General features: G+C 49.9%; 46 protein-coding genes and 1 pseudogene (1 of these 47 running past the window's edge). 29 read left to right on the top strand and 18 right to left on the bottom strand.

The window, feature by feature from the left end:
* The 3 genes in view from ACCI49_RS13125 to ACCI49_RS13115 are tightly spaced (each overlapping or abutting the next) and all read left to right on the top strand, a layout consistent with a single transcriptional unit that may run on beyond the window.
* Window positions 1-1,008 carry the 3' portion of a glycosyltransferase gene (locus ACCI49_RS13125; RefSeq protein WP_371839467.1) on the top strand. The gene continues 255 nt to the left of window position 1, outside the view, so only the last 1,008 of its 1,263 coding nucleotides appear in the window; the start codon falls outside the window, past its left edge; its stop codon occupies window positions 1,006-1,008.
* Window positions 1,005-2,528 carry an FAD-binding oxidoreductase gene (locus ACCI49_RS13120; protein ID WP_371839466.1) on the top strand — a complete coding sequence of 508 codons (1,524 nt, stop codon included), beginning with the start codon at window positions 1,005-1,007 and terminating at the stop codon, window positions 2,526-2,528. The genes ACCI49_RS13125 and ACCI49_RS13120 overlap by 4 nt, the downstream gene beginning before the upstream one ends.
* On the top strand, window positions 2,518-3,279 hold the full coding sequence (locus tag ACCI49_RS13115; protein WP_371839465.1) for a ChbG/HpnK family deacetylase: 762 nt from the start codon (window positions 2,518-2,520) through the stop codon (window positions 3,277-3,279). The genes ACCI49_RS13120 and ACCI49_RS13115 overlap by 11 nt, the downstream gene beginning before the upstream one ends.
* A 203-nt stretch (window positions 3,280-3,482) precedes the next feature.
* Here the strand turns inward: ACCI49_RS13115 and ACCI49_RS13110 are convergent, their stop codons facing one another.
* Entirely contained in the window at window positions 3,483-3,812 is a 330-nt protein-coding gene (locus tag ACCI49_RS13110; RefSeq protein ID WP_371839464.1) for a YceK/YidQ family lipoprotein, read from the bottom strand.
* Between the two features lie 567 nt (window positions 3,813-4,379).
* Between ACCI49_RS13110 and ACCI49_RS13105 the strand changes: the two genes are divergently transcribed.
* Entirely contained in the window at window positions 4,380-4,565 is a 186-nt protein-coding gene (locus ACCI49_RS13105; RefSeq protein WP_371839473.1) for a hypothetical protein, read from the top strand.
* A gap of 157 nt (window positions 4,566-4,722) precedes the next feature.
* Here ACCI49_RS13105 and ACCI49_RS13100 read toward each other — a convergent pair whose 3' ends face one another.
* Window positions 4,723-4,992 (bottom strand): YMGG-like glycine zipper-containing protein, encoded by a 270-nt coding sequence (locus ACCI49_RS13100; protein WP_371839463.1) that lies wholly within the window; start codon window positions 4,990-4,992, stop codon window positions 4,723-4,725.
* Between the two features lie 139 nt (window positions 4,993-5,131).
* Between ACCI49_RS13100 and ACCI49_RS13095 the strand changes: the two genes are divergently transcribed.
* A complete protein-coding gene (locus tag ACCI49_RS13095) occupies window positions 5,132-5,353 on the top strand; it encodes a DUF3820 family protein (RefSeq protein WP_371839462.1) in 222 nt (73 codons plus the stop codon).
* Window positions 5,354-5,907: 554 nt separating this feature from the next.
* Here ACCI49_RS13095 and ACCI49_RS13090 read toward each other — a convergent pair.
* The 5 genes from ACCI49_RS13090 to gltA form a co-directional block, all read right to left on the bottom strand.
* A complete protein-coding gene (locus ACCI49_RS13090) occupies window positions 5,908-6,456 on the bottom strand; it encodes a Tll0287-like domain-containing protein (protein WP_371839461.1) in 549 nt (182 codons plus the stop codon).
* Window positions 6,457-6,468: 12 nt separating this feature from the next.
* A complete protein-coding gene (locus ACCI49_RS13085; protein ID WP_371839460.1) occupies window positions 6,469-7,821 on the bottom strand; it encodes an ammonia-forming cytochrome c nitrite reductase subunit c552 in 1,353 nt (450 codons plus the stop codon).
* The gene (locus ACCI49_RS13080; protein ID WP_371839459.1) at window positions 7,822-9,849 is read right to left on the bottom strand and encodes an FAD-dependent oxidoreductase; all 2,028 of its coding nucleotides are present in this window, start codon (window positions 9,847-9,849) and stop codon (window positions 7,822-7,824) included.
* Between the two features lie 516 nt (window positions 9,850-10,365).
* Window positions 10,366-10,902, bottom strand: coding sequence for a hemerythrin domain-containing protein (locus ACCI49_RS13075; protein ID WP_371839458.1), 537 nt, complete (start codon window positions 10,900-10,902; stop codon window positions 10,366-10,368).
* Window positions 10,903-11,200: 298 nt separating this feature from the next.
* Window positions 11,201-12,490 carry a citrate synthase gene (gene gltA, locus ACCI49_RS13070; protein WP_371839457.1) on the bottom strand — a complete coding sequence of 430 codons (1,290 nt, stop codon included), beginning with the start codon at window positions 12,488-12,490 and terminating at the stop codon, window positions 11,201-11,203.
* A gap of 437 nt (window positions 12,491-12,927) precedes the next feature.
* Here gltA and sdhC point away from each other — a divergent pair, with 437 nt between their 5' ends.
* The 9 genes from sdhC to sucD all read left to right on the top strand — a co-directional run bounded on the left by sdhC (window position 12,928) and on the right by sucD (window position 24,159).
* Window positions 12,928-13,302, top strand: coding sequence for a succinate dehydrogenase, cytochrome b556 subunit (sdhC, locus tag ACCI49_RS13065; RefSeq protein ID WP_371839456.1), 375 nt, complete (start codon window positions 12,928-12,930; stop codon window positions 13,300-13,302).
* Complete coding sequence (gene sdhD / locus ACCI49_RS13060; RefSeq protein WP_371839455.1) at window positions 13,296-13,664, top strand: succinate dehydrogenase, hydrophobic membrane anchor protein; 369 nt, start codon at window positions 13,296-13,298, stop codon at window positions 13,662-13,664. Before sdhC ends, sdhD begins: the two co-directional genes overlap by 7 nt.
* A gap of 3 nt (window positions 13,665-13,667) precedes the next feature.
* Window positions 13,668-15,440, top strand: coding sequence for a succinate dehydrogenase flavoprotein subunit (gene sdhA / locus ACCI49_RS13055; protein WP_371839454.1), 1,773 nt, complete (start codon window positions 13,668-13,670; stop codon window positions 15,438-15,440).
* A 19-nt stretch (window positions 15,441-15,459) separates the two neighbouring features.
* Entirely contained in the window at window positions 15,460-16,164 is a 705-nt protein-coding gene (locus ACCI49_RS13050) for a succinate dehydrogenase iron-sulfur subunit (protein ID WP_371839453.1), read from the top strand.
* A gap of 209 nt (window positions 16,165-16,373) precedes the next feature.
* Window positions 16,374-19,202: a 2-oxoglutarate dehydrogenase E1 component gene (locus ACCI49_RS13045; protein WP_371839452.1), complete on the top strand. Its 2,829-nt coding sequence runs from the start codon at window positions 16,374-16,376 to the stop codon at window positions 19,200-19,202.
* Window positions 19,203-19,248: 46 nt separating this feature from the next.
* Complete coding sequence (gene odhB / locus ACCI49_RS13040; RefSeq protein WP_371839451.1) at window positions 19,249-20,445, top strand: 2-oxoglutarate dehydrogenase complex dihydrolipoyllysine-residue succinyltransferase; 1,197 nt, start codon at window positions 19,249-19,251, stop codon at window positions 20,443-20,445.
* 66 nt (window positions 20,446-20,511) lie between these two features.
* Window positions 20,512-21,954 carry a dihydrolipoyl dehydrogenase gene (gene lpdA, locus ACCI49_RS13035; RefSeq protein ID WP_371839450.1) on the top strand — a complete coding sequence of 481 codons (1,443 nt, stop codon included), beginning with the start codon at window positions 20,512-20,514 and terminating at the stop codon, window positions 21,952-21,954.
* 163 nt (window positions 21,955-22,117) lie between these two features.
* Window positions 22,118-23,284: an ADP-forming succinate--CoA ligase subunit beta gene (gene sucC, locus ACCI49_RS13030; protein WP_371839449.1), complete on the top strand. Its 1,167-nt coding sequence runs from the start codon at window positions 22,118-22,120 to the stop codon at window positions 23,282-23,284.
* A 2-nt stretch (window positions 23,285-23,286) separates the two neighbouring features.
* Complete coding sequence (gene sucD / locus ACCI49_RS13025; RefSeq protein WP_371839448.1) at window positions 23,287-24,159, top strand: succinate--CoA ligase subunit alpha; 873 nt, start codon at window positions 23,287-23,289, stop codon at window positions 24,157-24,159.
* Between the two features lie 171 nt (window positions 24,160-24,330).
* Here sucD and ACCI49_RS13020 read toward each other — a convergent pair whose 3' ends face one another.
* Window positions 24,331-24,654, bottom strand: coding sequence for a transposase (locus ACCI49_RS13020; RefSeq protein ID WP_371839447.1), 324 nt, complete (start codon window positions 24,652-24,654; stop codon window positions 24,331-24,333).
* A 636-nt stretch (window positions 24,655-25,290) separates the two neighbouring features.
* Here ACCI49_RS13020 and ACCI49_RS13015 point away from each other — a divergent pair.
* Window positions 25,291-26,209, top strand: a pseudogene (locus ACCI49_RS13015) (IS1595 family transposase).
* 29 nt (window positions 26,210-26,238) lie between these two features.
* Here the strand turns inward: ACCI49_RS13015 and ACCI49_RS13010 are convergent.
* The 4 genes from ACCI49_RS13010 to ACCI49_RS12995 form a co-directional block, all read right to left on the bottom strand.
* Window positions 26,239-26,709 carry a hypothetical protein gene (locus ACCI49_RS13010; protein WP_371839446.1) on the bottom strand — a complete coding sequence of 157 codons (471 nt, stop codon included), beginning with the start codon at window positions 26,707-26,709 and terminating at the stop codon, window positions 26,239-26,241.
* A gap of 107 nt (window positions 26,710-26,816) precedes the next feature.
* The gene (locus ACCI49_RS13005) at window positions 26,817-27,230 is read right to left on the bottom strand and encodes a hypothetical protein (protein WP_371839445.1); all 414 of its coding nucleotides are present in this window, start codon (window positions 27,228-27,230) and stop codon (window positions 26,817-26,819) included.
* Window positions 27,231-27,703: 473 nt separating this feature from the next.
* Entirely contained in the window at window positions 27,704-29,095 is a 1,392-nt protein-coding gene (locus ACCI49_RS13000) for an MATE family efflux transporter (RefSeq protein ID WP_371839444.1), read from the bottom strand.
* Window positions 29,096-29,107: 12 nt separating this feature from the next.
* The gene (locus ACCI49_RS12995) at window positions 29,108-29,674 is read right to left on the bottom strand and encodes a DUF2239 family protein (protein ID WP_371839443.1); all 567 of its coding nucleotides are present in this window, start codon (window positions 29,672-29,674) and stop codon (window positions 29,108-29,110) included.
* A gap of 255 nt (window positions 29,675-29,929) precedes the next feature.
* On the opposite strand from ACCI49_RS12995, the gene mtnP reads away from it, so the two are divergent.
* From mtnP to ACCI49_RS12965, 6 genes are read left to right on the top strand one after another with little or no spacing between them, the layout of a single operon-like run.
* Window positions 29,930-30,829, top strand: coding sequence for an S-methyl-5'-thioadenosine phosphorylase (gene mtnP, locus ACCI49_RS12990; RefSeq protein ID WP_371839442.1), 900 nt, complete (start codon window positions 29,930-29,932; stop codon window positions 30,827-30,829).
* Between the two features lie 5 nt (window positions 30,830-30,834).
* A complete protein-coding gene (arsS, locus tag ACCI49_RS12985; protein ID WP_371839441.1) occupies window positions 30,835-31,782 on the top strand; it encodes an arsenosugar biosynthesis radical SAM (seleno)protein ArsS in 948 nt (315 codons plus the stop codon).
* Window positions 31,783-31,817: 35 nt separating this feature from the next.
* The gene (locus ACCI49_RS12980; protein ID WP_371839440.1) at window positions 31,818-32,501 is read left to right on the top strand and encodes a TVP38/TMEM64 family protein; all 684 of its coding nucleotides are present in this window, start codon (window positions 31,818-31,820) and stop codon (window positions 32,499-32,501) included.
* Between the two features lie 9 nt (window positions 32,502-32,510).
* Window positions 32,511-33,986: a dihydrolipoyl dehydrogenase family protein gene (locus ACCI49_RS12975; protein WP_371839439.1), complete on the top strand. Its 1,476-nt coding sequence runs from the start codon at window positions 32,511-32,513 to the stop codon at window positions 33,984-33,986.
* Complete coding sequence (locus ACCI49_RS12970) at window positions 33,986-34,660, top strand: TIGR04283 family arsenosugar biosynthesis glycosyltransferase (RefSeq protein WP_371839438.1); 675 nt, start codon at window positions 33,986-33,988, stop codon at window positions 34,658-34,660. Before ACCI49_RS12975 ends, ACCI49_RS12970 begins: the two co-directional genes overlap by 1 nt.
* Entirely contained in the window at window positions 34,653-35,294 is a 642-nt protein-coding gene (locus ACCI49_RS12965; RefSeq protein WP_371839437.1) for a TIGR04282 family arsenosugar biosynthesis glycosyltransferase, read from the top strand. The genes ACCI49_RS12970 and ACCI49_RS12965 overlap by 8 nt, the downstream gene beginning before the upstream one ends.
* Here the strand turns inward: ACCI49_RS12965 and mltF are convergent.
* On the bottom strand, window positions 35,291-36,769 hold the full coding sequence (gene mltF, locus ACCI49_RS12960; RefSeq protein WP_371839436.1) for a membrane-bound lytic murein transglycosylase MltF: 1,479 nt from the start codon (window positions 36,767-36,769) through the stop codon (window positions 35,291-35,293). The genes ACCI49_RS12965 and mltF overlap by 4 nt on opposite strands.
* Before the next feature lie 413 nt (window positions 36,770-37,182).
* Between mltF and purL the strand changes: the two genes are divergently transcribed.
* The 3 genes from purL (at window position 37,183) to ACCI49_RS12945 (ending at window position 42,856) form a co-directional block, all read left to right on the top strand.
* Window positions 37,183-41,049 (top strand): phosphoribosylformylglycinamidine synthase, encoded by a 3,867-nt coding sequence (purL, locus tag ACCI49_RS12955; protein WP_371839435.1) that lies wholly within the window; start codon window positions 37,183-37,185, stop codon window positions 41,047-41,049.
* 393 nt (window positions 41,050-41,442) lie between these two features.
* Complete coding sequence (locus ACCI49_RS12950) at window positions 41,443-41,766, top strand: TfoX/Sxy family protein (protein ID WP_371839434.1); 324 nt, start codon at window positions 41,443-41,445, stop codon at window positions 41,764-41,766.
* A gap of 208 nt (window positions 41,767-41,974) precedes the next feature.
* The gene (locus ACCI49_RS12945) at window positions 41,975-42,856 is read left to right on the top strand and encodes an aldo/keto reductase (protein ID WP_371839433.1); all 882 of its coding nucleotides are present in this window, start codon (window positions 41,975-41,977) and stop codon (window positions 42,854-42,856) included.
* Between the two features lie 130 nt (window positions 42,857-42,986).
* Here ACCI49_RS12945 and ACCI49_RS12940 read toward each other — a convergent pair whose 3' ends face one another.
* The 3 genes from ACCI49_RS12940 to ACCI49_RS12930 form a co-directional block, all read right to left on the bottom strand.
* The gene (locus ACCI49_RS12940) at window positions 42,987-43,523 is read right to left on the bottom strand and encodes a TrmH family RNA methyltransferase (RefSeq protein ID WP_371839432.1); all 537 of its coding nucleotides are present in this window, start codon (window positions 43,521-43,523) and stop codon (window positions 42,987-42,989) included.
* 42 nt (window positions 43,524-43,565) lie between these two features.
* The gene (locus tag ACCI49_RS12935) at window positions 43,566-44,165 is read right to left on the bottom strand and encodes an SLATT domain-containing protein (protein ID WP_371839431.1); all 600 of its coding nucleotides are present in this window, start codon (window positions 44,163-44,165) and stop codon (window positions 43,566-43,568) included.
* A gap of 183 nt (window positions 44,166-44,348) precedes the next feature.
* Window positions 44,349-45,023 carry an outer membrane beta-barrel protein gene (locus tag ACCI49_RS12930; protein ID WP_371839430.1) on the bottom strand — a complete coding sequence of 225 codons (675 nt, stop codon included), beginning with the start codon at window positions 45,021-45,023 and terminating at the stop codon, window positions 44,349-44,351.
* A 455-nt stretch (window positions 45,024-45,478) separates the two neighbouring features.
* Between ACCI49_RS12930 and ACCI49_RS12925 the strand changes: the two genes are divergently transcribed.
* Window positions 45,479-46,855 carry an SLC13 family permease gene (locus ACCI49_RS12925; RefSeq protein ID WP_371839429.1) on the top strand — a complete coding sequence of 459 codons (1,377 nt, stop codon included), beginning with the start codon at window positions 45,479-45,481 and terminating at the stop codon, window positions 46,853-46,855.
* Window positions 46,856-46,933: 78 nt separating this feature from the next.
* On the top strand, window positions 46,934-49,117 hold the full coding sequence (locus ACCI49_RS12920; protein ID WP_371839428.1) for a S9 family peptidase: 2,184 nt from the start codon (window positions 46,934-46,936) through the stop codon (window positions 49,115-49,117).
* Window positions 49,118-49,381: 264 nt separating this feature from the next.
* Here the strand turns inward: ACCI49_RS12920 and ACCI49_RS12915 are convergent, their stop codons facing one another.
* Entirely contained in the window at window positions 49,382-50,839 is a 1,458-nt protein-coding gene (locus ACCI49_RS12915) for an amidohydrolase (protein WP_371839427.1), read from the bottom strand.
* Between the two features lie 226 nt (window positions 50,840-51,065).
* On the opposite strand from ACCI49_RS12915, the gene ACCI49_RS12910 reads away from it, so the two are divergent.
* The 3 genes from ACCI49_RS12910 to ACCI49_RS12900 all read left to right on the top strand — a co-directional run bounded on the left by ACCI49_RS12910 (window position 51,066) and on the right by ACCI49_RS12900 (window position 56,251).
* Complete coding sequence (locus ACCI49_RS12910) at window positions 51,066-51,734, top strand: DNA-3-methyladenine glycosylase I (protein ID WP_371839426.1); 669 nt, start codon at window positions 51,066-51,068, stop codon at window positions 51,732-51,734.
* Between the two features lie 686 nt (window positions 51,735-52,420).
* Window positions 52,421-54,622, top strand: coding sequence for a hypothetical protein (locus ACCI49_RS12905; RefSeq protein ID WP_371839425.1), 2,202 nt, complete (start codon window positions 52,421-52,423; stop codon window positions 54,620-54,622).
* 411 nt (window positions 54,623-55,033) lie between these two features.
* Window positions 55,034-56,251, top strand: coding sequence for a hypothetical protein (locus tag ACCI49_RS12900; RefSeq protein ID WP_371839424.1), 1,218 nt, complete (start codon window positions 55,034-55,036; stop codon window positions 56,249-56,251).
* A gap of 144 nt (window positions 56,252-56,395) precedes the next feature.
* Here the strand turns inward: ACCI49_RS12900 and ACCI49_RS12895 are convergent, their stop codons facing one another.
* Window positions 56,396-57,310: an alpha/beta hydrolase gene (locus tag ACCI49_RS12895; protein ID WP_371839422.1), complete on the bottom strand. Its 915-nt coding sequence runs from the start codon at window positions 57,308-57,310 to the stop codon at window positions 56,396-56,398.
* Window positions 57,311-57,671 lie beyond the last annotated feature (361 nt).

Genomic DNA, 57,671 nt, shown 5'->3' with positions numbered 1-57,671 from the left:
ACCAATCATCTGGCTTATCAATCGTTTCTGATTGATCCATTAAAGTACCAGTTTAATGGCCTGATAGAGCTGTTGACACAATTTAACCCAGATGCCGTACTCTACGATCTGCTGGTCTACGGTGTGCCGTTGGCGGCGCAGGTAGCGGGTATCCCAGCATTTGGCTATTGTGCCGGGCTGAAACTGCTGGCGCAGGATCGTCTGCTACAGTCTTATCGACAGGTGCAAAACAGAATTACTAATTCGATGCAGCAGTTTTTAACGCTCAATGGCCTGACGGCGAATTTCCACTATCTCGAAATGTTATCGGCCTCTGGGAATTATGTTTTTGCTCCTGAAGCTCTGTCATCGCACCCAACCGCTAATTTTCCTTTGACACTAGCGGGGCCCTTGCCTGTGTCGGACAACCGGGGGGATTGTCATACTGATCTGTGTGAGTTGAATAATCAGTTTGAAATAAAGGGGCACCCAGTGGTAGTAAGCTTCGGCAGCGTATTGGACCCCTATGACTATCCGGATATCTGTGAAATTATCTTCACCGTTGCGCAGCGCTACCAACGTCAGATTTTAATCAGCTCCCCGCAATTTGCTCACAATAAAAAACTGTTGCCGAACCATGTTGTGGCGATGGAATATCTTCCTCTGCCGGCATTGTTGCCGCAGACCTCGGTGTTTATTCACCATGGCGGTGCCAACTCTTTTTCTGAGGCGCTTTATTTTGGCGTGCCACAGATTCTAATTCCGTTGACAAATGATCAGCCTATTCAGGGCGAATTACTCAATAATAGTAAGGCTGGATTTTCCATCGCGCCGGCTGATTTCTCCCGGCAATGGTTGGAGCATTGTCTGGCCTGCATTTTTGATCCGACCGATCCGGTTCACAATAATATCGATCGGCTAAAATGGCTTTATCAGCAAGGGGATGGCCCAGCCACGGTACTCAATGATATTACGCTGTGTTTACAGAATGCAGATTCTAAATCCTGTAGTGAGGAGCGCGGAGCATGATAGTGGAGCAAGTGGACCTTATTCATCAGCTTGGCCTCATTGTAGGCACCTCTCGCTGTATAGATTATCGCGAGCAGGGGGCACCGGCAAATATCTACCGGGATGCCCGGGCTATCACCGGTTGTGTAATGCCCGCGGATATTGCGTCTGTTCAGAAGATTATTGAATTTGCCAATCACTATAGTATGCCATTGTACCCGCTATCGCGCGGAAAGAATTATGGGCTGGGTTGTCGCTTGCCAGTTGAGCAGAATAATCTAATTGTGGACTTGAAAGATATCGACCATATCCGTGATTATAACGACGAGGCTGGTACAGTAACGATTGGCGCCGGTGTATCACAAAAGCAGCTTGCCGATTATCTGGTGCATCAAGGTGCCCGTTATAGGCTTAATGTGACCGGCTCCAGTGAAGACTCCTCGGTAGTGGGCAATGCGTTAGAGCGAGGTGTAGCCCACTATGGTTGTCGGGTAAACGAAGTGATAGCTATGCAAGTGATACTGGGCAACGGCGATACGTTGCAGTGTGGTGGACCTGGAGGGCTGGGGGAACCGTCTTGGAACAGTTATGCCTATGCCCTTGGTCCAGATCTGAAAGGTCTGTTTTTCCAATCGGCATTTGGTATTGTCGTGGAAATAACACTGAAACTCACGCCGATTGCCGGGCCCGTTCAGGTGGCCAGTATTGAAAAAAAAACGACAGTACCGCTGGCACAATGGGTCGATACTCTTGCAGATCTTCGTTATCGAAATCTTCTTCCGGATAATCTGCATATTGCCAACCCGGCGAGAAGAATGTCGGTGGTTGCCCCACTGATTGCCCGTTATGAACAAAAAGGGATTCAGGATATCAGTCAGTCCGATCTGGACAGGTTTTGTCAATTTAGCGCGACCAGTTCACTGAACCTAGATGCACGTTTGGTTGATAGCTACAAAACTGTTATTACTGAGACCCTAGCCCCAGTGGCCAATGTACATTTTGCTGATGCCGAGTCGATCCGGGCTTCGCGAGATGTGATCACCTGTGCTACCCGGGGGGTATTTGAGCATGCCCAGGGAATACCCAGTGATGATGCGCTATACAGTCTTGGTTATGAGCAGCAACAATTGCTGGATCCAAAAGATCTGTCTGCCTCGAATGTAGGTACGTTTTTTCTTGTGCCGGTAATCCCCTTTACCGGTGCGGATGTCGATACACTGATTACTATTGTCAATCAGCGATTTGAGCCTCAGGGGTTTACACCCTTTATCACCTTTAATTTTATTGAGCATTTTAATCTGGAGGTGGTTATTAACCTTACCTACTCAACTGATGACATGGGGAGGGTAGAACAGGCAAAGTCTGTGATGCTCGATACCTTTGAAGCCTTAAACAGACAGGGTTACCTGCCACAACGCTTAAGTGTGTTTCAATCGCCAGTATTCGGCGGTTATCATCCGCAGTATTTGTCAGCAGTCACAGCGATCAAGCGCCAGTTTGATCCCAATGGAATTATTGCGCCGGGCAAGTATGGACTATAAAAGTGTGATAACTGCCGATGATTTTGCGTTGGATGAAGGTGCGACGGATGGCATCCTTTACTGCCTTGATAAACAACTGATCGATTCAGTTAGTGTTTGTGTCAATGCGTCGCCACGGAAGCAGGAACTGGAAAGTTATATCGCTAAGCTGATTGTTTACCCGGTATCCGTTGGACTGCATATCAACTTGACTGAGGGGGTGGCTCTGAACGCAACAACCCCCCAGACTTCCGACATGAAGCTCTTCGATGCCAGTAGGATCTTCACAATGGGGGAGTCTGTAAGTTATGGTATCTGGAGGCTGGAAATTCTTGCGCAGTTAGAAAAATTCATGCGGCTGTTTCGCAGGCCGCCAGCACATATTGATTGTCATCAACATATTGCTTATTTGATACCTGAAGCATTTTCCGCAATGCTAAGCGTTGCCGTTGAAAAAAACATTGACATTCGCAGTCCACAGCCTTTTATCACTGGGTTAAGGATGGTCGGTTTTAAGCAGAAAGTGCACTGTAGATATCAGGTCAACCTGGGTTTTTGTCCATGGCAGAGATCACGACAGCTGGCCGCTGTCTACAAACGATATGTGGTAAGCCTTAAAACGGCAGACGTGGATATTAATTTTGGCGATTGCGAACATCGCTATGTCAGTTCAAATATACAGTCTTTGGAGTTGGTTTCTCATCCTAGAATTGAGAATAATACTGTTAATCGAGATATACGTTTTCTCGAAAAATTACATACTATGCAGTAGTTTAGGCTTGATCTGACAGTTACCGGTTTTCGAGGCTGCTTTGTCAGATCATATTCAGTTTACGAGTTTTTTCTTTCTGAACCTCTTCCCAGTTTCAACTATTACTATCGAAGTATAGTCGCAACAATGCTTTGATCTATTGGGTGCGATCATTAATAGTGCATAGATTTACATGTTGTGTTGTGGCGCTTCGTTATATCTGCTCAGTTCACTTCAATATTACCTTTATTTGCTTGTGTAAATATTGTATATGGTAAGACAACTGTATCCGCCGCTACTGAGAATACGGCATCGACTGCCACTAGAGGAATATTATTTATCGTTGAACCCCTATTTACTCTTTCACTCGGCTCACTATTTAGTAAGCAGAAACAGTAAGAAGTGCCACTATAAATTCTTGGGATGCTTTCACAATAACTCTTATGTCCTTCATGGCTAATATCTATTTGATTGTTATTAGGGTTCACAGTCTTTACTGTGGCACACGAGACACAAAGGATAGAGGTAGTTGCTAAATAAAGTAGTTTTTTCAAAAATTAGTCCTCAAGTTATTTGATATATAACTTTTATAAAGTGATCATTATTTCGTATGCAAATTTACACCAATAATCCACCTTCTTCCACTAAATGAATTGATTGCGGTTATTTGGTACGGTAGATCATCCGGCAAATAGATCATCATGACTACTACCCCATCCCAACCATACAACTGGCTGCTTGTAATGAGGTTATTTATTATTTTGAGCGATTCACGAAAATAATATTCACTGTGATCGAAAACCCCTAGTGACCCGGTCATAAATAGACCTGTATCTCCCCATAATGTCAAAAATAAATCGAAACCTTTTTATCTATGGAAGGTGGGCAAGATCAGTAGCCTTCATCATGATCAGTTTCATTGTCATGATATAGGAGTAACGCTCGAAGCTTGACTGTTTGGTCGCATTGGCTTCTGATTAATTTTGTTGATATGGGGCAAGATTTGGTGCTGTTAGCAGTTGGTGTATGATTTTTAGTCAGATAGTTACTATTTGTAGCTTTTAAAGTATGATTCGGTTTTAATGCGCTATTAGTGCACAAACTTTATGATGCGAGTACAGATGGGCGATGTGATTCCTTTTAAAAAGAAGACTGCTTGGCAGAAGCACAAGGGCAAAACCTTGTGTCGCGAGGGATTTCACAAATGGAAAGTGGTCACTGAGCGTAAGTTTGATGTAAAGAAGGGGAAATTGGTTACAGAGTACCAATGCGAGCGCTGCGGCAAAACCAAAACTGAATTACATTAATGTAAGCTATTTTTCACTGCTTCTTTAGTGAAAATATCCTGTGACGAGTTACTAAGTGATATTTTGTGAGCGAGCTCTTTTAAAGAATTCAGGTGCAGTTTCGGACTGCACCTGCTTATAGAACAATCTTTAAAGACTGTCTATTTTCTTCCCGGAATTAACGGCGATAATAGCGACCGCGATAGCGATAATAATCCCTACGTTTCCGTTCCCTGTCGTAAAGATATCCGGCTCCAGCACCGATTACGGCACCGGCTGCGGTACCTCCAGGGCGCCCGCCACTGATCAGGGCACCGGTAACGGCCCCGACACCAACCCCAGTGCCTATTCGGCGGTCGGTATCACTCATATTGGCACAGCCTTGGCCACCAAGGCCCATAGCCAATACTGCGGCCAGGCTGAGGTATTTGATCGCTTTGATACGCATAGGTACCCCTGTTACTGATTGCTTGAGGTATAAGGGAACGGCGAATCGCCGAACAATTTCGAGGCCAGTGTAGGGTGCGCTGAAAGCAGCAACAAATATCTAGGCTGGGAGCCCGGTATAGCACAAAATTAGAGTTTCGATGGATTTCACGATGTTTGAAAAGCAACACTTACTGGAGATAGCACAAACCCCCATGCCGTTTGGCAAGTACGCCGGACGAACGCTGATCGACCTTCCCGAGGAGTACTTACTGTGGTTTTCCAAGAAGGGGTTTCCTGAGGGAAAACTTGGGCTATTGATGGCTCTGACTTTGGAAGTCAAAATAGAAGGTTTGCAGGAGCTTATCACGCCCTTGAAGTAAGAGCAGGGGTAGTGCCTCCGGCTTATCGCGGGTACCAGAGGCTCCCCCGGGGTGATAGTCTTGCCTTTGATCACTCCCATGGTAAGACTATTATAGTAATGCCTAGGTGCGCTTCGCGGAGCGAAGCTTAACAACAAGCGGTCCGTAACGGAGGCTGGACTTACCCGGAAATAGGCCCACAGCGGGTGACCACTGGTCTGATTGATTTCAGCGAGGTTACAGCGGGAGTAGAGCCAGTCAACTGAAAGAGGGAGCGGTCGAAATGATTTCGGCCGCTAATTAATTTACGGTACTGAATTAATTTTTTACATTTTATTCAATGCTGTTTCAAAAATCTTAATGGGTGATCACCGCTAGTTTCTCTTTGGGAAATTGATAACTTCACTATTTATGTTATGTTTTTACACAATTTGCTTGTTATTTAGAGAGATCGCAGAAGAAGCGGGTTAAAAAAGAGAGAAGCTGACCCGACCACTGATGTGCCGGATCAAAAAAGGGAACTATGGGCCGAAGTACGGGGAAAAGTTACTGCCCTTGGCGTTGGGAAGCCTGGATTATAGCGGGATGCGAATTACAACTCCGCCCATGGTTTCTCCGAGTTCAAAGTTGTCGCGGGGGCTATCCACGTGATCATTGTGGCAGCTGACACAGGCTGGAGAAACGCCGACATCGGCATAAACAGCGGTGAAATACTCGGTATCACCGAGTTTTTCGCGGCCGTAAAAATTTTTTCCAGGATTGTCGATTACATATTGCAGGCCAACTTTTTCCATTTCGGTACGTGGTTTGTTTTGTTTGTTAACCGGCCACAGAGACAACAAAGCGTAGTTAAAACCGGACTCTCTTTCTGCTACGCGCTCAGCGCCCATACGCATCATTTGCGCAGGCAGTGGCAGTAATTTTTTGTCCTGCCAATGCTCGTCGGCATTCAGGATTTTTTCTTCATTTTGTAAACGGTTAACGACCTCGTTGGTGTAGTTTGCTCGGTCAGCTTCAATTACGGCAAAGATGGCATCCGCCATTCGCTCGGGCGCGATACCCTGATTTTTTTCACAGCCTGTGAGCAGGGCCAGTCCGACGATAAAACAAGCGGCAATACGCATAGTGTTCCCCTCCTATTGGGATTTGGTTTGCTTATTTTTGCTGTTAGAAATTTTCGCAATACGGTCTCGAATCAACTCAAATGTTTTATGTTTTTTTTCAGGTTTATACTTGAAGTTCTGTGAGATCAGCACTTTGTTCGCCATTGCCGCCAGGGAAAATTCCGCTCCATGACAGTTTAGGCAAACGGGCAACATTTTTTCATTGGGGCGGAGATTGTGGTTCTGGTTGTGGTTCACTACCACTTGTTCACCATCAACCTCCCTCGGAAGATGGCAGCTGGCACAGCTGACGCCCTCCTCTGAGTTGGCTTTCCAGGTTTCAAAATGGGGAGACTCTTTATAAGCCAAGCTGTGCTCATCATTGTGACAATTGAGGCATGCTTCCACTGCTGCAAATTTCACATCCACCTCATGAGCACCGTGGCAACTAGTGCAGTTCAACTCACCGGATGCGTCGCTTTGCATAGGAACCCGAGCCAAGTGGGGTGACATGACGCCGACCTGCTCGGTAAAATTTTCAGGAAGCTTGGAGGATAAACGCATGCCGTGTTTCCCCTGGGTAAAGGACTCTTTTTGTTCGCTATGGCAGCTTGCGCACTGCTCTACAATCTCGATGCTGTTAAATTGCATCTGGCCATCAGCGTGACATTTGCTGCAATTTACATCAGCCTGAGCGTGAGCACTTTGCGCCCAGGCTGTAACAATCTCTACAGGAACTTCTGATATTTTTACGTCGGCTTGCTCCACTTTCAGAGGTTGTTTGTCTGGATGTTCTTGCAGCCACAATTGCATTGCCGTACGCGCTGGTAGCTTGGGCTCTTCAAGGAGATCAGGTTGCCCAACATGGGCAACAAGGAAGTCCTCGTACAGAGTGCCATTGTCATGGTAGTTATGGCAGCCGGCACTGGCGCAGGTTTCGAAGCCCATTCCTTTATGGCTACTGCGTTCCTCGGCGATATCGCTGTGACAGTGAAAGCAGAAGTCCCCAGCCAGGCTTACGCCCATTTCCCGAGTGACCTCCTGTTTGTGCTCTGTGTGACAACTGACGCACTGGCGTGCGTCCAGAGTCTCCAGTAGTTGTGCATTTCTTGGGTCGAGAAACTTCTTTCGCGGATGGGAGTCGTCAGCGAGTTCCAGCTCCTCCGCGTGACAATTCAGACAGGACTGTTGTATAGCCTTTTCGCCAGCAAAGCCGTCAGCATGACATGAAGTGCAGGCGAGCTCTATTTGGTGGTGGCCATGGGTGGACTCCCCGGAAATGAAAAAGGATTTATCGGCAATTGTCAGGTTGTACGCGGCCAACGAACCCACTACCAAAGTCAGCAGCAAGCCGTAATGCCAGAATTTGAATTGATAAGATTTCATTTAGAAGTAATAAACAGCAAGAATATGATAGGCGAGGAGAACCGGCAGTGCCCAAAGCAGGGCGTAGTGAACACGAGACCACCATTTGCGGTGTTCTCGCAGCCTGAGATCTGTCCAGTGGTGATTGCGTGCCATAAATACACCGACAAGCGAACCAGTTGCTGTTACACCGAGGAATACCAGCATCAGTGCGAGATTGAGATTTTGCCCAAGTCGAAAACCGGTGTGTACTGCCAGGGTGGCGAGGGCAACCACTCCGATCAGGCTGTGTACATAGCGCCAGTGGTCCATATGACCTATGGTCAGTTTTTTCCAGCGTTTGCGTGCACTGAGGGCAGCGGTAAACAAACACAGCACTAAAATGGTGTAGCCAGTGACCTGCTTCCAGAAATTGTCATACCACAGTTTTTCCCAAAGGAGGCCGGTTTGTACTGTGTCAGATACCTGCAAAGGGGGAATCAATACAGCCAGGGCAATAATAAGTAATGATAGTACCGAGGTGATTAATATGCTTTTGGCATGTCGCATTACCAGATTGGGAGCGGGGGTATCCAGCAGCTCTGCCATTAAGGGGCGACAGCTCCCGCATACCGACCCTGCGGCTGTTGTCTTCTGCAGTTCACTCAGGGTGCGTTTTCCATCCGAGATAGCTTTGCAGAGATCGCCCTTGCTGACCGAGTTACATTGGCATACTAAATAGTTATCGGGAAAATCCTTGATGCTATTGCCACCCTGTTTGCCAAAAAGGCAACCTTCATCTTCGAAGAGCTGTAGTGCACGCAGGCTAATCCTTTCTTCCTGTGCCACCGCCATTCGCAGATTACTAGCTTCATCCCAGCTGCCTATATAAACTGCCCCTAAAATTCGCCCTCCCTGGACGAGCAAGCGTCGATAATTTCCTTTAAATCGGTTGCGGTAAACGTAGGACTGGAAACCTTCTTGTTGAAGGTTGTCTGAGGCAACATCGCCAATAATTGCGCAGGGAATGTGGGCAATCTTGAGCTGGATATCGCTATAACTGCCAGAATAGGGGTGTTGTAATAATGCACCACCATGACTGCGGCGAATGTGAGAGCAGCAGCTCTCCGCTTGCTCGTAACCGGGGCGCACCAGCTGGTAAACCTTGTGGTCATACTCGGCGCATTCCCCGATGGCATAAATATCCGGGTCTGAGGTCTGCATCCACTCGTTGACAACAATACCAAGCTCAGTTTCAAGTCCACTTTGTTGAGCGAGAGTGATCTCAGGTTGAATGCCAGTGCAGAGCACTATGGCATCGACGTCCAACTTTTCACCATTACAAAAAAGAACAGTACTTTTCTCACCCTTCTGTTCAATTGATCTCAAGCCGTTGCCAACTTTCAGTTGCACGCCGAGTGCAGAAAGAGAGTTTCCCAGAAACTCCTCGCCCTCCTCGCCAAGCAAGCCGCCGAGTAATTTGCCTCGCGACTGCAGGGTGACAGTATTTTTCGGTGTTTTTAATGCAGTTGCAGCTTCGAGTCCGAGAGCGCCGGCCCCAATGACGCAAATGTCGGCGTCGCGTTCTCGCAAGGAGATCAAGTCATTGGTGTTGCGCAGGCTGCGAAAAGGGTAAACGCTGGGTAAGTCTGCTCCGGGAATTTGGGGAATAGTTGGATTGGAGCCGGTAGCCAGAATCAGCTTGGTATAAGGCTGTATGTTTCCTGCCGCATCGGTTACTGTATTTTTTGCGCGGTCAATGGCGACGATTTTACGGTCGATATATTCGGCGAGTCGATGATCACTTTTACCGAGGATAGGATTCTCAAGCTCCTTCCTGTCTACATGACGGGAGAGGTACTGGGAAAGTTTTACCCGGTTATACGGTGATTCTATTTCGGCTCCATAGATAACAATTTGAGCTTCGTCACAGAATTCTAGGAGTTTTTGTGCGCAACGAACACCAACAGGTCCAGTACCCACAATCACATATATTGGATAGCTGTTGTCACTGGTGTGGGTGCTATCTGGTGAATATTGTTGAACAGCTGAACTTTCTAGTTCAGTCATATTTCCCCCAAGTACTTCGGTATTCACTGCTGGCCTATTTGTCATTCTTGTTTTCAAGCCATAAAGCTACCAGAACTTCCTAGACCAATATCTCATCGCAAGTAAATATTTTTAAATTCTAATTCCTCTATGTTTAAACAAAATTAAATAAACGTCTAGTGTTGAATAAGATTGACGATAGAGAATAGGAAGTTTAGGGAGGTCAGGGTGGAAAGTTTTAATTACATATTGTAAGTGCGCACTTTTTTGACGCTTTGCAAAGTTGTAGAGTACTCTGGATTTCTTTCTAGTGGATTTATTTCGAAAATCTGTTTTGTGGCCGACATTGTACTGGGAATTAGTTTCGGGAAAACTTGGATAGAAAGGCGGCGGTATTCGCTGGGAAGAGTTGAAAAAGTGCGCCCCGTCCTTGTGGGCCTTAGGTGCTTAATGAGTTGTTGTTTACTTAATGGATTGCACCTGGTTCCTGCAGAGCTGGGATTGCAGCGAGCTACACTCTGATTAAATAGAGGCTTTTCAAGAGGGTTGGTAGAGAACGTAGAGTTCCTTTTCTTCCAGTGCGGTGCGACGTGTCAACGCTTCGCCAATTTTTTGGTAATCCATTTTAAAGTTGCCAATCATTTCCGGAGTGAAGGCTTCATGGTTGTAGTGCTTGCAAAATTGCACCACAGCATTGGCGATTTCGTTCATGTCAGCGCGAAAGTCTTTAACTACTTGAAGGGTATGTGCGTCGCCGGCCAGTGTTTGTTCAAGGTAGACGTAAAAGCGTACATTTTCCTTGATCAAATGTGTCTGGAAAGCGGATTTAAACTGGCTTAGTAGTTGTGAGAGTTGGCGATAATCATGTTTTTCGAAGCCCTCAGACCACATCCTCTGAAAAATACTGATCAGCTGGCGGTGGTCATCTTCCAAAGCCTTGATCAAGGTTGGGTCGTAAGAGATTGTACGTGCTCCTTTGGCACCGGAATAAGTGCTGTGGGTGTATTTTTCTTCTAGGTTAGCAGTCTCTGCTGACTTGCTACTTCGGAACAAACCGGAGATAAAGCTAAGCATGTGCTGTGCCCTTAATAGGTTTAGGTTTTGTATTTGTACGAGTAAGGAATTCCGCGGAAGGGAGGCAACTACCAAGTGGGGTTGCAGTATTACTTCCCTCTAGCCCGGGGAGCGGCGGATTCTACATTGGATGACAGTCCCATTACTGCCTGATAAAGGAGATGATTCGCTCAAAACTCTCAAGGTGAGACTTGTGTCACACTTGCAGGCGGCGTTGCTATTGCGTTATTAAAAGGCTGTTGAATTATTGGAGGCAATAAAAAACCCGGCAAGGCCGGGTTTTTTATTTGAGGCTAAATTAGCGCTGCTCAAGAGGCGGATAGTCGCGCTGCGTATAGCCGGTGTATAGCTGGCGCGGGCGGCCAATTTTGTACGGGTTGGAAATCATTTCATTCCAGTGGGCAATCCAGCCGGCGGTGCGGCCGGTGGCAAAGATCACGGTAAACATATCGGTGGGAATGCCGATAGCTTTCATGATGATGCCGGAGTAAAAGTCCACGTTCGGATAGAGTTTCTTCTCTACAAAATAGTCGTCCTCAAGGGCGATCTTCTCGAGCTTTTTGGCGATTTTCAGTAGAGGGTCATTCTCGGCACCCATGGCACCCAGTACTTCGTCGCAAATGCCCTGCATGACCCGGGAGCGGGGGTCAAAGTTCTTGTACACGCGGTGACCGAAGCCCATCAGGCGGAAGGGGTCATTCTTGTCTTTGGCGCGTTTCACGAATTCATCAATGCGGCTCTCGTCGCCGATCTCCTGCAGCATGTTCAGTACGGCTTCGTTGGCACCGCCGTGTGCTGGTCCCCACAGCGCGGCAATACCAGAGGAGATGCAAGCAAAGGGGTTGGCACCAGAGGAGCCAGCCAAGCGCACGGTAGAGGTGGAAGCGTTCTGCTCGTGATCTGCGTGCAGTAGGAAGATGATGTCCATTGCCTTGGCGACAATTGGGTCTATCTTACTGGTCTCGCAGGGGTTGCCAAACATCATGTGCAGGAAGTTTTCGGAGTAGCTGCGGCTATTATCCGGATACATGAAGGGCATGCCCTGAGAGTGCTTGTAGCACATGGCGGCAAGAGTTGGCATTTTGGCGATCAGGCGGTGTGCGGAAATCTCACGGTGCTGTGGATTATTGATATCCAGGGAATCGTGGTAGAAGGAGGCGAGGGCGCCTACTACGCCACACATCATGGCCATCGGGTGGGCGTCGTAGCGGAAGCCTTTAAAGAAGCTCACCAGGTGCTCATGCACCATAGTGTGAGACATGATGGTGTCTACGTACTGCTTCTTCTGCTCGGCATTTGGCAGTTCGCCATTCATCAGCAGGTAGCAGGTTTCCAGGTAGTCGGACTTTTCTGCCAGCTGTTCGATGGGGTAGCCGCGGTGCAGCAGCTGGCCCTTGTTACCATCGATAAAGGTGATCTTGGATTCGCAAGAGGCGGTGGATACGAAGCCCGGGTCGTAGGTGAATAAGCCTTTGCCGGTCAGGTTGCCGACATCGACAACATCGGGGCCGAGGGTGCCGGAGCGAACGGGCATCTCAATAGTGCCGTCGATACCATCGACAGTGAGTTGCGCTTTTTTATCGGACATTGCGGACTCCTAAAACTGTTCTTATGGCGGCCTTTTCCTAGTATTTTCGGGTGCTGGCGGCCTTTTAAGCGGGCCAAACTTAAGTGCCGGGCCTCAAATTGTCAAACCAAAAGGAGTGGACGATCAGTCTGTAGTCAACAGGATATCTGGCGACAGGGCGGACCTGTAGAGCTTTTGCCTGACCTGAGGCGTGAAAATCTGTCGAAATCCCGCTGCGCAAATTGACATGTCTTGAGTACCTTCAAAGTTGGCAGTTTCCCAGGCGTTCGTTGTGTTTTGACTATCGAATGCCTATAATCCGCGCGGCTTGCGCCATGGTACGGCTACTTTGTACAAGGCTTAATCAGGTCGAGTGCAAAGTAATCAGCAAGCAGCTCGCCCCTCCATTGAAAAGCTAACGGGCGCCCGGTCGTTCAGGGCAACAAGGTGTTTTTCCTGTGAACAAAAACAGACCTGTCAATTTAGACATTTCCACTATTCAGCTTCCCGCTGCCGCTTTGGTTTCTATTTTGCATCGTATTTCCGGCGTTGTGCTCTTCGCCGTTGTAGCGCTTCTGCTCTGCATGCTCGATGCCAGCCTGAAATCCGAGCAGGGCTTCGCCGATGTCGCGGCAGCATTTAATAGCATCCCCGCCAAGCTCATCCTATGGGCTTCCCTGGCAGCCCTCATCTACCACCTAATAGCGGGTGTTCGCCACCTGTTTATGGATATCGGTGTAGGTGAAAGTCTCGAAGGTGGTCGCCGCGGTGCCATTATAGTGCTGGTGGTAAGTGTAATCCTTATTCTTTTAGCGGGAGTATGGTTGTGGTAAGAACAGTAACTAGCTTTGGCCGTAGCGGCACTTTCGACTGGCTCTACCAGCGAGTTACCGCAGTTATACTGCTCGCTTATGCTCTCTTTATAGTGGGCTTTATCTTTTTTACCAAAGACTTTGGCTACCAGGCCTGGTCTGAGTTGTTCGCCCAGCGCTGGATGCGTGTCTTCAGTCTGGTTGCCCTGTTGTCCACCATTATTCACGCCTGGATTGGCCTCTGGTCCGTGGTTACCGATTACATCACCAATCGGGTGATGGGCGGTAAAGCCACTGTTCTGCGCTTGTTCGTAGAGGTGGTGCTGGCTGCGGTTGCCGTGCTGTACACGGTGTGGGGCATTGAAATTCTTTGGGGTGTATAACTAATGGCGAACATGCGTACTATTTCTTTTGACGGGATTGTAATTGGCGGTGGCGGCGCTGGTATGCGCGCTGCTCTGCAGATGGCCCAGTCAGGTTACAAGACTGCGGTAATTACCAAGGTATTCCCGACCCGTTCACACACAGTATCCGCCCAGGGTGGCATCACCTGTGCGATCGCCAGCTCTGACCCCAATGACGATTGGCGCTGGCATATGTATGACACCGTCAAGGGTTCCGACTATATCGGCGACCAGGACGCGATTGAGTATATGTGTTCCGTAGGCCCGGAAGCCGTGTTCGAACTGGAACATATGGGCTTGCCGTTTTCCCGTACTGAAGAAGGCCGTATTTACCAGCGTCCTTTTGGTGGCCAGTCCAAGGACTTCGGCCGCGGTGGCCAGGCTGCCCGTACCTGTGCTGCTGCTGACCGTACGGGCCACGCACTGCTGCACACCCTGTACCAGAACAACGTCAAGCATAAAACCGAGTTCTTGAACGAATGGTTCGCGATTGACCTGGTGAAGAACCAGGACGGTGCCGTTGTTGGCGTGATCGCCATGTGCATCGAAGATGGCGAAGTGGTATTTATCAAATCCAAGGCGACTGTATTCGCTACTGGTGGCGCAGGTCGTATCTTCGCCTCTACCACCAATGCGCACATCAACACCGGTGACGGTGTGGGTATGGCCCTGCGTGCGGGAATGCCCGTGCAGGATATCGAGATGTGGCAGTTCCATCCCACCGGTATTTATGGTGCCGGCGTACTCGTGACTGAAGGCTGTCGCGGTGAGGGTGGCTACCTGATCAACAAAGATGGCGAGCGTTTTATGGAGCGCTATGCCCCCAACGCCAAAGACCTCGCTTCTCGGGACGTTGTAGCCCGCTCCATGGTCCTCGAAATCCTCGATGGCCGTGGCTGTGGCCCGGAAGGCGATCATGTATTCCTGAAGCTGGACCACCTGGGTGAAGAACTGCTCAACAGCCGTCTACCCGGTATCTGTGAGCTGTCCAAGACCTTTGCCCACGTCGATCCCGTTAAAGCGCCGATCCCAGTAGTGCCGACCTGTCACTACATGATGGGTGGTATCCCGACCAATGTTCACGGCCAGGCCCTGACCCAGGACGCTGCCGGCAACGATCAGATCATCGACGGTTTCTACGCCTGTGGTGAGGTTGCCTGTGTATCTGTACACGGTGCTAACCGCCTGGGCGGCAACTCACTGCTGGACCTGGTGGTATTCGGCCGCGCTTCCGGCCTGTTTATCGAGAAGGCTCTGCGCGAAGGCATTGATCACCGCGAAGCTTCTGAGTCCGATATCGAAGCGGCTATGGCGCGCTTGAACCGCCTGGAAAGCAACGAGACCGGCGAGAAAGCTGCCGACCTGCGCAAAGAACTGCAGGGTGTGATGCAGAATCACTTTGGCGTATTCCGTCGTGGTGACTACATGGCGGACGGCGTTAAGAAGCTCGCTGATCTGCGCGAGCGTATCGAGAACGTACGCCTGGACGACAGAAGCCGCGCGTTTAACACTGCCCGTGTTGAAGCTCTGGAACTGCAAAACCTGCTGGAAGTTGCCGAGGCCACCGCAATTGCCGCGGAGACACGCACTGAGAGCCGCGGTGCCCACGCCCGTGAAGATTTCCAGGAGCGCGATGATGAAAACTGGCTGTGTCATTCCATGTACTTCCCGACGGAAAAACGACTCGGCAAGCGTGCGGTAAACTTCGCACCGAACACCATGGAAGCCTTTGAACCGAAAGCTCGGACTTACTGATTCGGGAGCGGAATAGAGTATGTTGAAAGTAAGCATTTACCGTTACAACCCGGAAGCCGATAAAGCGCCGTATATGCAGGATTACCAGCTCGACACCAAGGGCAAAGACCTGATGGTGCTGGACGTACTGGAACTGCTAAAGGCCGAGGACCCGACCTTGTCCTTCCGCCGCTCTTGCCGCGAAGGTGTGTGCGGTTCCGACGGCATGAATATCTCTGGTCGTAACGGCCTGGCGTGCACTACGCCACTGTCTGAAGCTGCACCCAAAGGTAAGCTGGTGCTGCGTCCGCTGCCCGGCCTGCCGGTGGTCCGCGACCTGGTTGTGGATATGGAGCAGTTCTACGAGCAGTACAAGAAAATCGAACCGTACCTGCAGAATGATGCTCCGGCTCCGGCCATCGAGCGTCTGCAGTCCCCGGAAGACCGCGAGAAGCTCGACGGCCTATACGAGTGTATTCTGTGCGCCTGCTGTTCCACTGCTTGCCCGTCCTTCTGGTGGAATCCGGACAAGTTTATCGGTCCGGCTGGTTTGCTGCAGGCCTACCGCTTCCTGGCGGACAGCCGCGACATGGCTACTGACGAGCGTCTCTCCAACCTGGACGACCCCTTTAGTGTGTTCCGTTGCCACGGTATCCAAAACTGTGTGAATGTGTGTCCGAAGGGGTTGAACCCGACGCGTGCCATTGGCCATATTCGCAATATGCTGCTGACCCGTGCGGTATAGAGGATATCCGGGTCACCAATCGACCCGTTAGAGCTCGTCGATAGTGGGCTCGGTGCCAGGTAAGGCGCTTATCTAATGACAAAGCCGGTGAAAACCGGCACTTAATTGAAAAGGGGAGGTGGCTTTATGCGCCTCCCCTTTTGTGAGTGATAGGAAAGCGCAGTGGCTTAGGCAAATAGAAGCCCACTGCAATCGAGGTAGGCATCAACATGCACGAAAGTACCATGGAGCAGCTGTGGCGTAGCTCCCATATCTCCGGGGGCAATGCCGCCTACGTGGAGGAGCTTTACGAGACCTATCTGCACGACCCCAACGGTGTACCGGAGGAGTGGCACAATTACTTTGACAGTCTTCCCCGTGTTGGTGGTAGCAGCGACGTTTCCCACGCCGCAGTGCGCCAGCATTTCGAACTGCTCAGCAAGCACCGCGCCCGCCCTGTAGTGGCACCTGGCTCCGGCTCCGTCAATATCGAGCACGAGCGTAAGCAGATCAAAGTTCTGCAGCTGATCGAATCCTACCGCCACCGCGGCCACAAGAAAGCGACCCTCGATCCCCTGGGTCTGATGGCCCGCGAGCAGGTACCCGACCTGCAACTGAGCTACCACGGCCTCACCGAAGGTGATTTTGACACCACCTTCAATACCGGCAGCCTGTTCCTCGGTAAAGAAGAAGCGACTCTGCGTGAAATCGTAGAGGGCCTGGAGCGGACTTATTGTGGCAATCTGGGTGCGGAGATCATGCATCTCTCCAACCTGGAAGAGCAGCAGTGGTTCCAGCAGCGCCTGGAGCGCAGCCAGTCCAAGGCTAATTTCGGCACCGATATCCAAATTGAAATTCTGCAGCGCCTCTCTGCCGCAGAAGGCCTGGAGCGCCACCTGGACTCTAAATACCCCGGCACCAAACGCTTTGGTGTGGAAGGTGGTGAGAGCCTGATCCCGATGATGGATGCATTGATCCGTCGCTCCGGTACCTATGGGGTGAAGGAGATTGTGATCGGCATGGCCCACCGCGGCCGCCTGAATACCCTGGTGAATATCCTCGGCAAGAACCCTGCGGATCTGTTCCAGGAGTTCGAAGGTAAGAAAACCCTCGATACCTCTGGTGATGTGAAATATCACCAGGGTTTCTCCTCCAACGTAATGACCCCCGGTGGTGAAGTTCACCTGGCCCTTGCCTTTAACCCATCGCATCTGGAAATCAGTGCGCCTGTGGTGGTTGGCTCTGTGCGCGCCCGTCAGGACCGCCGCAAAGATGCTGCTGGTGAGAAGGTAATGCCGATCAATATCCACGGCGACGCGGCTTTTGCCGGCCAGGGTGTTGTGCAGGAAACCCTGCAGATGTCCCAGACCCGCGGTTACTACACCGGTGGTACTGTGCACATCGTACTGAACAACCAGGTGGGCTTTACCACCAGCAAGCGCGAAGATGCCCGCTCCACTGAGTACTCCACCGATCCCGCCAAAATGATCGATGCACCGGTGCTGCACGTGAACGGCGACGATCCGGAAATGGTCGTACTAGCGGCTCTGCTGGCTGTCGATTACCGTTACGAATTCAAGAAAGACATCGTTATCGATCTGGTCTGCTACCGCCGTCGTGGCCACAACGAGACCGATGACCCCTCTGGTACCCAGCCGCTGATGTACCAGACCATCCGCAAGCACAAGACTACCCGCACGCTCTACTCCGAGAAGTTGGTGGAAGAGGGCATCCTGGACAAGGCTGCCGCAGACAAGCTGGCCAACGACTACCGCGACAAACTGGATGCGGGTGAGGATGTGGCTACCGGTTTGGTGAAACAGCCGGACTCCTCCATGTTTGTGGACTGGAGCCCCTACCTGGGCCACGACTGGCAGGTGCCAGCGGACACCGGTTTCGCAATGCCGAAACTTCAGGGCGTGGCCAATCGCATGACCACGGTGCCCGATGGCATTGTGATGCAGCGCCAGGTTTCCAAAATTTATGACGACCGCCGTAAAATGGCCGGTGGCGCCCTGCCACTGAACTGGGGTATGGCGGAAACCCTGGCCTATGGCACCTTGCTGGAAGAGGGCTTTATGGTCCGTTTCACCGGTGAGGACGTGGGTCGCGGAACCTTCTCCCACCGCCATGCGGTAATTCATAGCCAGAAAGACGGCCAGAGCTATGTGCCTTTGCAGCATATGTTCGAAGACCAGCCGCCTTTCTATATGTACGACTCCCTGCTGTCTGAGGAGGCGGTACTGGCATTCGAATACGGCTATGCCACTACCACGCCAAAATCCCTGGTGGTGTGGGAAGCCCAGTTCGGTGACTTCGCCAACGGCGCCCAGGTAGTGATCGACCAGTTCATTACTTCTGGTGAGCACAAATGGGGTCGTATGTGCGGCCTGGTATTGATGTTGCCACACGGTTATGAAGGCCAGGGCCCGGAGCACTCCTCCGCGCGTCTCGAGCGCTTTATGCAGCTGTGCGCAGAGCACAATATCCAGGTGTGTAACGCCACTACCCCGGCACAAATCTTCCACTTGCTGCGTCGCCAGGCGGTGCGCCCGATGCGCCGCCCGCTGGTGATTATGAGCCCGAAATGGATTCTGCGTCACAAGCTGGCCACCTCCAGCCTGGAAGAGTTGGCCGAAGGGCGTTTCCAAAATGTGATTCAGGACCAGGGTGTGGACCCGGCCAAGGTCAAACGCCTGATCCTGTGTTCCGGCAAGGTGTACTACCACCTGCTGGAAGCGCGCATGGAGCGCGAACAGGAAGATGTGGCGTTCGTACGTATCGAGCAGCTGTACCCCTTCCCAGACGAGGAATTCGTGGGCGCGGTATCCGCATTCAAGAAAATTAAGAGTGTCGCTTGGTGCCAGGAAGAGCCTATGAACCAGGGCGCCTGGTACCACAGTCAGCATCATCTGCGGCGCCTGCTGGCGGAAACGCATCCGAAGCTGGACCTGGAATACGTGGGCCGTGCCCCATCGGCGGCACCTGCGGCGGGCTACATGTCCACCCATTTGGAAGAACAGAATAAGTTCATCAACGAGGCGCTGACCGTCAAGTAACGGGCGGCAGTATTTAAAGCAGAGACAATCTCAGGAAACAGGAAAAATGACGATCGAGATTAAAGCGCCAACTTTCCCGGAATCCGTTCAGGACGGTACTGTCGCCACCTGGCATAAAAAACCCGGTGAAGCCGTATCCCGCGATGAACTGATCGTGGATATTGAGACCGACAAAGTGGTACTGGAAGTGGTTGCGCCGGCAGACGGCGCCCTTTCCGAGATCATTAAGGACGAGGGCGATACCGTTCTCTCCAATGAAGTGATTGCCAAATTTGAGCCGGGTGCCGGCGCCGCTGCCGCTCCGGCGGAAGAAAAGGCTGCGGCACCTGCCACTGAAGCTGCAGCGCCTGCAGCTGGCGAGAAAATCGCCATGCCCTCCGCCAAGAAAATGGCGGCGGAGAAGGGCGTTGACTTGGCTGGTGTGGAAGGCACTGGCAAAGGCGGCCGCGTTCTCAAAGAAGACGTAATGAAAGCGGGTACTGCGCCTGCCGCCACTGGTGCACCTGCTGCCGCCGCTGAAGTGGCTGCGACCCCGGGTGAGCGCGTAGAGAAACGTGTGCCAATGACCCGCATGCGCAAGCGTATCGCTGAGCGCCTGCTGGACGCTTCCCAGTCCACCGCCATGCTCACCACCTTTAACGAGGTGAATATGAAGCCGGTCATGGATCTGCGCAAGAACTACAAAGACCTGTTCGAGAAGACCCACAACGGCACTCGCCTGGGCTTTATGGGCTTCTTCGTAAAGGCTGCGGTAGAAGCACTGAAGCGCTACCCGGCGGTAAACGCCTCTATCGATGGCAACGATATCGTTTATCACGGTTACCAGGACATCGGTGTAGCAGTTTCCTCGCCGAAAGGCCTGGTTGTTCCGATTCTGCGCAATGCCGAAAATATGGGCCTGGCGGATATGGAAAATAATATCCGCGACTTGGGCGTGCGCGCTCGCGATGGCAAGCTGTCTATTGAAGAGATGACCGGCGGCACCTTTACCATCACCAACGGTGGTGTATTCGGTTCCCTGCTGTCCACCCCGATCCTGAACCCGCCGCAAACTGCAATCCTGGGTATGCACAAGATCCAGGAGCGCCCAATGGCGGTAGATGGCAAGGTGGAAATCCTGCCGATGATGTACCTGGCGCTGTCCTATGACCACCGCCTGATCGACGGTAAAGAAGCGGTTGGCTTCCTGGTGGCGATCAAGGAAATGATCGAAGATCCAGCGCGTATCTTGCTCGAAGTTTAAAAAATAAGTTCTGGGGCCTATGGGGCCCCCTCGATCACACTGCATTAGAAATATCTGGAACTGATCATGTCGGAAAAATTTGACGTAATCGTAATCGGCTCTGGTCCTGGTGGTTATGTCGCTGCCATCCGTGCCGCTCAGCTGGGCCTGAAGACTGCTTGTATTGAAAAGTGGAAAAACAAAGAAGGTAAATACGTAAACGGCGGTACCTGCCTGAACGTAGGTTGTATTCCCTCCAAGGCACTGCTGGACAGCTCCTGGAAGTACCATGAGGCCAAAGACGCTCTCGACGTGCACGGCATTGAAGTCGGCAAGGTCAAGATGGATGTGAGCAAGATGATCGAGCGTAAAGGCGAGATCGTCAAAAAGCTGACCGGCGGTGTGGCCGGCTTGTTCACGGCCAATAAGGTGACCTCCATTTTCGGCACTGGCAAATTGCTGGCCAATAAGAAAGTGGAAGTGACCGATGACGAAGGTAAAACCACCGTCTACGAAGCCGAAAACGTAATCCTGGCTTCCGGTTCTGTACCGGTAAATATTCCGCCCGCTCCGGTAGACAACAAAATTATTGTCGACTCAACCGGCGCCCTGGAATTCACTGAAACCCCTAAGCGTTTGGGCGTTATCGGTGCCGGCGTTATCGGTTTGGAGCTGGGCTCTGTATGGAACCGCCTGGGCTCTGAAGTGGTTGTTCTGGAAGCTATGGATAAATTCCTGGCGATCATGGACCAACAGGTAGCCAAAGAATCCCAGAAGATCCTCAAGAAGCAGGGCCTGGATATCCGTCTTTCCTGCCGTGTAACCGGTTCCGAAGTGAAGGGCGAAGAAGTGGTCGTTACTTACCAGGATAAAGATGGTAAGGAGCATCAAGAAACCTTCGACAAACTGATCGTCTGCGTTGGTCGCCGCCCCTACACCGAAGGCCTGCTGGCCGAAGATGCCGGGGTGAAAATGGACGAGCGCGGATTTATCTACGTTAACGACCTGTGCATGACTTCTGCACCGGGCGTATGGGCGATCGGCGACGTAGTGCGTGGCCCAATGCTGGCACACAAGGCCTCTGAAGAAGGCGTTGTGGTTGCCGAGCGCATCGCCGGTCAGAAGCCGATGATGAACTACGACGTGATTCCCAATGTGATCTACACCCATCCGGAAATCGCTGCGGTTGGCCGCACTGAAGAACAAGTGAAGGCCGATGGCGAGCCCTACAACGTAGGCAGCTTCCCGTTTGCGATCAACGGTCGCGCCATGGCCGCTAACGATACCCAGGGCTTTGTGAAAATCATCGCCCACGCGGAAACTGATCGGGTACTGGGTGCCCATATTGTTGGCCCATCTGCCGCAGACCTAGTTCAGCAAGTGGCGATTGCAATGGAATTCGGCTCCAGTGCTGAAGATATCGGTATGACGGTATTTGCACACCCGACTCTGTCCGAGACTGTAAAAGAAGCAGCGCTGGGCGTGAACGGCCATGCGATTCATACCGTAAATCGCAAGAAGCGTAAGTAAGAAGTTTTTTCGATTTCGGGGCACTAATTATTAATTAATTAGCGCCCCGGTTTCATTTGCGGAATTCAAAATTTGCAACGACGGAAATTTTGAGTTTTGTCTTTCAGCTGCAGAGAAATCTGCAATTAGTAAACACATTTTTATATGTGAATTGGTATTGACTATGAACTTGCATGAGTATCAGGGCAAACAACTGTTTGCGGCATACGGATTGCCGGTTTCCAAAGGCATTGCAGCGGAAACCCCGGCAGCGGCAGTAGCAGCGGCTGACGAAATTGGCGGTGATAAGTGGGTAGTAAAGGCCCAGGTACACGCTGGTGGCCGCGGTAAGGCTGGTGGTGTAAAGCTGGTAGATTCCAAGGCAGAAATTGAAGAGTTTGCCAGGAAGTGGCTGGGCGAGCGTCTGGTAACTTATCAAACAGACGAAAATGGCCAGCCGGTTTCCCGTATCCTGGTTGAAAGCTGCACCGACATCGATCAAGAGCTGTACCTCGGCGCTGTTGTTGACCGCTCCACCCGTCGTATCGTTTTCATGGCCTCCACCGAAGGCGGTGTTGAGATCGAGAAAGTAGCGGAAGAGACTCCGGAAAAAATCCTCAAGGCCACTATCGATCCGCTGGTAGGCGCTCAGCCTTATCAGGCGCGCGAGCTGGCTTTCAAACTGGGCCTGAACCCGACTCAGGTTAAGCAGTTCACCAAGATCTTCCTAGGCCTGGCAAAAATGTTCCAGGAAAAAGATCTGGCCCTGCTGGAAATCAACCCGCTGGTAATCACCACTGAAGGTAACCTGCACTGCCTGGACGCCAAAGTGGTTATCGACAGCAACGCACTGTATCGCCACGCTGACTTGCGCGAAATGCACGATCCTTCCCAGGAAGATCCCCGCGAAGCGCATGCTGCCAAGTATGATCTGAACTACGTAGCCCTCGATGGCAACATCGGCTGCATGGTAAACGGCGCTGGCTTGGCCATGGGTACCATGGACATCGTAAACCTGCATGGCGGCAAGCCGGCTAACTTCCTGGACGTTGGCGGCGGCGCTACTAAAGAGCGCGTTGTAGAAGCGTTTAAGATCATCCTGTCTGACGAAAACGTAAAAGCCGTACTGATCAATATCTTCGGCGGTATCGTTCGCTGTGACATGATCGCCGAAGGCGTTGTGGGCGCGGTGAAAGAGGTCGGTGTACAGGTACCGGTTGTTGTGCGTCTGGAAGGTAACAACGCAGATCTGGGCGCCAAGGTTCTGAGCGACAGTGGCCTGAACATTATCGCGGCTACCAGCCTGACCGATGCGGCTCAGCAAGTGGTTAAAGCTGCGGAGGGTAAATAATCATGTCAGTATTGATTAACAAAGACACTAAAGTAATCTGTCAGGGCTTCACTGGCTCCCAGGGTACTTTCCACTCCGAGCAAGCGATTGCTTACGGCACCAAGATGGTTGGTGGTGTAACTCCGGGTAAAGGCGGCCAGACTCACCTGGGCCTGCCGGTATTTAACACCGTGAAAGAAGCGGTAGAAGCGACCGGTGCTGAAGCTTCCGTAATTTACGTACCTGCGCCTTTCTGTAAGGACTCCATCCTGGAAGCGGCCAACGCTGGTATCAAACTGATCGTTTGTATCACCGAAGGTATCCCGACCCTGGATATGCTAGACGCTAAAGTGAAGTGCGACGAACTGGGCGTACGCCTGATCGGCCCGAACTGCCCGGGTGTTATCACTCCGGGTGAGTGCAAGATCGGTATTATGCCGGGTCATATCCATAAGCCGGGCAAAGTGGGCATCGTTTCCCGTTCCGGTACCCTGACCTATGAAGCGGTTAAGCAAACTACCGACTACGGCTTTGGCCAGTCCACCTGTGTGGGCATCGGTGGCGACCCCATCCCGGGCTCCAACTTCATCGATATTCTGGAAATGTTCCAGAACGATCCGCAAACCGAAGCGATCGTTATGATCGGTGAGATCGGCGGTACTGCTGAAGAAGAAGCGGCTGCTTACATCAAGGAAAATGTTACCAAGCCGGTAGTTTCCTACATCGCTGGTGTAACGGCTCCTCCCGGCAAGCGTATGGGTCACGCGGGTGCGATCATCTCCGGTGGTAAAGGCACCGCTGACGAGAAATTCGCTGCTCTGGAAGACGCTGGTGTTAAAACCGTGCGCTCCCTGGCTCAGATCGGCGACGCTCTGAAGGAAATTACTGGCTGGTAATAGCCGGTAAACTTTCTATCAGTGAGAAGGCTGCTTCTTTCGAAGCGGCCTTTTTTATTTGAGATAAATGTAACCGCTCTTGTCAGCTGAATTTTGGTAATCAGCCATTTGCCCGCCAAATTCGATCATAAATCGGTTTAATACCGGCTTTCAGTTTCGAATTGGTATCGTTCATTTTTTTAAGGCAGCTTGCACTGCCAGGTATACCACCTTCATCGTTGAATTATTAGGTGGGAACACTTTGTGCAACTTGGTAGCTTTGTGAATGACGTTATTGAGGGGCTCTATCGCATTCGTTGTATAAATCACTTCATGAATCTTGGGTGGATACTCAAATGGCATGAAGAACTTTGGCCTGTCCTTTGGCCAGGACTTACTGATCTTCGGGTATGGGTCACCGCTCTTATCGGCAAAGCGCTCTCGCCCTAACTGTGCTTCTGGTTCATTAGACGCAATATAGATTTCCTTCAGATTAGCCGTAACGAAAGCGACCACCCCACAGGATTACACGAAAAAATCAAAAGTCACCGGCAAATATGGCCAGAAAGTGCGAGTCCAAATATATGTAATGTGACCCGCCCATGCTGTTTGGGGCTGAGAAATATCAAACTCTTGAATTAATCGGTTTGGGATGTCGGTATACGGCTGTTCCACCTTTTGGTATGTGTGAGATGGCGGTTGAGCACTTTACAAGCGCATTAATTTTATCCGTCGGCGCGCCCAGTAGCGACTGAGGGGAGTTTTACTTTGTGCCACTATTTTGGCAATAGAGCGAGTGCCCGCTGATCCATTACTGATTTTATACGCATTTCTAACCAGGTGTACACTTCACATAGTTTATTCGTGAAAAAATTAAAAACATTGAAATGTATTTTTTCACACCGTCCTACTTGCGACACTCGATACGAGTGATTGGTAAGGTCTTATCCGACAAGGATCAGGCAAGCGATTAGTAATATGATAAATCCTACAGCGTCAACTGGGGCGATTTTAAGTCTTGCATTTAGACTGCTTCTCTTCCTGCAATCTTGGTAGGTATGAATCATAGTTGTTTCTAATTATCACTCTTGCTAAGTCACAGGTAGCTGCATATAAATACAGTTACCTGTTTGATCTGTAAGGAAATCCACCATGGCTCGCAACAAGGTGCAGTTTCAGAAGGCATTAGTTTGACCGAATTCCTTAAAGAATATGGAAGTGAAGAGCAGTGCTTCAACGCGCTCTACCAATGGCGTTGGCCAAACGGCTTCTGTTGCCCTCACTGCGGACACGACATGTCTTATCGCAAGCTCAAACAGTGCAATCGGTGTCGACGTTAAACGTCGGTCACTTCTCGTACAATCTTCGACTCCACAAAGTTAACCCTTACTACTTGGTTCCTCGGGATTTTTCTCATCACTCAGGATAAAAAAGGCATTTCTTGTGTGGAGTTGTCACGTCATTTGGGTATCTCTTACAACACAGCTTGGCGTATGAAGCAGAAACTTATGCAAGTGATGATGGAACGAGACTACCAATACAAGCTGTCTGGCTTCGTTGAATTGATTGACGCCGAGAACGTACTGGATGCAAGCCTGGCCGCGGAGCCAAAGGCAAAAGCCCCTTTGTAGCTGCCGTCGAAACCACCAAGGAAGGGCGCCCCACCCGTATCAAGCTCTCTGTTGTCAAAGGCTCCAAGAACAGAGAAATCTCTACGTGGAGCAAGAAGCATCTATGTAGCGGTAGCACAGTAATCTCCGATGGTCTTGGGTGCTTCAACGCTTTGAAAGACGCAGGCTGTGCGCACGACAAGATTGTTTGTGGTGGCGGTCGGGCTTCTCTTGATGAACCTGAATTTTATTGGGTGAATACTGCGCTCGGTAATTTAAAGAGTGCTCTGCGTAGCACCTACCATGCGATTAGGATGAAATATGCGCAGCGTTATTTGGCTGAATTTCAATATCGGTTTAATCAAAGGTTTGATATGTCAGCGCTAATTCCCCGGCTTATTTTTGTCTCGCTTCGCATACCACCGATGGCGGAAAGGTTGCTGAAAGTTAGCTTAGAGTAGGTGGTGATTAGGTAAAACTTAGCGCCAAGCTAAGCGGACGTGGCTCTGCCACGCCCGCTTGAGCGCTTTGTTATATTTTTTGCTGTGCAAACTAGAACACATAAATAAAAGAACAATATGAAAGTAAAAGCCGCCCGAGCGATCACTTTATTTGTGTTCAATGAGTAGTATGAAAGTATATTTGGCGAATTTTCTGACAATGCTATGAAGTGGTGATTCTCTTCAATCGCGCGTATAACTTCTGACGAAGTAGTTACCGTATCAAAAATCATGAAGTAATGAGCAAATGCGATTATTAATATTGTAGAAAGGCTAGCAACTTTGAGCCTTTTTGCGTGGCTAATAAAGTTGCGAGCTTGTTCCGACGATATTAGCCAGCCTATAGCCGCAACCTGTAAACCAATTGTTGCCCATACAATATTAAGGTGAATACTTTTATTGTTTTCCAAAGCTTTGAACAAAAGCTGAAAAACTAGTTCATCATTACTCGTGAGGGCCATGTATCTCTCTCAAAATATCGCCGGTAGCAACGGCGGCCGAAGCTAAGCGTAGGCCGTCCAGGTAGCGTTTTTTTGCGTTGTTGATGTTGCTTACCTCTGTTATGAATTTATGCCAATGATCTACCGTGCTCTAGTGCTGCCTTAAAATCTTCAATTTTTACCCACGTTTTGGACTGCATATGGGAATCCCAGTCATCTTCATTATATCTGTGTTTAGATATAAAGTAGTCGTGACTCAAGCATTCTATTCCTTTATCTGTCACAGCGAATACGCCAAAAACAGCTATAACCTTACCGTCTAAGTTTAAATGCTCTGCCTGCCTAATTACGCTTGAAAGCTCACCGTTTGGAAGTATGACCTCTTGGCTATATATGTGCGGCGACTCTTCGGCAAACTTGCGCTGCAATCTACTAAAGGGCGTATAGCATTCGTAACATTCATCAAGAGTAAATGACTGTTCGCCTAAGAGTTCATCGAAATTCTGACAGTGACTAACATAGTTATCTATAAATTCACCCATCTTCCAAATCCTTGTGATTCATAAGAGGTTATTAAAGAGCCGGTGGCTCACTATCCATTTGGCCGCTATTTCTAAAATGCGCCCTTCAAGCTCTGCAGAAAAGCCATTATTTACAGTAGGTCATAGATTCTCGATCAAATAGTAACCGGTGATAGTGAGCAATAGGCTTGTGTCACTTGGGTCTACCGCTCGCTCTTGAACACATTTTACCCACAATTAAATCAGTCAGTTAAGGTAAATTTTCTGTGGATATCAGCCATGGCTCTATAATTCGGGCTTTTACATCTGTGATCAGCCCATTTAGTATTGTACATACATACAAAAAAAGGGGTATTATCATGGATAGTATTCATTACAGGCTTCCCCGCTCGGTGGCCATATTTAGTGTGTCACTACAGCGTTGACTCGACTGGGTCGGTAGGTTGCAGTTTAAGTGGCGCTTTAGATAAATTAACAGATTGGGCTGAATGAACTTAGCCAGATATTTCTCGCGCACTATACAAACCATATTTGTGCCCGTGGTTACGCCCCCGTTGATAAAGGATGATAACTGTTAAAGTAAGTAGCATCACCTCTGCGACTGGCCCCGCATACCATATCCCCACTTCACCGAATATCAGCGGTAAAACTAAAATTAGCGGCAATACAAAAATGTAGGTCTTTGTCAGCCCAAGAATGGCCGCACGTTTGGCATCGCCGATAGCCTGAAAAAATGTGCTGATCATCATCAGTGGTCCTGCTAAAAAATAAACCAGCGTCATCATCGGAAGGATACGCGCAACTTCTTCAATAATTTGCTGGTCGTTGACAAACAGGGCTCCCAATGAGCCTTTCAGTATTAGCACACCGAGCTGTAACGCCAGACAGTAAGCGAATGCTATTGTCAGGGCGATATTGATGCTGCTATCGGCACGGGACCAACTTTTAGCGCCAACATTATTGCCAATCAAGGTCTGAAATGCCTGGCTTAGTCCGAGTAGCGGCAGGAAGATAAAGGTCATAATACGGGTGGTGATACCGTAGGCACCAACGGTCGCATCGTAGTTGTCGCCGCCCCAGGTCTGGATACTGAAAATTACGGCTATGGATGTGAGTGAGATACCGATGTAACTCAGGCTGGATGGTAAGCCCAAAGATAGGTACTCAGGCCAGAAATCTCGTTTGTGTGAGAGCCGGATAATTTGTGTATCGATCACCGTGCTGCGGCCGTAATAGCGATAGCCAGCCACGATCATAAGGGCGATTGCCTGGGCCAGGGCGGTGCCATAAGCAGAACCGGCCACACCCATCTCCAAATGCGCAATAAAAATATAGTTGAACACAATATTGAGCATTACCGATGAAAGGGAAACCATGGCCATTAGGGATAGTTGCCCTTCACATCGCAATGTATCGGAATTCACTGAGCCGATAAACTGGATTGGAGATAGAAAGATTAATATCGATAGATAGGTGTACCCCATCTCCGCTAGATCTTCTGAGCCGTTGGCTACTAATAATGTTAATGGTTTGCCTCCGGCAACAAATAGCAACATCAATACAGCGCAAACAGCCAGTGCCAATGTAACTGCCTGGGAAAATGCCTGCCTCGCCTTATCTTTCTCTCCTGCGCCGAGTAACCTGGCCTGTACACTAGAGTAGCCACTGGAAATTAATGAAGATAGCGCTATCAGCAACATAAACATTGGGAATGTTAAAGTCACTGCCGCTAACGCCTCGGCTCCTACGTATTCCCCTAGAAAGTAGGCATCCAGCAAGGTAAACGAACCGTTTACCAGCATAATCAGAATAATCGGCGCTGCTGTCTTAAAGAAAACTGGCAGCAAGGCACCGCTAACAAATACATTGTCTTGTTGTTGAGTCATAGTAAGTCCGTTTTACAAATTACCGCTGTGCATTTCCGCGATTTCATTAAATTTGATTAGCAAAAGCTGTTTGAGGTCACCTGGCCAGGAGTGGATGGCTTTTTTAAAACTGATTTTGCTGTTTCTATATAGAGCACGACTGGCTTCCTCGAAGCCCGGGGTATCTCCGGCAACCAGTAGCAAAAAGCTATCCAATTGCTGCTGTTTTGTAGAGATACGCTCTTCGAGCGAAACATGTTTTTGCGCTTGCTCAACCAACTTGCGAAGAGTAACAGAAGCGCCACCGGGCTGCTGGCTCAGCCACTCCCAGTGGTTGGGAAGCAGGGTAACCTCCTTGGAGGTAACGCCTAATTTGGGACGTCCGCGTCTGGTTTTTGGTAGGGGTGTATCAGTGTTTAGCTTTGCCACTACTTCCTCTATATCACCGTGCCAATCTACTTCAACCCGTTTACAGCTTTCCGTTTCGAAGATAATCGGTTCATGTGTCGCGCCCATATCTTTTACTCGGCGAACAATTATTTCCAGTTTTCCCCGTGCGATGATTCGTTGCTCGTCGATAGCGATATAGTCGATAGCCAAGGTGCCCCCTTTATTTACCAGGGTAAAATATTTATACCCTGGTAAATATAGTCGATTGATTAGTTAATGTACACCGGGTACTTCTCTGTCTGGATGCAATCTATGAAGTAATCCTATGGAAGAGAGGGCTCCTAAGCTAAGCCTGTCCGGTTTAATTGCTTAACGTAAGAGCTTCATTTTTGTTTACATGTCAGTGATATACACGACCTGCGAGCACTCCTATACTGCGGAAAAACCAACTGTTTAGGAGTGAACATGGCTAGGGCTTTAATTGGCGTTATCGGGGGCAGCGGTCTTTATGGGATGCAGGGGCTAACTGAGGCGGAGGAGGTTCAGGTGGACACTCCCTTTGGCAGCACTTCGGACCCGATTGTCTGCGGCAAGCTTCAGGGCATTCCTGTTGCTTTCCTTGCCCGTCATGGACGCGGCCATCGCCTGATTCCCTCCCAGGTGCCTTATCGGGCAAATATCCATGCACTGCGCCAGTTGGGCGTGCGTTATATCCTTTCGCTCTCCGCTGTAGGCTCTTTGCAGGAAGAGGTGCGTCCGCTGGATATGCTGATCCCAGACCAGTTTATCGATATGACCCGCAAGCGGGAGGGCACTTTCTTTGGCGATGGTGCTGTAGCCCATGTTTCCATGGCCGATCCCGTATGCCCCGCTGTGGCGGATAGCCTGGCGCGGGCGTTTGCCACAACACAGGATGGAGAGCCAATTAGGTTACACCGGGGCGGTAGCTATATCTGCATCGAGGGTCCCCAGTTTTCCACCCGCGCCGAGTCGCACTGGTATCGCAGTATGAATGCATCGGTGATCGGAATGACCAATATGCCCGAGGCAAAACTCGCCCGCGAGGCGCAAATTGCCTATGCAACTCTCGCTATGGCAACGGATTATGATTGTTGGCATCCCCGGGAAGAGGCGGTGACTGCAGATGTAGCTATCGCCAATTTGCAGCAAAATGCTGCCCGTGCTCAAAAGATTGCCGCAGAGGCTATTCGCCTGCTCGGTACTGAACAACCTGAATCCGCTGCCCACACTGCACTGGCGAGCGGGCTGGTGACACCTGTAGATGCCATGCCGGAAGAAAAACAAGCTGTAATAAAGACGCTACTTGCGCCGACAGAACCAGTGCTTGAAGAAGTGGAGCACTGAGTCGAATGCACGAAACACTGCCGTTACTGGAAATATCGGACTTCCCGGCGATCCGCCGGGAAACAATTGAAACTCTGCAAGTTAATATTGGTTATCGTTGTAACCAAAGCTGCGTGCACTGCCATGTGAATGCGGGCCCCAATCGTACCGAGATGATGTCGGACGACAATCTGGAATTACTATTGGGCGTTATTAAAGTCAGAGGTGTTCGCACCCTGGATGTTACTGGCGGTGCACCAGAGCTTCACAGCGGGTTTAGGTCTTTAGTGGAAGCTGCACGTGCGCTGGATGTGCATGTGATAGACCGCTGTAATCTCACCGTATTGTTTGAGTCTGGGCAGCAAGATACTGCCGAGTTTCTCGCGCGGAACGGTGTAGAAGTGGTTGCCTCATTACCTTGCTACTCCATGGAAAATGTCGATAAACAGCGGGGAAAAGGTGTTTTCGATAAAAGTATTGCCGGGCTGCAAAAGTTGAATGCTTTGGGCTATGGTAAATCGGGGACTGGTCTTCAACTCAACTTGGTTTATAACCCCCAGGGCGCTTTTTTGCCCCCGGAGCAGGGGGCTCTTGAGGCGGACTATCGCAGGGAATTGGCAGCGTATTTCGGAATTGAATTTAATCAACTGTTTGCCCTCGCTAATATGCCGATCAAGCGCTTTGGTTCCATGCTGATTTCCAAAGGGCAGTTTAAAGACTATATGAGGCTACTTAGGGAGAGCTACTCTGCGTCTAACCTTGAGGGGGTGATGTGTCGCAACTTGGTGAGTGTCGACTGGCAGGGAAATCTATATGACTGTGACTTTAATCAGCAGTTGAATATCCCTGTGCCAGGCCGACTGCACCTACGTGACCTGCTCGAAGCAGACCTAAAGGGTTCAGCAATCTGTGTGGCTGATCACTGCTACGGCTGCACTGCCGGACAGGGCAGCAGTTGTGGTGGCGCTCTATAACGTAAAAAGAATTAGGGAGTGGAGGGCAGAAGTGCGTGGGTAAGAAAATTCTGCTGTTAGCCTTTATTGCTGCATTGGTGATCGCCTTTTATGTATTTGATTTAAATCAGTGGCTGAGCCTGGAAAAACTACAGGATGGCGGTGAGCAGTTTCAGCAATGGAAAGCCTCTTCGCCATTTTTGGTGAGCTTCCTGTTTCTTGTTTTTTATATTTTGGTGACCGGTTTATCCTTACCCGGTGCGGCCATTCTCACTATTGCCGCGGGCGCTATTTTTGGTTTGCTGTGGGGCACTGTCATTGTGTCTTTTGCCTCAAGTATTGGCGCCACCCTGGCGTTCCTGATGGCCCGTTATTTATTTCGTGATTATGTTCAGGAGAGGTTTGCTGCACGCCTGCAGGTTGTAAATAGCGGTATTGAGCGGGAGGGCGCTTTTTATCTTTTTGCCTTGCGTCTTGTGCCCATTTTTCCATTTTTTCTGATCAATATTCTGATGGGGTTAACCCATCTTCGAGTCTGGACATTTTATTGGGTGAGCCAGTTAGGCATGCTCGCCGGGACCATAGTCTATGTTAATGCTGGGACCCAGCTTGCGCGCATAGAAAATCTCAAGGATATCACCTCCCCGCAACTATTGTTGTCTTTTGCCCTGCTGGGCATTTTCCCTCTGTTGGCAAAATACTTCCTCAACTGGCTTAAACGTCGCCGCGAGGCCAAGTGAGTGACTCCAATGAGAAAGCCCAAAAAGTTTGATCGCAATATTATTGTTATTGGTGCTGGCGCTGCAGGGTTAGTGAGCGCATACATTTCTGCGGCGGTAAAGGCCAAGGTGACTTTAATTGAGTCGGGAAATATGGGTGGGGACTGCCTGAATACCGGCTGCGTGCCCAGTAAGGCGCTGATTAAGTGTGCTCGTGTGGCGCACTCTGCGCGTACTGCAAGTAATTTTGGTGTGGGCCTGCCGGAACCGAAGATTGATTTTCCTGGCGTGATGCGTCATGTACGGGAATCCATCCAGCAGATTGAGCCTCACGATAGCGTGGAGCGTTATTCAGATCTCGGTGTGGAAGTAATAAAAGGGTACGCGCGATTAGTAGATCCTTGGACAGTCGATATTACCTTGAATAGTGGTGGTGAAAGGTCCCTACGTGGACGTGCCATTATTCTGGCTACTGGTGCTGAACCTACGGTGCCACCATTCCCCGGCCTCGACACGGTCAATTATCTGACAAGCGAAACACTCTGGGATAGGTTTGCTCAGTTGGATACGGCACCGCATAGATTGGTATTACTGGGAGGTGGTGCCATCGGTTGTGAATTGGCCCAGGCATTCACCCGCTTGGGGTCAAGGGTTACCTTGATTGAGCGGGATGAACGTTTACTCCCCCAGGAGGATCACGAAGTATCGAAGACCGTTTCCCTGGCATTGGAATCTGAAGGGGTTCGCCTTCTCACTGGGCATGAGGCGGTCTCTTTTAGTGGAAGTGAAGATCGTCGAGAGGGCATATTAAATTTGCGTAATGCCGAGGGTGAAACACAGGTGACATTTGACGAAGTTATCCTGGCACTTGGCAGGCGCGCCCGGACCAAAGGGTTCGGGCTGGAAAAACTGGATTTACTGCAGGATGGCAAGCTGCCAACGGATGCCTTCCTGCGCACTCGTTACCCCCATATTCTTGCAGCTGGGGATCTCGCGGGCCCTTTCCAGTTTACCCATATGGCTGCGCACCAAGCTTGGTATGCTGCGGTGAATGGCCTTTTTGGCGATATTAAGAAATTTGCTGTGGATTACTCACTGGTACCTTGGGCAATATTTATTGATCCTGAAGTGGCCAGTGTGGGGCTTAGTGAGCATGAGGCCAAGCAGCGCAATATCGCCTATGAGGTTACTCGTTACAATCTTGATGACCTGGATCGCGCAATTGTGGATGGCGCGGCCCGGGGTTTTATTAAAGTACTTACGGTACCGGGTAAAGATAAAATATTGGGAGTCTCCATTGTTAGTGAAAATGCAGCGGAGCTTATAGCCGAGTTTGTATTCGCTATGAAGCAGGGTTTGGGGCTGAATAAAATTCTATCGACCATTCATATCTATCCGACTATGACTGAAGCCAATAAATTTGTTGCAGGAAACTGGAAGCGAGCCCATGCACCCAAGAGGTTGTTGCGTTGGCTCGAAGTGTTCCATCGCTGGAGACGAGGTTAGTGCAGTACTCTGTTGTAGTTCCGCTACTGAATGAGCGAGAGCAACTGCCTGATTTAATTGTGCAGTTAAAAGAACTCGAGGCATCCACCAGCTGTGAAATTATCCTGGTGGATGGGGGTAGCACTGATGGTAGTGTGGAAATTGCTACTAAGGAGGGGCTCCAGGTAATTTCCTCTCTGCGCGGCCGGGCTTCGCAAATGAACGCCGGTGCGGCCGTTGCCTGTGGGAACTGGCTGCTATTTTTACATGCGGATACACGTTTGCCCCAGGATGCCTTGAGTGCTGTTGCTTCAGCAGTGGCACAGGGGGCCGAGTGGGGCCGTTTTAATATTCGTATTGATGGTGAAAGTTTTTGGTTTCCCCTGATTTCCACCATGATTAATTGGCGCTCGCGTCTAAGTGGTATCGCCACTGGCGACCAGGCAATTTTTGTTCGGCGTTCTCTTTTTGAAAAAATAGGAGGATTTGCCAGGCAGCCATTGATGGAGGATGTCGAATTGAGCAGGCAATTAGTAAAAATTGCCCGGCCATATTGCCTTCATCAAAAAGTCTCAACATCTGGTCGCCGCTGGCAAAAATTTGGTGTATTGCGAACGGTATTATTGATGTGGCGTTTGCGTTTCGATTATTGGCGCGGTGTGCCTGCGAAATCCTTGGCCAAGCGTTATGAATAGTCTTTCGAGAAAAGGTATACGCCTCGTTGTGATGGCCAAGGCACCACTGGCTGGCTACGCCAAGACCCGCCTAATTCCTGCACTGGGTGAGCAGGGAGCGGCGAGGCTGGCGGAGAGGTTGTTGTACCATACCCTCGAAGAGTGTGTGAGGGCTGAGCTGGGACCTGTGGAGCTGCATGTGGCACCTGACCCGTCTATCGCCTTTTGGCAGGACTTCCCATTGCCTGCTGGGGTCTCCGTTTATGGCCAGTCCCAGGGCAATCTTGGTCAACGCCTATGGCATGCTACCGGGAATGCACGGGCACTGGGACAGGGACTCCTGTTGCTTGGCACCGACTGTCCATCCCTTACCGCGCGGCGTTTGCGAGCTGCTGCAGAAGGGCTGCAGGTGTCCGATTCGGTAATGTATCCGGCAAAAGACGGTGGTTATACGCTACTAGGACTTAAGGAAATACAGGCGCGGCTGTTTGAAGATATTCACTGGAGTACTGAGGTTGTTGCTCGACAGACTCTGGATAGACTTTGGGAGTGTGGAATGAGCTGCCAGCGCCTTGAGGCGCTGGCAGATATTGATGAGCCAGGGGATTTATCTTTTCTGCCAGACGGTTGGCGGGAATTAGTCCGTGCGGGTTAGAGTGCCGGAGCTGCGCTAGCTTCGGCTTCTATTGCGCTACCATTAGCGAGAATCTCGCGATTTTCATCATTGGCTGCGGCCAGGCGCTGCTCCTCAATACGGCTGCTCCAACTCAGCAGGGCCTGGTAATGGCGGATATTCTGCACATAGGTTACCGGCTCCCAGCCACGCGCATAGCCATGCTTGGTAGTCTTGTAGTACTGGCGCTTGGCCAATAGTGGCAAATGGTCGCGCACATCAGGCCACAGATCCGGGTTGCGGCCCATGCGCTCAGTGAGGACACGGGCGTCCTCTAGGTGGCCATAGCCCACGTTATAGGCGGCAAGCGCCATCCAAGTTCTATCGGGCTCGCGAATGCGCTCAGGTAGTTTATTGCGAATTTGTACGATATAGCGTGCCCCTCCCTCGATACTCTCCTCGGGATTGAGCCGGTTAACTCCAAGATCTTTGGCGGTATTCAGAGTAAGCATCATCAGGCCACGCACTCCGGTGCGGGAGCGAGCGCGGGGATTCCAGTAGGATTCCTGGTAACTGAGCGCCGCCAACAAATGCCAGTCCAGGTTATGCTGGTCTGCCACTTTCTGCATCGCTCCGCGCCATTTTGGCAAACGCTCGCGGCTGCGTTTGGCAAATGCCTGGGCGCCGCCGACGTTCAGGTCGCTGACATGGCCAAAGAATTCCTCGCGCAGTTGCGCAATCATGCCGTTAGTATTGGCGCGCAACATAAATAAACGTGCGCTCTGGTAGAGGCTGTCATCGTCGCTCTTGGGGAATGCCCAGGAAACCGGCTGGAACTGGGTGAGATTGAAAGCAACGGCGGTATTGGGATATAGACCGCGGTGTACGGCATAGGCATTGGAGTCCACTACTGCGTAGCTGTACTTGCCCTGCTGTACCATCTCTACCAGCTCCATTGCATCCACATCAGACACTTCTTCCCAATCTAACAGTGGGTAGCGCTGGGAGAGTTTTTTCAGTTCCTCCGCGTGGGCACTGCCGGCGATTACTGCGACGGTCTTGCCTTCCAGGTCGCTGGTCCTGCGTGGGCGCTGTTCGCCAACGCGGTATATAACCTGCTGGCGGATTTCGAAATAGGAAGGGGCAAAGCGCACCTGCTCACGGCGCTCAGGGGTGACAGTGAGGCCGGCGGCGGCGAAGTGTGCACCCTCTTCGGGATCGCGCAGGCGCTCAAACATATCGTCTAAATCGTGGACGTCGCGAATCACCAGCTTAACTCCGAGTTCTTCGGCAAAGGCGCGCAACATCCCATATTCAAAGCCGGTAGGGGCGCCGGATGCATCCTCGTAATAAGTGGTGGGGCCATTTTGTGACAGCACAACCAGCTCACCAGAGGCCTTAATCCGCTCAAGAGTGCTCGGTGCTTTGCTGGCAACCAATAGGGAGGCGCAGCATGACATGGCCAGACCTTTTAACAGGCGGCGGACATAGCGCAGCACACGGCTTCTCATCATCATAGGCTGTCCCCTCTAGCTCGTCCGTTAGTTTTATTGCTGTTATGCCTAGGGCCTGGTGAAGGTCGGTTCGCCAGGACTTTTGTGGCCAAAGCTGACACAGTCCGCCAATTTTACATTATTCGGCGACAATCTGCCCAATTTGGCATTTGGACACTGTGATCTGTGCGCTTGAAAACTCTTCTGGACTTTTGTAGGCAATTTTTTACGCCTCTCGCTAAACACGTATTCAGTAATAAGTTTGTTCGCCTTTTGAACATATTGATTGCTATTTAGTTCATGTGAACTCAAGTGTCGGGCGGGTGTGTTGGAGTGGCGATGCTTCAGGTACAATTGCGCCTCTCAAATTTCCGGGGCCTTGTGCGATCTTTCTTTCGCACATTTTTTCTCATTCAGACAAGAGGCAACCTCCCGCAATGCTAGTTCTGCGTGGTGCTCCCGCACTGTCGAAATTCCGCCATAAAAAACTGCTCAACCAACTGCGCGCGCTGCAACCGACCATAGACGACCTCTACGCCGAGTTCGTGCACTTTGCAGATAGCGACTCACTGGATAACAAGGAGATGGCGCTGCTTGAGCGGCTGCTCCAATATGGTCCGACTGAGGAAAAGCACGAGCCGAAAGGTGAACTGATCCTGGTGGCACCGCGTCCGGGTACTATTTCTCCCTGGTCCTCCAAAGCCACCGATATTGCCCACAATACCGGCCTGGCAAAAATCCATCGCCTGGAGCGGGGAATCGCATACTACCTTACCGGCGTGGAATTAACTGACGCTGAACGTCAGGCACTGGCTTCACAGCTGCACGATCGTATGGTTGAGGTGGTCTTTGCCGACTTTGAGCAAGCACAACAGCTGTTTGTTGAAGAAGAGCCCCGCCCACTGCGCGGTGTGGATATCCTCGACGGTGGTCGCGAGGCACTGGAAGATGCCAATGTCACCCTGGGCCTGGCTCTTGCCGAAGACGAAATTGATTACCTGCTTACCAGCTTTCAGGAACTGGATCGCAACCCCACCGATGTGGAGCTGATGATGTTCGCCCAGGCGAACTCCGAGCACTGTCGCCACAAGATCTTTAATGCCTCCTGGACTATCGACGGCGAAGAAATGCCGCACTCCCTGTTCGGCATGATCAAAAACACCTATCAGAAGGGCGGCGACAATGTACTGTCTGCCTATTCTGACAACGCTGCGGTTGTAACGGGCAATGTAGCGGGGCGCTTTTACCCCGACCCAAAAAGCAAGGAATATAGCTTCAGCAACGAAGCTATCCATATGCTGATGAAGGTGGAGACCCACAACCATCCGACTGCAATTGCGCCTTTCCCCGGCGCCGGCACCGGTGCCGGTGGTGAAATTCGCGATGAGGGTGCAGTGGGTCGTGGCTCCAAGCCGAAAGTGGGCCTGACCGGCTTTACCGTTTCAAACCTGCAGATCCCCGGTTGGGAGCAGCCCTGGGAATCCAATTACGGTAAGCCCGAACGCATCGTTACCGCCCTGGATATTATGATTGAGGGCCCCATCGGCGGTGCCGCGTTTAACAACGAGTTTGGCCGTCCGAATATCTGCGGTTACTTCCGTACCTTTGAAGAGAATTTTGATGGCGAGCGCCGTGGCTACCATAAGCCGATTATGCTCGCCGGTGGTTACGGCAATATCCGTGAAGAGCATATCGACAAGCCTGAATTCTCCCCCGGTGCCAAGCTGGTAGTATTGGGTGGCCCGGCCATGTTGATCGGTCTCGGCGGTGGTGCTGCCTCCAGTATGGCCAGCGGTTCCAGCTCCGAGGATTTGGATTTCGCCTCTGTACAGCGCCAAAATCCGGAAATCGAGCGCCGCTGCCAGGAAGTGATCGACCAGTGCTGGCAGCTGGGTGAGAAAAACCCCATCGCCTTTATCCACGATGTGGGTGCGGGTGGCCTTTCCAATGCCTTCCCTGAGCTGGTAAAAGATGGTGGCACCGGCGGCAACTTTGAGCTGCGCAATGTGCCCTGCGATGAGCCGGGTATGAGCCCGCTGGAAATCTGGTGTAACGAATCCCAGGAACGCTACGTACTGGCGGTAATGCCGGAAAACCTGGAGCGCTTCGAGCAAATTTGTGAGCGCGAACGCGCACCTTTTGCCGTTGTGGGTGAAGCCACTGAAGACAAGCACCTACTGCTGAACGACACCAAGTTCGAATCCAAACCGGTGGATCTGCCGATGTCTGTGCTGTTCGGCAAGCCGCCGCGTATGCATCGCGAGGCAGAGATTCGTAAGGTTGAAACCAAGACGTTTTCCACCGCAGATATCGATCTGAATGAAGCTGCTGAACGCGTGCTGCGCCTGCCCACTGTGGCCAGTAAGAGCTTCCTGATCACTATCGGCGACCGCACGGTAACCGGCCAGGTATCCCGTGATCAGATGGTCGGTCCCTGGCAGGTGCCGGTGGCGGACTGCGCTGTGACTACCGTCGCCTATGACAGTTATGCCGGTGAAGCTATGTCCATGGGTGAGCGCACCCCGGTGGCTCTGCTGGATGCTCCGGCTTCTGGCCGCCTGGCAGTGGGTGAAGCGATTACCAATATCGCTTGTACTCCGGTGAAACAGCTTTCTGATATCAAACTCTCCGCCAACTGGATGTGTGCTGCAGGCCATCCGGGTGAAGAGGAAAAACTCTATCGCACAGTAGAGGCGGTAGGTATGGAGCTGTGTCCTGAGCTGGGTATTACCATCCCGGTGGGCAAGGACTCCATGTCTATGCGCACTGCCTGGGAAGAAGAGGGTGAGCAGAAGGCGGTTACCGCGCCCCTGTCTCTGGTAATTTCCGCCTTTACCCCGGTTACTGACGTGCGCAAAACCGTTACCCCACAACTGCGTACTGACAAGGGCGAAAGTGAGCTGCTGATGATCGATCTGGGCGCCGGTAAAAACCGCCTGGGCGGTTCCTGCTTGGCGCAGGTCTACAACGAGCTGGGTGACAAGCCCGCAGACCTGGATGACGCCAGGAAGCTGAAAGGTTTCTTCGAGGTGGTGCAGCAGGCGTTGAATGAAGACCTGATCATGGCCTATCACGACCGCGCCGATGGTGGTCTGTTCACTACCCTGGCGGAAATGATCTTTGCCGGCCGTGTGGGTATGGACGTGGAAATTTACGAACTGGGCGAAGACCCAATTGCCGCACTGTTCAGTGAAGAGTTGGGAGCAGTACTGCAAGTCCCTGCCTGCGAAGCGGATATGCTGGTACAGCGCTTTGCCGCGGTAGGTGTTCCGGCGCATCAGATCGGCTACCTGAATAACAACGAGCACCTGTGTATTACCAATAATGGTGTGGAAATTTTCAATCGAGCTCGTGCCGAGTTGCAGCAGATCTGGTCGGAAACCAGCTTCCGTGTCCAGTCCCTGCGCGATAACGCCGACTGTGCCGAGCAGGAATTTGCCGCAATTACTCAGGAAGATCCTGGTCTGTCAGTAAATCTTACCTTCGATATTAATGAAGATATCAGTGCGCCTTATATCGCCAAAGGTATTCACCCAAAAGTCGCCGTGTTGCGCGAGCAGGGTGTTAATAGTCAGGTGGAAATGGCGCACTCCTTCCATCGCGCTGGTTTTAATGCTATCGACGTACATATGAGTGACGTCCTCTCCGGCCGCGTTGCCCTGGATGAGTTCAAGGGCCTGGTGGGCTGTGGTGGCTTCTCTTATGGTGATGTACTCGGTGCCGGTGAGGGTTGGGCTAAAACCATCCTGTTTAATGATCGTGCTCGCGATCAGTTTGAGGGCTTCTTTAACCGCAAGGATACCTTTGGCCTGGGGGTGTGTAACGGTTGCCAGATGTTCTCTGTGATCAAAGAGCTGATTCCTGGAGCCGACCACTGGCCGCGCTTTGTCCGCAACCTGTCAGAGCAATATGAAGCGCGCTTTGCCCTGGTGGGTATTGAGGACTCCCCTTCAGTACTGTTTAAAGGCATGGCGGGTACTTATATGCCGGTTGCCGTTGCCCATGGTGAGGGCCGAGTGGAATTTGCCAACCAACGGGCACTGGAGCAGTGTGAAGCTTCCGGCACTATTGCCATGCGCTACCTGAATAACAAAGGTGAGATTAGCCAGACCTATCCGGCCAACCCCAACGGCTCAGTAAATGGTATTACCTCCCTGTGTTCTGAGGATGGTCGCGTGACTATTATGATGCCGCATCCTGAGCGTGTTGCTCGAGCTGTCAGCAATAGCTGGCATCCAGATGAGTGGAAAGAAGATTCCGGCTGGATGCGCCTATTCCGCAACGCGCGGGTATTTGTCGACTAAGTTGAACGCTCTATTGGCTGTACTTTGTGATGGATCAATATCCCAAAGTGCCCCGATGTTTGTCGTGGCGACATTGTCGTTGTCGCCACGATTTCCCTCCTAGACTTTCACAGCTTTTAAATGTCTCTGGCGCCTAATCCGCCATGCCAGAAGATGACTTGATATTTCCTGCTACACTTAAACGATTATTCGAAATAACTTTTTTCGCTATGGTGCAGTTATCTGTATCGATTATTGAATACTTTTCTGTTTGCTATGGGTGCTTGCAGCGTGGAAGGGCACTCATCACTCCCTCTCAATTTATCTTTTGTCCGCCAGTTTCTAACCAGAGCGGATCACGGCAGTACCCAAAGCATTTTTCCCCATTTAGCAAAAGTAATTAAGGAGATTGTCATGGCGTACAATGAAACACTGGCAGAAAAAGTGCGCAACCTACTGCAGGGAAATCAAGGTCTGAGTGAGAAGCAGATGTTTGGTGGCCTGGCATTTATGTTAAATGGCAACATGGCTTGTGGTGTGGTTGGGGAGGAGTTGATGGTTCGTGTTGGGCCGGACAATTATCAGGATGCATTGGCGGAGCGCTATACCAGACCCATGGATTATACCGGTAGACCATTGAAAGGCATGGTCTATGTCGAAGAGGATGCCGTTGCGGAGGATCTGGATAACTGGGTAAATCGCGGTGCCGAGTTTGCAGGCTCCCTGCCCCCCAAGTAAGTATTGTGTGATGAGATCAATTAGGCAGTGAGAAAAAAGGGGCGGCGGTTTCGTCCCAGGTGTGGATACTTGTTTGCTGTTTTCCTTAGTAAATTTTCTCGCTAAAAGTAGGATGCCGCCTACACTCAGCGCCAGGCACTATTAAAAATGAGAAACCGTTGGAGTTTGCTGTGACGCTAAGTTACGGTATTTGCTAAGGGTACCGATTATGTACTTTATCGAGTTAAATAATGGTGTAGAAATCCCCCAGGTTGGCATGGGGCTGGCTGCGACGGGTAGCTGGCAGCAGGATGATGAATACGTCACTGAAGTTATCCTGAAAGCTATTGCTATTGGCTACCGGTTATTTGATACGGCCTCTCTTTATGGGAATGAGCGGGCATTGGGCCGAGCAATGAAGGAGTCTGGCCTGCCACGAGAGGAGTTCTTTATTACCAGTAAAGTTTGGGATACGGAACAGGGAGGGAGTAAAACTCATGATGCTTTTGCTCGTAGTCTGGAGCGATTGCAGCTGGAATATTTGGATCTTTACTTGATTCATTGGCCTGTTCCCGCTTATACCCGTGAAACCTGGGAGGCCATGGAGGCGCTATACCAGCAAAAAAAGGCACGGGCCCTAGGCCTGTCAAATTTTCGCAAATCGGATATCGAGCAAATTGCGGCTTTTGCCGAAGTTCATCCGGTTATTAACCAAATAGAGTTGCACCCATATTTTACCCAGCAGCCACTAGTGGATTATTGTCAATTTCATAAGATCGCTATTGCCTGCTGGGCCCCTCTTGGCTCGGGAAGCTGGAGTGGGGTGCCCCTTGCTGAGAAGCCGTTAGTGGATCCAGTGATAGCTGAAATGGCCGATAAGTATTCAGCTACTCCTGCACAGGTAATCCTGAAGTGGAATATCCAGCAGCACCGTATTGTCGTGCCCAAAGCGGAATTTTTGGAACATATTCGGACCAATTTTTTATTGAGTGATTTTAATCTGAGTAATGCGGATATTCAGACAATAAATAGTTTAAATTGTAATAAGCGCTTTGGTGGTGATCCTGATTACGTACACAAGAACAATATGACTTTGAAAGTGCCGGATTAAGAGCGGATTTAAGGGCTTAAATAGCCATAGAAAATGCCCTGTTATTCAACGGTTTTACGAGTTTACAGGGATGTATTCACAGCGCGTCGCGAGTGCAGAGTATTCTTTCCTTCTGACCCAGCAGTATATATCACTGGACTCTGCTGCTCTTAGTGGGCAGTTTAGGTGTTATCTTTCGCAGAAGTTCATAGCTTGCAATAGCACAGGCCGAAGTCACATTCATCGAAGAATTAACCCCCTGCATAGGTATATGTACAGTTGCATCGGCTATCTCCAACAACTCCTCAGTAACCCCAGCTTTCTCTGAGCCCAGCACCAAGCAGACTTTATCACCCTCTTCGACAGGAGTCTGACTTAACTCAACACTACTTGATGTGATTTCCAGGCAAATAATCCGGTACCCCTCTGCTTTTAATCGCTGAGCAATTTTTAGGGCATCACACTCGTATTGATAAGGGATCAGCTGTTCTGTTGAACGGGAAACTTTTCGGATCTTGGAGTTTGGTGGTACCAGGCTCTCTCCTGCCAGGTAAATTCTCTCTACGCCCAAGGCATCGGCAATGCGAAAGAGCCCACCGACATTGCTGGGGGTACGGATATCTGTAGCCAAGTAGCAGAGAGGAAACTTGTGTTTACCAGGTGTATGATCGCTGTGTTCTTTCTGCATGTTACTACTGCTGAAATTCGTTGCTAGATTCCTAAAGGCACTTTAGGGGTGCTCTACCGTTGATGCCTGTGAGCCTATTTTAGTCTCTTGGAGAGATCTACTCTGCAGCTTGCGCATTCTCTCCACCAGGGAGGGCTCGCGACTGGCTTTCTGATTTTGGATCTGCATAGCCTGGCGGTAGACCTTGTCCGATACAATAAACTCTTCGGCTCTCTGATTGATTTCACTGTAGCGGGTGTTTAGCTCGGAAACTTTGTTGGAAAGATGCTCCAAGTCGAGGATACGATCGAAGTAGAGTGCAATCAGGCGCTCGCACTCCCTGGCAATCGCCAAGTACTCATTGCCTACCTGACGATGACCTTCGTAGTTCTTTTTAAAGTTGAAAAAAGTCTGAATACCCCCTAGCAGCGCCGCCATTAATGCCAATGCAGCGCCAGTCCATTTGGTCCAATCAGGTAGCTCCGCATTGATCAGGGAAAAGAACAGGGAGCCTAAGAACAAGTTAACGACGACGATTGGTACACCACAGAGCACGTGCAGGTTGCGGCCTTTCATGGAGGCCCGGAAGTGACTGTGCTTGCATAGGTGTGCGTTCCAGCGCAATTTATCCAGCACTTCAACTGTATTGGGTATCGAACTCATGAATCCCTTCCACCTGTTTTGCACTCACGTTGAAGCCGATAGTTTGCCGGATAATCATGATATGTACAGGAAAAGGGAGGAGAGGAGTTATAGGGGTATCTATTTTATAGGCAGATTTAGTGCGGGGCCTTGTGCAAACAGTAAGTGAGTACTTGCCGTAGGCCCCGGTCTCTCATTGTGGGATCAGAAACTATAGGTTATGCCCACTGCGGAAAAATTGCCTTTATCCTCTTGAATCTCGTAGACAGTGTGCTCCAGGTTAATCCCCCAGTCACCAGAGGCCCAATTCACCTCTGCACCATAGTAGGGGTTGCTGCCGCTATCCTTTTCATTGTTCCAGCTGTAAGAGGTATAGTAGGGTTCTACATCCTGCAGTTCACGATCACCGTTATACCAGCTGCGGGTACCGGAGTCCTCACTTCGGCCGCTGTTATTTTCACACCACTGGTGAACACCAAGGCGAATACCGGCATTTAGGTGCTGCTGGATTGGCGCTCTGACGGCTAATCCGATGCTATAGGACTCGTATTCAGCTTCCTGTTTACTTTTGTAATTAGAGTTTTCTATCAGGACATCATCATAGTCAAAGTGCCATTCGAGGCCGTGAACATTATATTCATAGTCTCTGTGGATATTTCCCAGATTAGTCATACCTCCCTCAATGGCAATATAGTTATTTACCCGGTAGCCAAGAGTAAAAGCGTAGCCAGTGGACCTAAGGTCCTCTCTAACTGCGTAGGAGTTTTCCGCATTGAATTCCGTATGACCGGGTGAAGCTTTGAGGTAGAGAGGCTTTTCTTCAGCGTAAACGCCGGCACTGGCCAGTGAAATAAGAGTTACAAAAGTGGTGTATTTCAAAGGGTACCTCTGGGAGCGGATGCCCAAGCTTTTAATCAGTGCCCCTACAAAATGTTAGGGTCCGTTTAAGCCCCTGCCACGCGTGAAGGTCTATGGCGTTTGCTTGGAAAAAAATTACAAAATTATAAATTGTCATTATTGTACATTTATACCTACCTTCCTAAAAGTGTCTTATATCTAATTTGCATGTATTTACTAGTCCTCTTGGTGAGTAAGTATTTACTATTTTGGTGGCGGTACTGTTGGCGGGTGAGTAAAATTTAAACAGTGACTGATAGGGTTTTACATACTTTTCACGCTTGTGGATTTTCTTATCTCAAACTACTGCGCTTAATGCCTGCTTTCTTGTATTTTGTGTGGCCACCTGGAGGGCTGCGGGCACTGATCCCGATTGCCCGAAGTCAGGACAGATAAACTAATAACAAATTTACCCTTACGTATTTTTGGGGGCCGGTATGTCGATTGCGCGGCAGCGCTTTATAGTTTTGGGGCCACTGTTGGCCGTGGCTTTCTATTTCTTTTTATCCATGATGGGGATGCAGTATCTTCCTGCAATTACTGCAGCAATTACGTTGCTGACAGTAATTTGGTGGATTACTGAGGCTCTGCCTATTCCCGCTACATCCTTGGTGCCTTTTGTGCTTTTGCCCTTGTTTGGGGTTGCAGATCACAAACTAGTAGCGGCTTCTTTGGGCAGCCATGTGATATTGCTGCTGATGGGCGCTTTTATTCTATCGAAGGCCCTAGAGAAGAGTGGTGCACATGAGCGTCTGGCCCTCTACATGCTGCGTCTCTTTGGGGTTTCCAGTGGCCGACGTCTGGTTTTGGGCTTTATGCTGGCTGCCGGGTTTCTCAGTATGTGGATTTCCAACACTGCGACAACTCTGATGATGTTGCCCATCGCCCTGGCAATCCTCTCCCGAATAAAAAATGAGCGTCTTACCATCGCATTGATCCTTGGTATTGCCTACGCAGCCAGTCTCGGGGGAGTGGGCACACCCCTTGGGACTCCTCCCAACGTGATTTTTATGGGAATCTATGAAGAGGTGACAGGCAGGGAATTCAGTTTTCTGGGGTGGATGAAGGTCGGGGTTCCGGTTGCCCTGGTAACATTGCCAATTATGGCTCTCTGGCTAACCCGCAATGTGCATCTGAAAAATAAAATCGAACCGCCGGTGATTGGCGAGTGGCGGGCTGAAGAAAAGCGCACCCTGTTAGTTTTTGCCGTGGCGATCTTTTTTTGGGTTACGCGCAACGCGCCATTTGGTGGCTGGAGCGATTGGCTGGGCATTGGGGCTGCCGGGGATAGCACTGTCGCTCTCGCGGCAGTGGTAGTCATGTTTATGGTACCGAACGGCAAGGGAGGGCGTCTGCTGGATTGGCAGACGGCTGAGACAATCCCTTGGGGAATGTTACTGCTCTTTGCCGGCGGTATTGCCCTTGCCAAAGGCTTTACTGCCTCAGGATTGAGCGACATGCTTGGAAATGGGCTCTCATTCCTGACTGCAATGCCCTTATGGTTGATGCTGGTTATTTTGTGTCTTGGGGTTACTTTCCTAACGGAGATTACCAGTAATACAGCGACGGCGACTTTACTAATGCCGATCCTCGCCGTAGCTGCCACCTCCGCAGGTTTCGATCCTATGGTGCTGATGATCCCCGCTGCTATGAGCGCCAGCTGTGCTTTTATGTTGCCAGTTGCCACGGCACCCAACGCCATTGCCTATGGCACAGGAAAGGTGCGGATGCAGGATATGGTGCGGGAGGGTGCGGTGTTGAGTGTGACCGCATCACTGATTATTGCGGGGATGTGCGGATTGATACTGGCTTAGAGCGATGGGCAACTGCTCATTAATTAGTTTGGCAATATATTTTTAATAAAAAATAGAACTGTAGAGGAATCGGAATCGATGAAAACCACCACCGCGACATTAGTGCTCGCCCTGGGTCTTGCCGCTTGTGGCAAGTCTGGTGAAGAGACAGTTAAAAACAATCCAGAAGCAACAGCACTTGCAGAGCTACCAGCGGCTCCGGTTGCCAAGAAAGTGCCTCACAAGATGCTGATCCATGGCCATGAGCGGATCGATAACTACTATTGGATGCGCGATGATGAACGCAAGGCCCCCGAGGTTATCGCTCACCTTGAGGCGGAAAATGCCTACACCGATTCTGTGATGCGGCACACCAAAGAGCTGCAGGAAATACTATTCGAGGAGATGACCGGGCGTCTGGAGAAAGACAAATCCACTGTACCTGTGTACCGCAATGATTACTGGTATTACACCCGTTACCTGCCTGAAAAAGAATATGCTATTCACGCACGTCGTAAAGGGAGCCTGGAGGCCCCTGAGGAGATAATGCTGGATGTCAACCAGCTGGCTGAAGGTTCCGGTTATTTCAGCATTGGACGTCTGTCAGTTTCCCCTAGCAACAGGTTGCTGGCATACCCCGAGGATAATATGGGGCGCCGTGTTTATACTATTCGCTTCAAGGATCTGAAAACCGGAGAGTTGCTGCCGGATAAGCTGGAGAATGCCTCCCCAGTAGCTGTTTGGGCCAATGACAACCAAACCGTTTTCTATATCAATAAAGACCGCCAGACCTTGCTCGGTTATCAGGTAATGCGCCACAAGTTGGGGACGCCACAAAGTGAGGATGTTGTTGTTTATGAGGAGCGTGATAAAGCGTTTTATACCTGGATTTCCAAATCAAGGGATGGGGAGCTGGTTAATATTCACCACAGCTCCACAACGACGAGCGGCCAGTCCATTCTGAGTGCTGATGCACCGCTGGGAGAGTTTTTCTCCCTCTACCCGCGTGAGGAAAACCACGAGTATTCAGCCCTGAAGCTTGGGAGTGATTTTTATATCCTGACCAATTGGCAGGCAGAAAACTTTCGCCTGATGAAAGTTGCTATGGAAGATGCCTCCGATAAATCCAAGTGGCGTGAAGTAATTCCCCATAATAAGGACATTCTGCTTGAGGATTTTACTTTATTTGATCAGCATCTCGCAGTTATAGAGCGCAAAGGAGGGCAAACGGGCTTACGTATTATCAATCTGAAAGATAATAAAGACCTGCAGGTTGGTTTTAATGATCCAGTATATAGATTGGGCCTGAGTGCGAATCCTAACTTGGATTCAGATAGTGTCCGGGTATCCTATTCGAGTTTGACGACACCAAATAGTGTTTATGAAGCCGAGCTAGACACAGGAGAGTTAGAACTGCTCAAGCAGGACAAAATTCCGGGTGGCTTTGATCCTGAGCACTATCAAAGTGAAGGTATCCTGATTACAGCCCGCGATGGAGTAAAAGTGCCGGTATCTCTGGTGTATCGCAAGGATAAATTCCGGCAGGATGGTTCCAATCCTTTACTGCAGTACGCTTATGGCTCCTATGGCAGTACGGTGGACCCCTGGTTCCGCTCTTCTGTAATTTCACTTCTTGATCGTGGCTTTGTATTTGCGATTGCTCATATTCGCGGCGGTCAGAAATTGGGGCGGGCATGGTATGAAGATGGAAAGATGTTCAATAAGAAGAACACGTTTACTGACTTTATCGATGTAACCAAGGGCCTGACCAAAATGAAGTATGGCGCCTCCAGTAAAATATTCGCTTCTGGTGGTAGTGCCGGTGGCTTATTGATGGGGGCCGTTGTGAATATGTCTCCGGAGCTATACCGGGGCGTCACTGCGGCCGTACCGTTTGTTGATGTTGTGACCACAATGCTGGATGAATCTATTCCCCTGACAGTCAACGAATATGATGAATGGGGAAACCCGAATAATAAAGATAGCTATGAGTATATGCTGTCATACTCACCTTACGATCAGGTGAAGGCACAAGACTACCCCAATATGCTTGTAACTACTGGTCTGCATGATTCCCAGGTACAGTATTTTGAGCCTATGAAATGGGTAGCTAAGTTACGTGAACTTAAAACGGATAAAAACCAGCTGCTATTCAATGTAAATATGGAGGCTGGGCATGGGGGCTCCTCCGGTCGTTTCCGCCGTTACCGTGAAACTGCTCTACAGTATGCATTTTATCTGGACCTAGTTGCACCGGGAGCGATAACCTCTCCAGTAGAGTAGCTGGAATTCCACTTGAACAAAAACCCATTTCTCTGCATTTCACAGATGTAGTGAAAGTGTAGTTTGGAAATAAGGGAAGCAAGAATTTTGGTGGTCTTGCTTCCCTTTTTAATTTAAGGGGGGGAAGTCCACTAAACAGAGGGAAGGAAAGAATACTCTGCGCTCGGGACCCTATGAGGCATGGACGCCGATTACGAGTTTACAGGAATGTAATCACAGAGCGTCTCGAGTGCAGTGTATTCTTTCCTTCTGACCTAGTAGTACCTACCTGCGATAGTCCAGCGGCGGCTTGCGATCACCGAGAAGAGGGGTGTACTCAAAATTCTCTCCACGCTTTTGACCAAACTCCTGCTTAGCCTGTTTTATCAGTTCCGGGCGCTTCAGTAATTGAATTCCAGTAAGTGCCAGGGTCTCTGCAGCCAAAAGCATACCTTTGTGGCCAATACCCATCCCACCAGCTGCAACTGCCTGCCAGGTATGGGCGGATGTACCGGGCACCCAGGTCGCGGTGGTAAAGCCACCGGTAGGTACATTCCAGCTTACGTCCCCTACATCGGTGGAACCGGGGAAGGGGGCCTCACTGGGGTTGTAGTCGACAATATTTTCCTGATCGCCGATCTGGCGGCCGGGGCGATGAGCGAGTCCTTCCAGGCTCTCGGCAAACTCCAACTCATCCGCTGAGTATTGGATACCACCAAATTGACGCATACTGGCATCGAGAAGGCGATTCAGGGTTTGGTTTGGCAGCAGGCTATGGTTACCATGAATTACCTCCCACTCGACTTCAGTGCCTGTGCCTTGAGCGGCAGCGCGCGCAATCTCTTCCACGCGTGACCAGATCGGCGCTAGGTCTGCAGCACTGCGGTCACGTACATAGTAAAAGACCTCAGCATCAGCGGGAACGACATTCGGCGCCATACCACCATTTGTAATTACGTAGTGAATTCGGGTGCTATCCGGCACATGCTCACGGAGCATGTTGACCATAAAATTCATAGCCTCAACACCGTCCAATGCGGATCGGCCACGTTCAGGTGCGGCAGCTGCATGGCTCGCTATACCCTTGAAGCGAAATTTTGCAGATTTGTTTGCCAGGCTGGACTGCGGGTGAGCCTCGTTCTGGTCGCCTGGGTGCCACTGTAAAACTATGTCGGTATCTTCGAATGCACCAGCACGTACCATATAAACCTTGCCTGAGCCGCCTTCTTCGGCCGGAGTGCCATATAAGCGAATCTCGCCATCAGTGTCGGTTTCCCGCAACCAACGACTTAACATAACAGCCGCTGTCGTAGAGCCAGCGCCAAATAAGTGGTGTCCACAAGCGTGTCCAGCCGCCTGCCCCTCCATGGGGCTGTGATGGGGTACCGCCTTCTGGGACACTCCGGGTAGGGCATCCATTTCCGCCAGCAGTCCAATGACCGGCCCTCCGCGTCCCTGTTGAAAGGTGGCGACGAAAGCCGTGGGTATATCTGCAATACCCTCTTTGATCCTGAATCCCGCAGCTTTTAGCTGGGCCTGGATCGCCATGCTGCTGCGGGTTTCCTGATAGCCCATCTCGGCTAAGTTCCACAAATGATCGGCGAGTTCAATGGCCTGGGCTTCCATCTGTTCGGATTGACTACTAACCCAGTTTGTATCCTCGGACAGTGGTTCAGGTCCAGCGGCATTTGTTGTGGTAACTGAGATAGCAAGAATAAGGGCGGGGAGTGTACGTCGGACCATATGGAACTCCTGCTGTTATAAAATAGATATTCAAGAAAGTAGATGTATACAAGGTAACAGTTTGGAGGCAGTTTTGCTCTGTTTTCATGATTCAGGTGAATCCTAATCTATTTACCTGAAATCAGGCTGGCAGTGAGCCTCCACCTAAAAGTCTCTTGCCATTTCACTAGTTGTCCTTGCTATAGGCTGATATAAATCGGTATGAATTTTTGCGGAGTATTTTTGCATGCGTAATTTTTTAGATATTGAGGCTCCGGTAATTGATAGATTTGGAGGGGAGGCTGGCCTTGAAGCAAGATTGACCAAGCCCAAGGTGGCGGAGCAGATTCAGTCCATCCCCAATAGTCAGTGGCTATCTGCTGCCTCAAGAGCTGTTTTTCAGGCAGGATTTAGCTGGAAGGTGGTGGAGAAAAAGTGGCCAAGCATTGAGAATATCTTTCATGGATTTGACTTGTCTTTTTGCCGGTATTTGCCGGAGGAAGTACTAGATGAGCTGATGCGCCAAGAGGGGATGATTAAACATTGGACGAAAACGCGATCAATACCAAGGAATGCAGACTTCTTTTGGCATTTGTCTAGCGAGCATGGCAGTCTGGGAGACTATTTTTCCCACTGGAATACAGCTAACTATATAGAAAACCTCAAGTACCTGCGCAAGGGCGGAGATAGACTGGGCGGGAAGACTGCCCAAGTATTCTTGCGCCGAATGGGCATGGATACCCTGGTTTTTGCCAGCGATACCATAAGGGCGCTTGTTAGGGAGGGAGTAGTGGATAAGTCTCCTTCTTCAAAAAAGGATTGGGCTGCATTACAAGAAGCAATTGAAACCTGGCAAATGCAATCCAATCGCAGTTTGAATGAAATTAGCCAGATATTATCTTTGTCCGTGGGTTGATTTTAGGAGCGCCGGATGCCGGAGGATAAAGCCTAACCGGAAACTGTGTACCATAAATTGCCCCTTATCGAAAGCCCTCCCCAATCGATTTATGTTAATAATCAGTTTAGGGCAATATTATATCTATAGATTTCACTTTGATTATTGATTAGCCATAAGTGACAAATAACTCTGTAGATTGCTGAAGCTTGACAGTATGTGACCATGTACTACTGGGTCAGAAGGAAAGAATACACTGCACTCGAGACGTGCTGTGAATACATCCCTATAAGCTCGTAATCGGCATCCATGCCTCATACGGTTATTCTTTCCTTCCCTCTTTTTAGTAAGTACCAGGCGGTCGAGAGTAATAAATACTATTTTTGGGGCTTTAAGCTACTTTTTACTAATTCATTGTTGCTGGCAACTGGAGGCTGCCTGGATGCGAAAGGTGGCTTTTCTACTGGACTTTACTCGCTATTTCCCCTCATTTATAGAAGACTTTCTTTAAAAGCCTTCCAGCTGGCTTCTATAGGTATGTCTACAGCCGGCTAAACTTTGAAGTGGTAGACGTTTCTTTCTTTGACTGTTTCACAGAAAATCGATTGCAGACCCTATATGGTCGCCGTTGTTTCAAGCTGGGGTAAACCGGCTAGGCATCGGCCAATGACTACATTTTGCAGCGATTTACTGGAAGAGCACAACTTATGGGAACAACATTTAATAAAAAGTTACTGTCACTAACATTGATAGCGCTTCTAACTGCCTGTGGTGGTGGAGGCTCATCTTCAGATACCGAACAACCATCAGATAATGGGCAGCCTTCAGGTGGTGATGGTGATGGTGGTGGTGGTGGTGATGGGCAAGGTGGTTCAAATGATACGCCGATATCCGATAATGTTGGTACTTCTGTGGTGGTCAGTGATGATGTAGAAGTGATTAAGTTGGGTGATGCCACTTTAACCTCTGTAGATGTCACCTTGCCTGAAGCGATGAATAATGCAAAAGAAGTTTATCAAATGGCTCATTATATCGCTCGGACCGATGGCGAGCAGAATGAGGATGATATTGATATTCCTATTCGCAACTATGTGGCTACCTGTGCGACGGATACAGAGACTCCTCGAATGTTTGTGTCAACCACTTTGTCGGAGGGGACCAGTGCCGACGATGCCACTTACGGGTCAGTGTATGAGCTAAAGTATGACCCTGAAACCTCCAGTTTTGATCAGACGGGTAACGCGACAATTTTAAAACAGTGTCATGAATCCCATGGTATTGCCGTGAGCAAGGATTGTTCCCGGGTAGCTGTTCTGTGTAATCAAGACTATCGGGCACATGAGCGCTATGAGGTGCAGGGAGACCTTGTAGAGCAGTATGGTAGCGGCGATATGACAGTGGAAGATAATATTGACAAAATTGAAGCTCGAATTAGCGATGAAATCGGTTTAATGGTGGCTACCAATCATGGAAAGTTTATCGATTTCTTTACTGAGCACCCTACATTGGAGTTTGGTGATTTTCTTCCGGGGCTAAAAAGTAATTTTCCGGATACTGATTTTGGTGATGCTCCATCCTTTACCACTATAAAGGGTTCGGGAATGAAGGAGGAGATGGAGTATATCATCGATAATCTATCCTCTGCCGATCATGACGCTCTTTTGCAGCATATACGTGCTAACGGCTATAAATATAATGATCAGATCTGGCTGTTGGAATGGGAGAGTGAAGCGCTGAGTGAAACGCCCGATGCCTATGTTGTTAATAAAATGCATGGCGGCACTCATTTGGGCACTGAAGAACTTATCTATGTGGGCACAGATAGCCAGGGGCGCTCTAGTTATGCATTTTCTGTTTCCGCTCGAGGGTTCGACGAAGAAGGGGACTCTCATTATTCTGCCGGCCTAACAGTTATTAATCGAAATGACTGGTCGTTAAATATGAATGGCTCGGATAATCGTGGTTGGGACTGGGCCTGTGGTGATGGTCATGTAGTCAATATTCGTGCGTTTTATAACTCCGATAATGAAAAGTATGGCGCTCTGTGTACCAGTGATTGGAATGACTGGATTGGCGATACACATGGCCAGCTTGGAACTATCGCCGTCAAAATGGAAACTTCAAGCTCTAGTTCCGAAGGCTATTTTAATCATTTTGTGCCCTCTACCGCGACCGCGGCCTCTAATGGCGGCGGTCATACAGTTGTGCCGTTGGATGCAGATGCCAACCTAACCGTTATTGTTTCTCCCAAATTTATTAAAGATAACGACATGGAGCGGTTTCTGCAGGATGAAATCCGTGTAGACCCCAGTGATGAAGGTCCATTTGACGAAGAGTGTGCAGATTATGACGAAAATAACTGCTTCCTCTCTTACATGAGCTATAAATCTTGGAACGAAGGAAGCGATAAGTATCCCTCGATCGAGCGTCAGGGGCTTTATTCCGGGGATGCTTTGGATTCTTCTTCTCTAACCCGTATTGGTATTGCTAAGGTCAATGGTAATGGCAGTATTCGCGGGCAAGGCTTTAAGTGGTTGATAGAAGATGACGATTGTCAGATTAGTGACCCGCAATTAGTCGACTTGAAAAACGGTCGCTACCTGTTTGGCTATGCCAAGTTCCAGTGTATTTCAGATAACCTACCTTTTGATCGCATCTACAGTCCAAACTCATTACGCCTTCTGGTGCCCAAAGCCTACTACGTAATGGAAATTGATGCGGACCTGAATGTTCTTGAAGGGCCGATTCAACTTCCTAATCATGGTTGGGGTGGATTGGATGAGCCGATGTATTTAGGTGATGGCAAGGTTGCCTGGAGCTACATTAAGAACCCAACCTATGGAAACTATGGTGGTGGTCAGCAAAACAAGTGGCAGGCGATGATTTATCACTCCAAGAGCGCTGACTAAGCTGTCTTTTATTTGCTCTATTGATAGAGTGTGGGCCTTTATCCAATTATAGAGTTCATTAAAGAAGGGGGGATTTCCCCCTTTTTTACATATTTATTATTTGAGTGACTTTCAATTCTGTTTGCCGTTTCTTTTTTACAGTCTTTATTCTTCCTCTCCAACCCAAATTGGTTAAATATTGGTCGTTTCAGCCACGTTACGCTGAATAAATTTGGTTAATTATTGTGTGTTAGCAATTGTGACTAGCTAGTCCGCAAGCCTGTCGCTCCGGGTTCTCCTTTGGCGCTCGAAGTCCTATTACCGCTATGTATTCCCCAGATAAGTTTGTCAATCCAAAAACATTCCCGGCCAATAAAAAAATAAATTTTTGGAAGTGTGAATTAGTGCCGGAAAAAATATAAGGATACAACAATGATTTTTTGTAAACGATTAGGTGCATGTCTTTCCCTTGCGCTTGCAGGCCTTTTGGCTTCCGTTTCCGCAGCAGCTGACAACTGCTATATCCTTGTCCATGGTCATGGCACTGAAGGGCATATCAAACAGCGCACTAATTCTCAGGGGCACCTGGAGCAGCCAGCTCTGGATTACTGGAGTGAGGCCTTCTTTGATAAATATAGCGGCAGTGATTTTATTCAGCAGCTGCGCATGAATGGTGGCCATTACGGAGTGGTTGGATATAACTCCACCGATGAAGGTGAAATGCCTTACTGGCATGACGGCACAGCCGGTGAAATTGCTCGGCAGATTATTGATATTCGCAGTGGTAAAGGCGACGGTTACCAGCACGATAACCAGTGCGAAGCCGATGATACTTTTTGGGTGATCGCGCATAGTCAGGGCGCCGCGCAAATGATGTACCTCACGGGTAATGCGGTACCTGGCTCTCCTTACTACAATCGCGCTTATAACCAATTTGATACTAATACTGTCACTGAAAGTGCCAAGGTCTGTACTGGCAGTTGGTTCTGGAAGAAGTGTAAAACCGAGACCAAGTCCTATAACGTAGCTGGATTGGATGAGCGTTATGCGGTTGAGGTTGACTTTGATAGGGCGATCACTGGTATCGCTGCAATCTTCACCACTGGTGGTGCTATTACCGGCACGGAGTTTGTTGATCGACTGTGTAACGGTAGCTGGATCGAAAGCGTAGTGAATGACCTGTTTATCGGCCGTGAGTGTTCCGCGGTACGTTATTTACAGACTAACGATGTCTATGCCGTGCGCAACTATGTTGGTACAAACTTGGCGGCCCCGGTTTATACCATTGGCGGCTATGCTGGTTTCCCAGGGGTTGCAACTGCAAGCTCCATACTGCTGGGTGGAGAAGATGATGGCTATATCAATTTGGCTTCACAGATGAACTGTGCTGGCTCCGGTAAGCGCAACCTGTGGTCAAACCTGAAAGAGTATAAAACCTTTTTGGGGATAGCCTATGGGAGTGCAATTTTCTCTTGTGATAACGACCACAAGGGTACTGCACGCTCTTATAATCTGGCGAGTTTATATACCGACCACGATGCTCAGCGCAATGGTGGTATTCTCTCCCCAGATTATGAAGGTATTCCTAATGGCTTGAACTGCGGTGCCGGTAAAAACAGTGCCGGTCGTATAGCTGCCTGTACTCAGTAAAAATACCTTGAGGTAGCTTTGTACTCAGTAGGGTACAAAGAGAAGTTTGATAAACTTACACAAGTTCTCACAGGAAACCCCCACTCATCTTGAGTGGGGTTTTTTTTATAGGGTGTCCATGGTTTATTTTCTATCCGGCAATATTTAGTATTGAACGCTGATGTTGCTTTCTTGTATTGACAGCCGGCGCAGTCTTGCAATTTCCTCTTTAAAAATTTCGTGGATGCCAAACCGATAACTATCTGTGCTATTGGCTGCATGGGTGCCTTTGGCAATTGTTTTAAACGCGATACGCCAGGGTATATTTTCTTGTTGCAGCCAGTATTCCTGCCAGGTGATAGCATCCTTACGAAGCTCAGGGCGATCGTCCGAACCGCTAGTGATTACCAATGTTAAGTCATCCCTACTCGCAATAGCTGGCTTTCCATAAAAGAAGTTCTTTTGTGGTAGAAATGTCGGGTTGCTTGCTATTAGGCCTTTGAATAAATCTGGCTTGGTGAAGGCTGTGTAAAGTACCAAGTGCCCTCCCCGGCTTTGGCCGAAGAGAATACGTTGGCGAGGATCAGCTGAGTAGCGGCTTTCAATAGTTGGCAGTAGTTCCTGTTCCAGGAAATTAAGAAACATCTCCGCTCCTCCGCGATCCGGATTGCCATTGGCAGCTGGTGTTGAGAAGTCGTAGCTGCGTTTGTTAATTTCCGGATCAAATGAACCGTAGGCGATACCAACTACGATAGCCTCAGGAACCAAATCATCATACTGCATAAACAAGTGATTAGTAGCAAGTATTGGAAATAGGGAGTCTCCATCAAGCAGATAGACTACTGGGTAGCGTTTTTGATTGTTCTCATTGTACCCTTCGGGAAGACGAATATAGATATGATAGGGTCGACCAACGATCTCTGAATCCAGTTTGAAATAGTCACCCCGTAATGCGGGAAGAAACTCTAGCGGCTGGATACGACCTTTACCGCTCTCTGCGTTAATGGAGTCTGGATTACACCCAGTCAGAAATCCGGTAAGTAATAAAGGAAATAGTAAGTTAAGTAATGTTTTCTTCATGAAATTACCTATATTTTTGCAAGCAGAATTTTGCGATTAGATTGTATCTTCTCAAGGGCTGGCTCGCAGAGCAACAACAGCGTGATGACCCAAGCTGAACTTTCGTTGATATAGAGAGGAAGCCCAGAGCGATGCCCCCCCTCGGCCCCGGCTGCTTTTCTATCTTGATATGGGGGCTTTATTTCCTGCTCAATCCAATGGCTATTTCAGTTCCAGAATGGCATCAAATTCAAGGATGTCTGAGGGACTCAAAACTTATACTTTTTGAAGTCGGATTGGAGTTATTGTCAATTCTGGTGTTTAGCCAGTCTGATCAAGCAGCGCTCTGATCGGTGGTTGTCGCTTCCTCTCCATCCGTGAA

The organism is Microbulbifer epialgicus (assembly GCF_041447265.1).
Lineage (GTDB): Bacteria > Pseudomonadota > Gammaproteobacteria > Pseudomonadales > Cellvibrionaceae > Microbulbifer > Microbulbifer epialgicus.
The sequence above is the reverse complement of the archived record's forward strand: the minus strand, read 5'-3'. Positions and strand labels throughout refer to the sequence as shown.

Excerpts from the sequence above, each read along its gene's own strand:
- ACCI49_RS13120 (WP_371839466.1), top strand. The coding sequence starts at position 1,005 with ATGATAGTGGAGCAAGTGGACCTTATTCATCAGCTTGGCCTCATTGTA.
- ACCI49_RS13115 (WP_371839465.1), top strand. The coding sequence starts at position 2,518 with ATGGACTATAAAAGTGTGATAACTGCCGATGATTTTGCGTTGGATGAA.
- ACCI49_RS13105 (WP_371839473.1), top strand. The coding sequence starts at position 4,380 with ATGGGCGATGTGATTCCTTTTAAAAAGAAGACTGCTTGGCAGAAGCAC.
- ACCI49_RS13100 (WP_371839463.1), bottom strand. The coding sequence starts at position 4,992 with ATGCGTATCAAAGCGATCAAATACCTCAGCCTGGCCGCAGTATTGGCT.
- ACCI49_RS13095 (WP_371839462.1), top strand. The coding sequence starts at position 5,132 with ATGGATTTCACGATGTTTGAAAAGCAACACTTACTGGAGATAGCACAA.
- ACCI49_RS13090 (WP_371839461.1), bottom strand. The coding sequence starts at position 6,456 with ATGCGTATTGCCGCTTGTTTTATCGTCGGACTGGCCCTGCTCACAGGC.
- ACCI49_RS13085 (WP_371839460.1), bottom strand. The coding sequence starts at position 7,821 with ATGAAATCTTATCAATTCAAATTCTGGCATTACGGCTTGCTGCTGACT.
- ACCI49_RS13080 (WP_371839459.1), bottom strand. The coding sequence starts at position 9,849 with ATGACTGAACTAGAAAGTTCAGCTGTTCAACAATATTCACCAGATAGC.
- ACCI49_RS13075 (WP_371839458.1), bottom strand. The coding sequence starts at position 10,902 with ATGCTTAGCTTTATCTCCGGTTTGTTCCGAAGTAGCAAGTCAGCAGAG.
- gltA (WP_371839457.1), bottom strand. The coding sequence starts at position 12,490 with ATGTCCGATAAAAAAGCGCAACTCACTGTCGATGGTATCGACGGCACT.
- sdhA (WP_371839454.1), top strand. The coding sequence starts at position 13,668 with ATGGCGAACATGCGTACTATTTCTTTTGACGGGATTGTAATTGGCGGT.
- ACCI49_RS13050 (WP_371839453.1), top strand. The coding sequence starts at position 15,460 with ATGTTGAAAGTAAGCATTTACCGTTACAACCCGGAAGCCGATAAAGCG.
- ACCI49_RS13045 (WP_371839452.1), top strand. The coding sequence starts at position 16,374 with ATGCACGAAAGTACCATGGAGCAGCTGTGGCGTAGCTCCCATATCTCC.
- odhB (WP_371839451.1), top strand. The coding sequence starts at position 19,249 with ATGACGATCGAGATTAAAGCGCCAACTTTCCCGGAATCCGTTCAGGAC.
- lpdA (WP_371839450.1), top strand. The coding sequence starts at position 20,512 with ATGTCGGAAAAATTTGACGTAATCGTAATCGGCTCTGGTCCTGGTGGT.
- sucC (WP_371839449.1), top strand. The coding sequence starts at position 22,118 with ATGAACTTGCATGAGTATCAGGGCAAACAACTGTTTGCGGCATACGGA.
- sucD (WP_371839448.1), top strand. The coding sequence starts at position 23,287 with ATGTCAGTATTGATTAACAAAGACACTAAAGTAATCTGTCAGGGCTTC.
- ACCI49_RS13010 (WP_371839446.1), bottom strand. The coding sequence starts at position 26,709 with ATGGCCCTCACGAGTAATGATGAACTAGTTTTTCAGCTTTTGTTCAAA.
- ACCI49_RS13005 (WP_371839445.1), bottom strand. The coding sequence starts at position 27,230 with ATGGGTGAATTTATAGATAACTATGTTAGTCACTGTCAGAATTTCGAT.
- ACCI49_RS13000 (WP_371839444.1), bottom strand. The coding sequence starts at position 29,095 with ATGACTCAACAACAAGACAATGTATTTGTTAGCGGTGCCTTGCTGCCA.
- mtnP (WP_371839442.1), top strand. The coding sequence starts at position 29,930 with ATGGCTAGGGCTTTAATTGGCGTTATCGGGGGCAGCGGTCTTTATGGG.
- arsS (WP_371839441.1), top strand. The coding sequence starts at position 30,835 with ATGCACGAAACACTGCCGTTACTGGAAATATCGGACTTCCCGGCGATC.
- ACCI49_RS12975 (WP_371839439.1), top strand. The coding sequence starts at position 32,511 with ATGAGAAAGCCCAAAAAGTTTGATCGCAATATTATTGTTATTGGTGCT.
- ACCI49_RS12965 (WP_371839437.1), top strand. The coding sequence starts at position 34,653 with ATGAATAGTCTTTCGAGAAAAGGTATACGCCTCGTTGTGATGGCCAAG.
- mltF (WP_371839436.1), bottom strand. The coding sequence starts at position 36,769 with ATGATGATGAGAAGCCGTGTGCTGCGCTATGTCCGCCGCCTGTTAAAA.
- purL (WP_371839435.1), top strand. The coding sequence starts at position 37,183 with ATGCTAGTTCTGCGTGGTGCTCCCGCACTGTCGAAATTCCGCCATAAA.
- ACCI49_RS12950 (WP_371839434.1), top strand. The coding sequence starts at position 41,443 with ATGGCGTACAATGAAACACTGGCAGAAAAAGTGCGCAACCTACTGCAG.
- ACCI49_RS12945 (WP_371839433.1), top strand. The coding sequence starts at position 41,975 with ATGTACTTTATCGAGTTAAATAATGGTGTAGAAATCCCCCAGGTTGGC.
- ACCI49_RS12940 (WP_371839432.1), bottom strand. The coding sequence starts at position 43,523 with ATGCAGAAAGAACACAGCGATCATACACCTGGTAAACACAAGTTTCCT.
- ACCI49_RS12935 (WP_371839431.1), bottom strand. The coding sequence starts at position 44,165 with ATGAGTTCGATACCCAATACAGTTGAAGTGCTGGATAAATTGCGCTGG.
- ACCI49_RS12925 (WP_371839429.1), top strand. The coding sequence starts at position 45,479 with ATGTCGATTGCGCGGCAGCGCTTTATAGTTTTGGGGCCACTGTTGGCC.
- ACCI49_RS12920 (WP_371839428.1), top strand. The coding sequence starts at position 46,934 with ATGAAAACCACCACCGCGACATTAGTGCTCGCCCTGGGTCTTGCCGCT.
- ACCI49_RS12915 (WP_371839427.1), bottom strand. The coding sequence starts at position 50,839 with ATGGTCCGACGTACACTCCCCGCCCTTATTCTTGCTATCTCAGTTACC.
- ACCI49_RS12910 (WP_371839426.1), top strand. The coding sequence starts at position 51,066 with ATGCGTAATTTTTTAGATATTGAGGCTCCGGTAATTGATAGATTTGGA.
- ACCI49_RS12905 (WP_371839425.1), top strand. The coding sequence starts at position 52,421 with ATGGGAACAACATTTAATAAAAAGTTACTGTCACTAACATTGATAGCG.
- ACCI49_RS12900 (WP_371839424.1), top strand. The coding sequence starts at position 55,034 with ATGATTTTTTGTAAACGATTAGGTGCATGTCTTTCCCTTGCGCTTGCA.
- ACCI49_RS12895 (WP_371839422.1), bottom strand. The coding sequence starts at position 57,310 with ATGAAGAAAACATTACTTAACTTACTATTTCCTTTATTACTTACCGGA.